Source organism: Nonomuraea sp. NPDC050643, assembly GCF_040654715.1.
GTDB lineage: Bacteria > Actinomycetota > Actinomycetes > Streptosporangiales > Streptosporangiaceae > Nonomuraea.
Genome location: NZ_JBFAIM010000100.1, coordinates 1 through 43739, shown reverse-complemented (window position 1 = coordinate 43739; position 43739 = coordinate 1). Strand labels below are relative to the sequence as shown.

General features: G+C 72.2%; 39 protein-coding genes and 1 pseudogene. 23 read left to right on the top strand and 17 right to left on the bottom strand.

Annotated elements, in window-relative coordinates; all coding sequences use genetic code 11:
- Positions 1–148 precede the first annotated feature (148 nt).
- The 4 genes and pseudogenes from AB0I15_RS62150 to AB0I15_RS62135 form a co-directional block, all read right to left on the bottom strand.
- Positions 149–2323 (bottom strand): xanthine dehydrogenase family protein molybdopterin-binding subunit, encoded by a 2175-nt coding sequence (locus AB0I15_RS62150; RefSeq protein ID WP_358118932.1) that lies wholly within the window; start codon positions 2321–2323, stop codon positions 149–151.
- The gene (locus tag AB0I15_RS62145) at positions 2320–3306 is read right to left on the bottom strand and encodes a xanthine dehydrogenase family protein subunit M (RefSeq protein WP_358118930.1); all 987 of its coding nucleotides are present in this window, start codon (positions 3304–3306) and stop codon (positions 2320–2322) included. Before AB0I15_RS62145 ends, AB0I15_RS62150 begins: the two co-directional genes overlap by 4 nt.
- The gene (locus AB0I15_RS62140) at positions 3303–3755 is read right to left on the bottom strand and encodes a (2Fe-2S)-binding protein (protein WP_358118935.1); all 453 of its coding nucleotides are present in this window, start codon (positions 3753–3755) and stop codon (positions 3303–3305) included. The genes AB0I15_RS62145 and AB0I15_RS62140 overlap by 4 nt, the downstream gene beginning before the upstream one ends.
- Positions 3756–3986: 231 nt before the next feature.
- Positions 3987–4250, bottom strand: a pseudogene (locus AB0I15_RS62135) (Dabb family protein); the annotation flags it as partial.
- A 205-nt stretch (positions 4251–4455) separates the two neighbouring features.
- Here AB0I15_RS62135 and AB0I15_RS62130 point away from each other — a divergent pair.
- Positions 4456–6111: an acetolactate synthase large subunit gene (locus AB0I15_RS62130; protein WP_358118929.1), complete on the top strand. Its 1656-nt coding sequence runs from the start codon at positions 4456–4458 to the stop codon at positions 6109–6111.
- A 10-nt stretch (positions 6112–6121) separates the two neighbouring features.
- Positions 6122–7093, top strand: a complete 972-nt coding sequence (locus AB0I15_RS62125) for a tyrosine-type recombinase/integrase (RefSeq protein WP_358118927.1) — start codon at positions 6122–6124, stop codon at positions 7091–7093.
- 41 nt (positions 7094–7134) lie between these two features.
- On the opposite strand, the gene AB0I15_RS62120 is transcribed toward AB0I15_RS62125, so the two are convergent.
- Positions 7135–8757, bottom strand: coding sequence for a SulP family inorganic anion transporter (locus AB0I15_RS62120; protein ID WP_358118934.1), 1623 nt, complete (start codon positions 8755–8757; stop codon positions 7135–7137).
- 236 nt (positions 8758–8993) lie between these two features.
- A complete protein-coding gene (locus AB0I15_RS62115) occupies positions 8994–10007 on the bottom strand; it encodes an AraC family transcriptional regulator (RefSeq protein ID WP_358118926.1) in 1014 nt (337 codons plus the stop codon).
- A gap of 71 nt (positions 10008–10078) precedes the next feature.
- Here AB0I15_RS62115 and AB0I15_RS62110 point away from each other — a divergent pair, with 71 nt between their 5' ends.
- Both AB0I15_RS62110 and AB0I15_RS62105 read left to right on the top strand, forming a co-directional pair.
- A complete protein-coding gene (locus AB0I15_RS62110) occupies positions 10079–10936 on the top strand; it encodes an NmrA family NAD(P)-binding protein (protein ID WP_358118925.1) in 858 nt (285 codons plus the stop codon).
- Complete coding sequence (locus AB0I15_RS62105) at positions 10933–11310, top strand: nuclear transport factor 2 family protein (RefSeq protein WP_358118923.1); 378 nt, start codon at positions 10933–10935, stop codon at positions 11308–11310. Before AB0I15_RS62110 ends, AB0I15_RS62105 begins: the two co-directional genes overlap by 4 nt.
- Before the next feature lie 72 nt (positions 11311–11382).
- Here AB0I15_RS62105 and AB0I15_RS62100 read toward each other — a convergent pair whose 3' ends face one another.
- Positions 11383–11997 (bottom strand): TetR family transcriptional regulator, encoded by a 615-nt coding sequence (locus AB0I15_RS62100; RefSeq protein ID WP_358118921.1) that lies wholly within the window; start codon positions 11995–11997, stop codon positions 11383–11385.
- A gap of 61 nt (positions 11998–12058) precedes the next feature.
- Here AB0I15_RS62100 and AB0I15_RS62095 point away from each other — a divergent pair, with 61 nt between their 5' ends.
- Both AB0I15_RS62095 and AB0I15_RS62090 read left to right on the top strand, forming a co-directional pair.
- Positions 12059–14068: an ATP-binding domain-containing protein gene (locus tag AB0I15_RS62095; RefSeq protein WP_358118919.1), complete on the top strand. Its 2010-nt coding sequence runs from the start codon at positions 12059–12061 to the stop codon at positions 14066–14068.
- 44 nt (positions 14069–14112) lie between these two features.
- On the top strand, positions 14113–14370 hold the full coding sequence (locus AB0I15_RS62090) for a hypothetical protein (protein ID WP_358118918.1): 258 nt from the start codon (positions 14113–14115) through the stop codon (positions 14368–14370).
- Between the two features lie 54 nt (positions 14371–14424).
- Here the strand turns inward: AB0I15_RS62090 and AB0I15_RS62085 are convergent, their stop codons facing one another.
- The 4 genes from AB0I15_RS62085 to AB0I15_RS62070 are packed head-to-tail and all read right to left on the bottom strand — an operon-like array spanning position 14425 to position 18014.
- A complete protein-coding gene (locus tag AB0I15_RS62085) occupies positions 14425–15627 on the bottom strand; it encodes an FtsX-like permease family protein (protein WP_358118916.1) in 1203 nt (400 codons plus the stop codon).
- A 43-nt stretch (positions 15628–15670) separates the two neighbouring features.
- Complete coding sequence (locus AB0I15_RS62080; protein WP_358118914.1) at positions 15671–16399, bottom strand: ABC transporter ATP-binding protein; 729 nt, start codon at positions 16397–16399, stop codon at positions 15671–15673.
- Between the two features lie 8 nt (positions 16400–16407).
- On the bottom strand, positions 16408–17466 hold the full coding sequence (locus AB0I15_RS62075; RefSeq protein ID WP_358118912.1) for a peptidoglycan-binding protein: 1059 nt from the start codon (positions 17464–17466) through the stop codon (positions 16408–16410).
- Positions 17463–18014 (bottom strand): hypothetical protein, encoded by a 552-nt coding sequence (locus AB0I15_RS62070; protein WP_358118910.1) that lies wholly within the window; start codon positions 18012–18014, stop codon positions 17463–17465. Before AB0I15_RS62070 ends, AB0I15_RS62075 begins: the two co-directional genes overlap by 4 nt.
- Positions 18015–18158: 144 nt before the next feature.
- Here AB0I15_RS62070 and AB0I15_RS62065 point away from each other — a divergent pair, with 144 nt between their 5' ends.
- The 5 genes from AB0I15_RS62065 to AB0I15_RS62045 all read left to right on the top strand — a co-directional run bounded on the left by AB0I15_RS62065 (position 18159) and on the right by AB0I15_RS62045 (position 23177).
- Complete coding sequence (locus AB0I15_RS62065) at positions 18159–18812, top strand: response regulator transcription factor (RefSeq protein WP_358118908.1); 654 nt, start codon at positions 18159–18161, stop codon at positions 18810–18812.
- A complete protein-coding gene (locus AB0I15_RS62060; protein ID WP_358118906.1) occupies positions 18809–20002 on the top strand; it encodes a HAMP domain-containing sensor histidine kinase in 1194 nt (397 codons plus the stop codon). The genes AB0I15_RS62065 and AB0I15_RS62060 overlap by 4 nt, the downstream gene beginning before the upstream one ends.
- 12 nt (positions 20003–20014) lie before the next feature.
- Positions 20015–20611 (top strand): CoA pyrophosphatase, encoded by a 597-nt coding sequence (locus AB0I15_RS62055; RefSeq protein ID WP_358118904.1) that lies wholly within the window; start codon positions 20015–20017, stop codon positions 20609–20611.
- A gap of 252 nt (positions 20612–20863) precedes the next feature.
- Positions 20864–21523: a lysophospholipid acyltransferase family protein gene (locus AB0I15_RS62050; protein ID WP_358118903.1), complete on the top strand. Its 660-nt coding sequence runs from the start codon at positions 20864–20866 to the stop codon at positions 21521–21523.
- Between the two features lie 79 nt (positions 21524–21602).
- On the top strand, positions 21603–23177 hold the full coding sequence (locus AB0I15_RS62045; protein WP_358118901.1) for a penicillin-binding transpeptidase domain-containing protein: 1575 nt from the start codon (positions 21603–21605) through the stop codon (positions 23175–23177).
- Positions 23178–23276: 99 nt separating this feature from the next.
- Here the strand turns inward: AB0I15_RS62045 and AB0I15_RS62040 are convergent, their stop codons facing one another.
- Both AB0I15_RS62040 and AB0I15_RS62035 read right to left on the bottom strand, forming a co-directional pair.
- Positions 23277–24107, bottom strand: coding sequence for an alpha/beta hydrolase (locus AB0I15_RS62040; RefSeq protein ID WP_358118899.1), 831 nt, complete (start codon positions 24105–24107; stop codon positions 23277–23279).
- Between the two features lie 138 nt (positions 24108–24245).
- Positions 24246–24983 (bottom strand): PadR family transcriptional regulator, encoded by a 738-nt coding sequence (locus AB0I15_RS62035; RefSeq protein ID WP_358118897.1) that lies wholly within the window; start codon positions 24981–24983, stop codon positions 24246–24248.
- Positions 24984–25143: 160 nt separating this feature from the next.
- On the opposite strand from AB0I15_RS62035, the gene AB0I15_RS62030 reads away from it, so the two are divergent.
- Together AB0I15_RS62030 and AB0I15_RS62025 are read left to right on the top strand one after the other, a co-directional pair.
- Positions 25144–25890 carry a MerR family transcriptional regulator gene (locus AB0I15_RS62030; RefSeq protein ID WP_358118895.1) on the top strand — a complete coding sequence of 249 codons (747 nt, stop codon included), beginning with the start codon at positions 25144–25146 and terminating at the stop codon, positions 25888–25890.
- Complete coding sequence (locus AB0I15_RS62025; protein ID WP_358118893.1) at positions 25887–26360, top strand: OsmC family protein; 474 nt, start codon at positions 25887–25889, stop codon at positions 26358–26360. Before AB0I15_RS62030 ends, AB0I15_RS62025 begins: the two co-directional genes overlap by 4 nt.
- 13 nt (positions 26361–26373) lie before the next feature.
- Here AB0I15_RS62025 and AB0I15_RS62020 read toward each other — a convergent pair whose 3' ends face one another.
- A complete protein-coding gene (locus AB0I15_RS62020; RefSeq protein ID WP_358118891.1) occupies positions 26374–27108 on the bottom strand; it encodes a TetR/AcrR family transcriptional regulator in 735 nt (244 codons plus the stop codon).
- A 91-nt stretch (positions 27109–27199) separates the two neighbouring features.
- On the opposite strand from AB0I15_RS62020, the gene AB0I15_RS62015 reads away from it, so the two are divergent.
- A complete protein-coding gene (locus AB0I15_RS62015) occupies positions 27200–27946 on the top strand; it encodes a siderophore-interacting protein (protein ID WP_358118889.1) in 747 nt (248 codons plus the stop codon).
- On the top strand, positions 27844–28575 hold the full coding sequence (locus tag AB0I15_RS62010) for a ChbG/HpnK family deacetylase (RefSeq protein ID WP_358118887.1): 732 nt from the start codon (positions 27844–27846) through the stop codon (positions 28573–28575). The genes AB0I15_RS62015 and AB0I15_RS62010 overlap by 103 nt, the downstream gene beginning before the upstream one ends.
- 360 nt (positions 28576–28935) lie before the next feature.
- Here AB0I15_RS62010 and AB0I15_RS62005 read toward each other — a convergent pair whose 3' ends face one another.
- Positions 28936–29217, bottom strand: a complete 282-nt coding sequence (locus AB0I15_RS62005) for a DUF3040 domain-containing protein (protein ID WP_358118885.1) — start codon at positions 29215–29217, stop codon at positions 28936–28938.
- Positions 29218–29351: 134 nt separating this feature from the next.
- Between AB0I15_RS62005 and AB0I15_RS62000 the strand changes: the two genes are divergently transcribed.
- From AB0I15_RS62000 to AB0I15_RS61965, 8 genes are all read left to right on the top strand, one after another.
- Complete coding sequence (locus tag AB0I15_RS62000; protein ID WP_358118884.1) at positions 29352–30383, top strand: Rv2578c family radical SAM protein; 1032 nt, start codon at positions 29352–29354, stop codon at positions 30381–30383.
- A 242-nt stretch (positions 30384–30625) separates the two neighbouring features.
- Positions 30626–31054: a hypothetical protein gene (locus AB0I15_RS61995; RefSeq protein ID WP_358118882.1), complete on the top strand. Its 429-nt coding sequence runs from the start codon at positions 30626–30628 to the stop codon at positions 31052–31054.
- 494 nt (positions 31055–31548) lie between these two features.
- The gene (locus tag AB0I15_RS61990; RefSeq protein WP_358118880.1) at positions 31549–32127 is read left to right on the top strand and encodes a hypothetical protein; all 579 of its coding nucleotides are present in this window, start codon (positions 31549–31551) and stop codon (positions 32125–32127) included.
- A gap of 645 nt (positions 32128–32772) precedes the next feature.
- On the top strand, positions 32773–33180 hold the full coding sequence (locus AB0I15_RS61985) for a RidA family protein (protein WP_358118878.1): 408 nt from the start codon (positions 32773–32775) through the stop codon (positions 33178–33180).
- Positions 33181–33347: 167 nt separating this feature from the next.
- On the top strand, positions 33348–35348 hold the full coding sequence (locus AB0I15_RS61980) for a translation factor GTPase family protein (RefSeq protein WP_358118877.1): 2001 nt from the start codon (positions 33348–33350) through the stop codon (positions 35346–35348).
- Positions 35349–35435: 87 nt separating this feature from the next.
- The gene (locus tag AB0I15_RS61975; RefSeq protein ID WP_358118875.1) at positions 35436–35558 is read left to right on the top strand and encodes a hypothetical protein; all 123 of its coding nucleotides are present in this window, start codon (positions 35436–35438) and stop codon (positions 35556–35558) included.
- Between the two features lie 101 nt (positions 35559–35659).
- A complete protein-coding gene (locus AB0I15_RS61970) occupies positions 35660–38776 on the top strand; it encodes a PDZ domain-containing protein (protein ID WP_358118873.1) in 3117 nt (1038 codons plus the stop codon).
- Between the two features lie 161 nt (positions 38777–38937).
- A complete protein-coding gene (locus tag AB0I15_RS61965; RefSeq protein WP_358118871.1) occupies positions 38938–40284 on the top strand; it encodes a glycosyltransferase family 4 protein in 1347 nt (448 codons plus the stop codon).
- On the opposite strand, the gene AB0I15_RS61960 is transcribed toward AB0I15_RS61965, so the two are convergent.
- Together AB0I15_RS61960 and AB0I15_RS61955 are read right to left on the bottom strand one after the other, a co-directional pair.
- The gene (locus AB0I15_RS61960; RefSeq protein WP_358118869.1) at positions 40265–41224 is read right to left on the bottom strand and encodes a trypsin-like peptidase domain-containing protein; all 960 of its coding nucleotides are present in this window, start codon (positions 41222–41224) and stop codon (positions 40265–40267) included. The two genes, AB0I15_RS61965 and AB0I15_RS61960, sit on opposite strands and share 20 nt — an antisense overlap.
- 112 nt (positions 41225–41336) lie before the next feature.
- The gene (locus AB0I15_RS61955) at positions 41337–43505 is read right to left on the bottom strand and encodes a tetratricopeptide repeat protein (protein WP_358118867.1); all 2169 of its coding nucleotides are present in this window, start codon (positions 43503–43505) and stop codon (positions 41337–41339) included.
- Positions 43506–43739: the final 234 nt, after the last annotated feature.

Below are 43739 nucleotides of genomic sequence, written 5' to 3'. Positions count from 1 at the left end.
GGCCCTGAAAGCCGTGCTCGGCGAGGTGACCGACCTCTACAGCCCGGGCGAGCGGGCCCTGCTGAACGAACTCCTCGACCGCGCCGCCAACCACATCCCCGCCGGATGACATCTCCCGGCTTCCGGGCCAGAGCGGCGCGTACGGCGGTCAGAGCAGCTTGTCCTGGGTGAAGGGAACCTCCCGGAGACGGCGGCCGATGGCGTGGTGGATCGCGTTGCCGATGGCCGCGGGCACACCCGTCCCCGGCGTCTCGCCGAAGCCGCGGGCGCCGAGCGCGGCGGTGCTGTCAGGGTCCGGCCGGTCCACGAACAACGCCTCCACCGACGGCGTGTCCGCGCAGACCGGGACCAGATAGGTGGACAGGTTCGGGTTGACGACCCGCGCCGTGTTCGGGTCCACCATCGTGTGCTCCATCAGCGCGAAGCCGATGCCCCAGGTCACGCCGCCGATGACCTGCCCGCGCGCGGTCCGGTGGTTGAGCACCCGTCCCAGGTCGTGCGCGGTCACGACCCGGGTCACGCGCAGCCTGCCCAGCCTCGGCAGGATCCTGACCTCCACGAACACCGCGCCGAACGATCGCCCGGGCGAGTTGGTCCCGCCTCCACGGACCTCCACGCCGCGGCCGTGGCGGGCCATGACGTCGCGGTAGCCGTCCTGACGGCCGCGGTCGCCGCGTGCGTACAGACGGCCGGCCTCGATCACGACGTCCTCGGCGGGCACGCCGTGCAGCGGGGAGCGCGGGTCGGCGACGGCCAGCGCGATGACGGCCGCCCGCGCGCTCCGCGCCGCGTTGGACGCCGGGCCGACCAGGCTGGGCATCGTGGCCGACCCCGCCGACACCGATGCGATGGGGTAGGTGGTGTCGCCGAGCAGCGTCGTGACGTGGTCGAGTGGCAGGCCGAGCCCGTCGGCGACGACCTGGCTGAGCACGGTGTAGGTGCCGGTGCCGATCTCCTGGGTGGCGGCCCGGAGGGTCGCCCGCCCGTCGAGCCCGATGACGAGGCGGGCCTCGGACTCGTTCCAGTTGTAGGTGTGGGTCTCGGTGGCCATGCCCCAGCCGACGTACTCGTCGCCGTCCCTGGTGGTCCCCGGCCTGGGGTCGCGGCGGGCCCAGCCGAACGCCTCGGCGGCGGTCCGGTAGCACTCCAGCAGATGCTTGCCGCCGTAGGCTCGGCCGGTCCGCTGGTCGACGGTGGTGTGGTTGCGCACCCGCAGGTCCACCGGGTCGATGCCGAGCTCGTGGCTCAGCTCGTCCAGGGCGGTCTCCAGGCCGAAGTGCGCGGTCGTCTCCGGCGAGCGCATGTAGCTCGACGTCGGCAGGTCCAGCCGCACCCCCATCTGCCGGACGTGCACGTTCGGGCAGGCGTACAGGTGGATCGTGGAGTCGCTGCTGTTGAAGACGTTCTCGTCGGTGCGGGTCACCTGTGCCGTCGAGGTGTCGGCGATCGCGGTCAGAACGCCCTGCCGGGTGGCGCCGACCTGGATGTGGTGGCGGTACTCGGCGCGGTGGCCGTTGGAGGTGTACATCTGGGCGCGCGACAGCACCAGCTTCACCGGCCGGCCGGCGAGTTGCGCCGCCGCCGCGGTGAGCAGCGTGTGCGGGTAGGTGGGGCCCTTGGCGCCGAAACCACCGCCCAGGTAGGGCGAGATGATCCTGACCTGGCCCGGTGCCAGACGGAACGCGTCCGACACGGCCTTACGGGTCAAGATCACGCCCTGCGCGCTCTCGTACAAGGTCAGCGTGCCGCCGTCCCAGACGGCGGTGGTGGTGTGCGGCTCGATCGGGTTGTGGTGCTGCATCGGGCTGCCGTAGGTCCGGTCGATGCGCACCTCGGCCCGCGCGAGCGCCGCGGCGGCGTCGCCGCGGATGCTCTCGTTGGCTCTGTCGCGGAACGGGAGCGGCAGGAACGCCTCGTTCAGCGCGTCCTCCAGCCGTGTGACGGGGTCCTCCGCCCGGTAGCGGACCTTCACCAGGTTGGCGGCCTCCTGCGCCTGCTCCAGGGTCTGGGCCAGGACGTAGGCCACCGGCTGCCCGTTGTGGTGCACCCGCGTGTCCTGCATGGGGATGAAACGCCTGTTGTACGGGAAAGCCGGCAGCGTCAACCTCGGCATGTCGGCGTGGGTGTAGACCGCGACGACGCCGGGATGCGCCAGCGCCGCCCTGGTGTCGATCTCCACGAGCTCGCCGCGGGCGATCGTACTCATCACCAGGAAGCCGTGCAGCACGCCGGTCAGCTCGTTGTCCGCCGCGTAGCGGGCCGCGCCGGTGACCTTGGCCCGGCCGTCCACCCGCGCCACGCCCTGCCCCACCAGACTCTTCATCGAAGCCCTCCCAGATCGCTGAGGATGCTCACCAGCGCCCGCTGGACGAGCTCGACCTTGAACCTGTTCCCCTCGCGCGGCTCGGCGTCGCGGACCAGGAGCCGGCCCGCCTCGGCGATCGCCTGCCCGGTCAGCGGCCGGCCCCGCAGGGCCGCCTCGACCCCGGCGTCCCGCCACGGACGGGTGCCCACGCCCCCGAACGCCAGCCGTACGTCCTGCACCACCCGGCCCCTGGTCCGCAGCGCGGCCGCCACCGACACCACCGCGAACTCGAACGTGGCCCGGTCGCGCAGCTTCAGGTAGCGCGACCGCCCGGCGAGGGCCGTGCGCGGCACGTCCACCCGGGTGATCAGCTCGCCGGGGCGCATCGCGGTCTCCAGGTCCGGGGTGGACCCGGGAAGGAGGTAGAAGTCGGCGACGGGGACGGTGCGCTCGCCACCGGGGCCGAGCAGGTGCACGGTCGCGTCCAGGGCGACCAGTGCCACCGCCAGGTCGGAGGGGTGCGTGGCGATGCACTGGTCACCGCCGCCGAGGATCGCGTGTCCCCGGTTGTGCCCGCTGATCGCGGGGCAGCCGCTCCCCGGGGCCCGCTTGTTGCACGGCGAGGCCGAGTCTCGGAAATATCCGCATCTGGTGCGCTGTAGCAGGTTTCCGCCGATCGAGGCCATGTTGCGGACCTGCGGGGAGGCCGAGGCCAGCAGCGCCTCGGACAACACCGGGAACTCCCGCCGCACCGTGGGGTGCTCGGCGACCTGCCGCATCCGGGCCGACGCGCCGACGCGCAACCGCCTGGAGCCGGCGTCGACCCTCTCGCCGAGGTCGAGGTGGTTGACGTCGATGAGGTGGTCGTGGGCCTCCGCGCCGTCCCGCATCAGGTTCAGCAGGTCGGTGCCGCCCGCGACGAACGTCGACTCGGGGGTGCTCGCGGCGATGCGCACCGCGTCGGCCGGGCTCCCCGCGACCGTGTAACCGAAGGTCCTCACCGCCGTACCTCCTTCGCGGCGTCGGCGACGGCGGCGACGATGTTCTGATACGCCGCGCACCGGCACAGGTTCCCGCTCATCCACTCGCGGATCTCCGCCTCAGAACCCGTATGCCCCTCGTCGATGCAGGCCACGGCGGACATGATCTGACCGGGAGTGCACGCCCCGCACTGGAACGCGTCGTGCCGGATGAACGCCTCCTGCACGGGGTGCAGCTCATCGCCCCGCGCCAGCCCCTCCACCGTGGTGATCTCGGCGCCCTGCCGCATCACCGCCAGCGTCAGGCACGACTTGACCCGCTCCCCGTCGGCCAGCACCGTGCAGGCGCCGCACTCACCCCGGTCACAGCCCTTCTTGGTGCCGGTCAGGCCGAGCCGCTCGCGCAGCGCGTCCAGCAACGTCACCCTCGGTTCCAGGACGATCTTGCGTAGCCGCCCGTTGACCGTCAAGGCGACCTCCGCCGACGCCCCGGGGGCGACGGCGGTCCGGGTGACCGCGGCAGCGGGAGCGGGAGCGGTGGAGATGCCCGTGCCGGCCGCGGCCGTTCCCGCGGCGGTCACCGCGATGGCCTTGAGCACCGTACGGCGGTTGTGCACGGGTCCGTCGGGCAAGGGGTCGCGTCGCCGCCATTCGGCGAGCCTCACACCCGTCTCCGGGTCCGGGTCGTCGGTCAGGTCGAACGAAACGATCTTCTCGACCAGTGACAGGGCGATCCGGTCGGCGTGACGGCGCGCGGGATGGGCCAGGAAGTCGCGGTAGCCGTCCAGATCTTCGATCACGAAGAGGGCGCCCCATTCGTACTCGCCGCCGTGGTCACGACCGACGACGAAGGACCTGACCGACGGGATGACCCTGCCCTGGTCACGCAGGCTTTCGAGAGCCTCCGCCCGCTGCCGCGGCGTCGCCTCCGGCCTGAAGGTGAACCGGCTGCCGTGATAGATCATCTCGCTCCCTTCTTCGTAGGGACTGCTCTGCTATCGCCGATATCAGTATTCCGTTAGCATCAGTCGAGCGTCAACAGCCGATAACATAATTGTGTTAGCGACAGATCGCAGGCGTGGCGGACCGCCTCCAACGGCCTGGATGGAATGAACGACCCCTCCCCCGCGCTTGCAGGGAGGCAGGCTTCCATGAAAGAAGGCGTTTCCCATGACCCGGCAGGCCGACGCGGCCCGGCTCATCGTGCAGGCTCTGGAGGCGGAGGGCGTCGAGTACGTCTTCGGCATCCCGGGCGAGGAGAACATCCACTTCGTCGACGCGCTGAGCGACTCTCCCATCCGCTACGTCCTCGTACGGCACGAGCAGGCCGCGGCGTTCATGGCCGAGATCTACGGCCGGCTGACCGGCAAGGCGGGCGTGGCCTCGGCCACGCTGGGCCCCGGCGCGATCAACCTGCAGCTCGGCGTGGCCGACGCCACCACCAACAGCACCCCGGTGGTGGCGATCACCGCCCAGGTCGGGCTCGATCGCATCTACAAGGAGTCCCACCAGGTGGTGGACCTGGTGTCGCTGTTCAGGCCGATCACCAAGTGGGCGGAGCTGGCGCCGTCGGCGCAGGCGTTGCCCGAGCTGATCCGCAAGGCCTTCAAGACGGCCCAGACCGAGCGGCCCGGCGCCGTCTACCTGGCCATCCCCGAGGACGTCGAGTCGGCGCCCGTCCCCGAGGGCCTGCGCCCGCTGCCCGTCAACGTCGTACGCCCCCAGGACCCCTCCCCCGCCCAGATCGCCCGCGCGGCCGACGTGCTGGCCACCGCCCGCCGGCCGATCGTGCTGGCCGGCCACGGCGCCACCCGCGCCGGGGCCTCCCACGCGCTGGTGCGCTTCTCCGAGCGGCTCGGGCTGCCGGTGGCGACCACGTTCAACGGCAAGGGCGTCTTCCCCGACGACCACCGGCACGCGCTGGGCGCGGTGGGGTTCATGCGGCACGACTACGTGAACTTCGGCTTCGACGAGGCGGACGTGCTGATCAGCGTCGGCTACGAGCTGCAGGAGTTCGACCCCGTCAAGATCAACCCGATGCGCGACAAGAAGATCATCCACATTCACCGGTTCCCCGCCGAGGTGGACGACCACTATCCGGTCGCGGTCGGCGTCCAGGGCGACATCTCGCGCTCGCTGCACGCCCTCGGCGACGCCGTGCACCGGCGGTTCGTGGTCAACGGCACCGGCGAGCGCATCCGCGACATGCTGCGCGAGGAGCTCGAGCAGGGCCGGTCAGAGAGCGGTTTCCCGCTGTCGCCGCGCCGCGTGGTGGCCGACATCCGCCAGGCCATGGGGCGCGAGGACATCGTGCTGGCCGACACCGGGGCGGTGAAGATGTGGATGGCCCGCATGTACCCGACGTACGAGCCGAACACGATGCTGGTCTCCAACGGGCTGTCGTCCATGGGGTTCTCGGTGCCGGGCGCGCTGGCCGCCAAGCTGGCCTTCCCGCATCGCAAGGTGCTGGCGGCGACGGGCGACGGGGCGTTCCTGATGAACTCGCAGGAACTGGAGACCGCCGTCCGCGAGCGGATCCCGTTCGTGGTGCTGGTGTGGGTGGACGACGCGTACGGGCTGATCCAGTGGAAGATGAACCTGGAGCTGGGTCGCGACAGCCACATCGCCTTCGGCAACCCCGACTTCGTCACCTACGCCGAGAGCTTCGGGGCGCGCGGCTACCGGATCACCAACGCCGACGAGCTGCTGCCGACGCTGCGCAAGGCGCTGGCCGACGACGTGGTGTCGGTGATCGCGGTGCCGGTCGACTACGCGGCGAACCTCGAGCTGACCCGCAAGCTGGGCGAACTCACCGGACCCTTCTAAGATCGTCCAGGTGAGCCTGCCTGCCCTGCCCGGCCAGGGGACGCCGCCGGTCGAACCGGCGCGTGACCCCTACCACGTCTATCTCGACTCGCTCACCAGCCCCGAGTCGCGGCGCACCATGCGCGGCTGCCTCGACCGGCTGGCGCGCCTGCTCACCGGCGACGAGGGCGCGACGGGCGCGGGACAGCCGTGGCACCTGCTGCGCTACGAGCACACCGTGCGCATCCGCACGATGCTCACCGACCAGGGCTGGTCGGCGGCATACGTGAACAAGCACCTGGTGGCGCTGCGCCGGGTGCTGAAGGAGGCGTGGCGGCTGGGCCAGACCACCGCCGAAGACCTGGCCCGCGCCTCCGACCTGGCCCCCGTACGACAGAGCCGCCTGCCGGCGGGGCACCACGTGCCGCCCGAGGTGGTCGGGGCGGCCCTGTCGGCGTGCGACGACTCGCCGGCGGGGGTGCGCGACGCGGCGCTGATCGCCGTGCTCTACTCCACCGGCTGCCGGCGCGCCGAGCTGGGCGGGCTGTCGCTGGCCGACTACGACCCGGGGGCGCGCTCGCTGCGGGTGCGCGGCAAGCGGGACAAGGAGCGGCTGGTGTACCTGACCACGGACGCGATCGGGCTGGTCGAGCGGTGGCTGGCGGTGCGCGGGCCCGATCCGGGCGCGATGTTCAGCCCGATCAGCAAGGCGGGGCGGCTGCGCGTACGCGACGGGCGCCCGGTCGGGCTGACCGGGCAGGGCATCTCCGACATTCTGACCCGCAGGTTCGGGGAGGCGGGCGCGTCCCGGCGCACGGCCCACGACTTCCGCCGTACGTTCATCGGCGAACTCCTGGACGCGGGCGTGGACCTGGCCACCGCGCAGGCCCTGGTCGGCCACTCCTCACCGGCCACCACGGCCCGCTACGACCGCCGCCCCGAACGCACCCGCCGCGAAGCCGTCGACCGCCTCCGCCTCCCCGCCCCGCGCCCCCTCGCCTGACGCCGCGCGCCCGGTCCGGGGGGTCACCGGGAACGGGGGTGTCACCCCGCCAGACGAGGCACGATGCCGGTGTTGTGCAGGCGTTCCCTGGCCGCCGCGATGGCCTCGTCGGTCGTGGCGAACACCTGCCCGGCCTTGTCGAGCCGCCCGATCACGCCGAGCGCCTCCAGCGGCTGGTGGTGGCCGTCTGGGATGCCGGACACGTACACCATGATCCCCCGGTGCTGCAGCCGTTCGATGGCGTCGCCCAGCACCAGGGCGCCGCTGGCGTCGATGGTGGTGACCCGGCTCATCCGCAGCACCACCACGGACACGTCCTCCACCTCCGACAGCTCCAGCAGGAAGCGGTGGGCGGCGGCGAAGAACAGCGGCCCGTTCAGCCGGTAGGTGACGATGTGCTCGGCGAGCAGTTCGTGCTCGTCCTTCGTGTGCTGCGGCTGCAGGTCGTGGCGGAGCGGCTCCTGGTCGAAGCGCACGTTGCGCGCGATGGCCCGCAGCGCGAGCGCCCCGGCCACGACCAGGCCGATGATGACGGCCAGGACGGTGTCGAGGGTCAGCGTGGCGACGGCGGTCAGCACGAGCACGGCGCCGTCGCTCCTGGTGGAGCGGAACATGGCCCGCACCGAGTCGCGCTCCACCATCCGCACCGACGTGGCCAGCAGCACGCCGGCCAGCGCGGCCAGCGGGATGCGGGCGACGAGCCCGGCGGCGAGGTAGACGATGGCGCCCAGGATCAGCGCATGAGACAGCGCCGCCAGCCGCGAATGCGCGCCGGAGCGGACGTTGACGGCGGTACGCACGATCGCGCCCGTGCCGGGCATCCCCCCGAACAGCGGCGTGACGAGGTTGGCCAGGCCCTGCCCGAACAGTTCCCTGTCGGGGTCATGCCGGTGCCGGCCGGTCATGTTGTCGGCGACGGTGGCCGACAGCAGCGACTCCAGCGACGCCAGCGCGGCCACCGCGATGGCGGGGGCGATCAGGGACGGCAGCGCGTCGCCGTCGAAGAAGGCCAGCGTGGGCGCCGGCAGGCCGCTGGGCAGGTGGCCGATCCTGGCCAGCGGCAGCGCGGCCAGCTCGGCGACGACGGTCACGACCGCCACGACCAGCAGCGAGAACGGCACGGTCGGCCGCAGGCTCGCGCCCACGATCAGCGCCGCGGCCACCATGAGGGTGATGGACATGGCCCACCAGTGGGGCCGGGCCAGGAAGTCGAGGACGGCGTGCCAGGCCACCACGGCCACCTTGTCGCTCTCATGGGGCGGCACGCCGAGCGCGTGGGGGAACTGCTGCAGGCCGATCACGCACGCGATGCCGACGGTGAACCCGGCGACGACGGGGGCCGGGATCAGCGCCATGGAGCGGCCGGCGCCCGCCAGCGCGAGCCCGACGAGCAGCATCCCGGCCAGCAGGCCCACCGTCAGCACCCCGGAGGCGCCGTGCTCGCTCATGATCGGCATGAGCACCACGGTCATGGCGCCGCTGGTGCCCGACACCTGCAGCGCCGACCCGCCGAACAGGGCCGCGAGCGACCCGGCGACCACGGCCGTGGCCAGGCCGGAGGCGGCGCCGAGGCCGGAGGAGATGCCGAACCCGAGCGCGAGCGGCAGGGCGACGATCGCCACCGTGAGCCCGGCGAGCAGGTCATTGCGCGGACGCCCGGACATCGCCGCCCACGCGACGCGTTCAGGTAGCACGGCGCGTACGCGGCCCCAGGCCACGGCCGGCAACCTGTTCACCGTACGTGTCCGTTCGAGTCGTTACTGTTACCGCACTTGCCCGTGCAAGGTCCGGTCACCATCACTCCCTCTAGGTCAAGACAACCCCGCATTGCCCCAAATTGCATAAATTTGCAATTGGTGAAGAGGTTGTCAGGGTATCAAGTACACCCCCTCCTACCTGGTTAAACTCCGGCGAGCCGGCGATATTCGCCAGGCGTGAAACCGTGCCACTGTTTGAAGGCGAGGTGGAATCCCACGGTCGAGCGGTAGCCGACACGCCGGGCGATGCCGGTGTGCGGGAGCGCGGTCTCGGTGAGGAGCCGCGCGGCCTCCTGCATCCGGCGCGCGGTCAGGTGCCGCATCGGGGCCTCGCCGACCAGCTCCCTGAACGCCGCCGCGAACGCCGACCGCGACATCCCGGCCTCGGCCGCCAGGCTCCGCACGGTCCACGGCTCGGCGAACCTGGTCTGCACGGCCAGCAGCGCCACCCCGACGGCCGGGTGCCGCAACGCCCGCAGCACGGGCTCCCCTTCGGCCAGGCTGGCCATGGCGGCCCGCAGCGCCAGCACGAACACCAGCTCGAAGGCCCGCAACGCGACGATCTCCAGCCCCGGATCCCGGCCGCCCGGCCCGCCGGCCGGATCCTGCCCGTCCACCGCGCCTCGGACACCGGCCGGCCCTCGCCCCCCGGTCTGTTCCGGCCCTGTGGTGTCCCATCCGGTGGCCAGGCGCGCGAGCAGGTCGCCGAGCAGTGGCTCGCCCGCCACGGCCGCGCGGTCGAGCACGAGCACCTGCGGCAGCGCCCGGTACAGCGGCGCCGCGGCCGCCGCCTCATAGTGCAGCCCGCCGCAGAGCATCGTGGTCAGCGCCCCCGGGCCGTCGATCGACACCCGGCGCATCGACCCCGGCACGCGCCCCGGCAGCACGCTCTCCAGCGGCACGGCCGCCCGCCCCGGCGCGTCGGCCAGCCGATGGGCGGCCCCGTGCGGGAACACGGCCAGCTCTCCCGCCCCCACCACCACCGGCTCGGCGCCCGGCGTCTCGACCACGCAGGTGCCCTCCTGGACATAGTGCAGCAGGGCACAGCTCTCCCGCTCCCCCGCCACGCCCCAGGGCGCGCGTGCCGCCCAGCGACTGTGGAAGACACCACGCAGGCGCAGCGGGGCCAGCAGTTCACTCAGCAGGTCACCGTTCACGGACGATCCTTAAAGAGTCGGAGATCTCCCTTTATCGAGGGTATTGCCGGTGACCGGGAAGACTGTCGCGCATGCGATTTCTGGTGATCGGCGCCTCGGGCGCCCAGGGCGGCGCCGTCGCCCGCCGTCTGGCCGCCCAGGGCCACGAGGTGCGCGGCTTCGCGCGTACGGCGAACGTCCCTGAGGGGGTGCGGCCCTTTCCCGGCGATCTGGGGGACGCCCAGCGCGTCAAGGAGGCGTTCGAGGGGGTGACGCACGCGTCGGTGCTGCTCCCCCTGGTGTACGACGCGGCCACGGTGGCGGCCACGGTGTCGGCCACGGTGGCGGCGTACGTACGGCACGTGATCGACGGGGCGCTGGCGGCCGGGGTGCGGCGGCTGGCGTTCAACACCGGCAACCGGCTGCCCGGCACCGCCACGGGCGTCGCGGCGTTCGACACGCGGGCCCGGGCGGCACGGGCCCTGCTGGACAGCGGCGTGCCCACGGTGGTGCTGCGCCCGCCGCTCTACGCCGACAACCTGCTCGCCCCGGGGGTCAGGGGCGCGGGCGTGCTGCGCTACCCCCTGCCCGCGGACCTCGCCGTGCCCTGGCTGACCCACACGGACCTGGGGACGGTCACGGCGGCGGCGCTCACCGCCGGCGGGCTGGAGGGCGCCACGCTGGACCTCGGCGGGCCGGACGCGGTGACGGGCCCGGAGCTTGCGGCGATGTTCGGGCCGGACGTCCGGTACGAGGAGCAGGACGTGGCCGCGTTCGAGGCGGCGCTGGCGCCCGCGCTCGGGGCGGAGGCGGCGGCCGGGGTGGCCGCGACGTACCGGTGGATCGGGGCGGCGTCCCGCGACTTCTTCGCCGCGCCGGCCGGCGGCCTGGACGTCCGCCTCACGCCGCTCCGCGAGTGGATCGCCACGCGGCAGTGGGATCCGGCGTGAACCCGGGACACGAGGTGGCCCGCCACCACCGCGTCATCGAGCGCTGGCTGTCGGGGGCCGCGGACCGGGCCGGGTTCGGTGCCTTCGCCGACGCCCACGCGCCCGGCTTCACCCTGGCGGGCCCCGACGGGACGGTGCTGTCGCGCGGGGACGTGCTGACCCTGGTCGAGGCCGCCCACGGCACGGCCCCCGGCCTGACGATCGCCATCGAGGGCGTGCGCGTCGTGGCGGAGTCGGGCGACCTGGTGATCGTGGCCTACGAGGAATGGCACCGGACCGGCCGTACCCGGCAGGGCCGCCGCGCGACGGCCGTGCTGAGCCGCGCCCAGGACACCTGGCGGTGGCTGCACCTGCACGAGACCTGGCTCCCCTGACACCACACCACCGCCGCCCGGGAACCGCGCCGCCATCACCCGAGGACCGCCTGACCCCGCGCGCCGCCGCCGTCAGAGGAGCGGCGCCTGGGCGGACAGCATCGCGAACGCCCGCTCGGCCGCCCCGACCGCCTCCACCGCCACCTCCTCCACCGGCCGCCCCTCCGCCAGCGACAGCCAGGTGCGCCGCGCCAGCACGCGCTGCGCGGCCAGCACCTGCCCGGCCAGCAGCGCGGCGGTCAGCCCGTCGGTGACCTCCGCGAGCGCGGCGGTGAGGGCCTGCTCGTCCTGCGTCATGTGCTGGAACAGGCGGGCCGCCAGGCTGGGCGTGGCGAACACCATCCGGTGGTAGGCCACCACCTCGGGACGGTCGTTGAGCCCCGTGACGGGATCGCGGCGGGCGAGCCCGTCAAGGAAGTGGCGGCGCAGCGCCGCCAGTGGCCGCTCGCCCTCCGCCCGCTCCCGCACCACCCGCGCCGACTCGGCCCGATGGTCGGCGATCCGGTGCAGGACGAGGTCCTCCTTGGTCGGGAAGTACTTGAACAGCGTCGGCTTCGACACCCCCGCCGCCGCCGCGATCTCGGTCACCGGCACCTCGTCGAAGCCGCGCTCCAGGAAGAGCGTGATGGCGGCCGTCGAGATGGCCTCGTGCACCCGCCGCCGCTGCAGCTCCCGCAGTCCCGTCATGAGCACATCCTAGCAAAATGTTAACCTGGTTAATATCTTAACCGAGTTAAGGGTAGGTGTGATGGAGACGCTCGACGACGAAAGGCAGCACGTCGAACGCTGCGCGGCCGGCCTGCGCAGGATGCTGGAGGGCGCGCGGGACAACGTGATCGTCGGCGAGACCGTGGCCGGCGACCGCTACAGCGCGGAACGGCTCGGACGCCACCTCAAGAGCCTGGCCAAGGAGCTGAGCGAGGCGCCGGACGGCCCGCCGTTCTTCGGCCGGCTCGACTTCGGCGCGAGCTCGGCCGAGCACCGGGGCCGCGCGTACCACATCGGCCGTCGGCACATCACCGGCGAGGGCGGCGGCCCGCCCGTGGTGATCGACTGGCGCGCGCCCGTGTCACGGGTGTTCTACCGGGCCGGCGCCCGCGACCCCCAGGGCGTCGCGGTACGCCGCCGCTTCGGCTGGTCCGGCACCACGCTGACCGGCTTCGAGGACGAGCGGCTCGAACAGGGGGAGGAGGGCGAGAGCAAGATCCTGGCCGCCGAGATCGAGCGGCCCCGCGTCGGCCCGATGCGCGACATCGTCGCCACCATCCAGCCCGAACAGGACGACCTCGTCCGCGCCGATCTGGACACCTCGATCTGCGTCCAGGGCGCCCCCGGCACCGGCAAGACCGCGGTGGGCCTGCACCGGGCCGCCTACCTGCTGTACGCCCACCGCCGGCGCCTCGAACGCGGCGGCGTGCTCGTGCTCGGCCCCAACCGGGCCTTCCTCGGCTACATCTCCGCCGTGCTGCCCGCCCTCGGCGAGGTGGACGTCGAGCAGACGACGCTGGAGGGCCTGCTGTCCACCGTCCCGGTCACGGCGGCCGACGGCGAGGCGGCGGCCGTGGTCAAGCACGACGCCCGCATGGCGCGCGTCGTACGCGCGGCCCTGTACGGGCGCATCGGCAAACCCGCCGAGCCGCTCGCGGTGCCCGACGGCTCCTACCGGTGGCGGGTGGGCGAGGACGAGCTGCGCCGCGTCGTCGACGACACCCGCCGCGAGTCCCTCCCGTACGGCGTGGGCCGCGAACGCGTCAGGGCCCGCATCGTGGCCGCGATCCGCCGCCAGGCCGAGGCCCGCGGTCAGACGGCGAACGCGGCCTGGCTGCGCAAGATCGGCCGCGGCGTCACCCCCGCACTGGACGCCCTCTGGCCGGCCGTCAGACCGGAGGAGGTCCTGTACGAGCTGCTACGCGGCCCCGCGGACAGCGGCCCCACGGACAGCGGCCCCGCGAAGGAGGCGCGGGGTGTGCTGACGGACGCCGAGCGGGCCGCGATCACCTGGGCCGAGCCGCCCCGCAGCGCCAAGAGCGCCCGGTGGACGACCGCCGACCTGGTCCTGCTCGACGAGATCGCCTGCCTGATCGAGCGCCCCCGCGGCTACGGGCACGTCATCGTGGACGAGGCCCAGGACCTGTCGCCCATGGAGTGCCGGGCGGTGGCCAGGCGCAGCGAGCACGGCTCGCTCACCGTGCTGGGCGACCTGGCGCAGGGCACCACGCCGTGGGCCGCCACGTCGTGGCCGGAGCGCATGGAGCTGCTCGGCAGGCCGGACGGCGAGGTCATCGCCCTCACGACCGGTTTCCGGGTGCCGGCGGTCGTGGTGGAGCTGGCCAACACGCTGCTGGTGGCGCTCGATGTGGACGTGCCGGCGACGCGCTCGTACCGTTCGGACGGCAGGTTGCGGGTGAGCCGGGTGAGCGGGCTGGAGAAGGGCGTGGTCGCGGCGGCGCGGGAGGCGCTGGCGTTCGAGGGCTCGATCGGGGTGATCGCGGCCGACGCCGACGTGGAGGCGGTGACGTCCGCGCTGTGGGACGCGGGCGTGGACGTCGGCGGCCGGCTCGGCGTGCTGCCCGCCTCGATGGCCAAGGGCCTGGAGTACGACCACGTCATCGTGGCCGAGCCCGCCGCCATCGCCGAGGCCGGGCGGCGCGGCCTCAACCGCCTGTACGTCGCCCTCACCCGAGCCGTCTCCCGCCTCGACGTCGTGCACGCCAGGCCCCTGCCTCCGGAGCTGTCCCGTCCCGCCGGTGCCGCCTGAGAGCGGCTCGACAGCCGCCGCTCGCGCGGTGTGTGATGTGGTCCATGGCCCCCGCCCAGGATCCGCGCCCCGGTGCGGGCGGAGACCGGCCGCCGGTGAGCGACCAGGTCCTGTCGATCATCGGGTTCGTCTGCGCCGCGATCGCCGTGCTGTTCCTGCCGGTGCCGTTCGGCCTGGCCGGCGTCGTGCTGGGCGTGGCCGGCCACGCCCGGGGCGAGCCGCTGGGCCGGTGGGCCGCGACCGCCGGGGGCGCGGGGATGCTCGCCGGCACGGTGCTCAGCATCCTGCTGACCCCGCGATAGGCGGGCGCCCCCGCGCCGTGGTCAGGCCGTGGTCAGGCGGTGGTCAGGCGGTGGTCAGGCGGTGGCCAGGGCGACCGTGGGCGACAGGCGGGCGGCGCGCATGGCCGGGTAGATCCCGGCGGCCGTGCCGATGAGCAAAGCCGCGGCGACCGCCCCGCCCAGCGCCCACGGGGGCACCACCGGCGGCCAGCCCCTCGACAGCGCGTACGCGAGGGTGGCCGCCGCCCCCAGCGCGGCGCCCACGACCCCGCCGAGCGCCGACAGCAGCAGCGACTCGGCCAGGAACTGGATCCGCACCTGCCCGCGTGTGGCGCCGAGCGAGCGGCGCAGGCCGATCTCGCGGCGGCGTTCCAGCACCGAGATGACCATGGTGTTGGCCACCCCGACCCCGCCCACGAGCAGCGCCACCGCGCCCAGCCCGAGCAGCAGGCCGGTGAAGGCGCCCGCGGCGGCGGCCTTGGCGGCCAGCGCGTCCGACGGCCTGCTGACCGCGACCTCGTCCGGGTTCTCCGGGTTGACCGTGCGCGGCAGGACCTCGCGCACCTGTTCCACCGTCTCGTCCGACGAGCGCTCGTAGATGGTCGTCGGCGAGCCGTCGAAGCCGAGCAGTCGCGCGGCGGCGGGGAAGCCGACCAGGGCCGAGCGCTCGATCTCCGGGGCCAGCGGCATGGGGCCGAGTATCCCGATGACCGTGAACCAGCGCCCGCCCATCCATACCTGCACGCCGGTCCTGGCCAGGCCGAGCCGCCGGGCGGCGGTCGCGCCGAGGACGACGGCGGGCCGGCGCGCCGTCGCCTCGTTCAGCCAGGTGCCCGCGACGACCGCGCCCTCCAGGGTCGTCAGCAGCCCGGTGCTGGCCGCCTGGACGGCGATGCCGCCGGTGACCGTCTCCGGGATGTGGTGGGTACGGCGCACGGTCGCCTCGACGGCGCCGGTGGCGGCGGCCGTGCGGACCGGGCGGATGCGCTCGACCATGGCCAGGGCGCCGGCCGGCAGCCTGGCCTCCTCGCCGAACATCGTCTGGCCGGGCGCGACGGTGAGCAGGTTCGTGCCGAGCCGGTCGAGCCGGCGCAGCAGCTCCTCGCGGGACGAGGACGAGATCCCGATGACGGCGATCATGGTCGCGATGCCGATGGCGATGCCGAGCGCGGACAGGATCACCCGGGCCGGGCGGGCGCGCAACCCCGCGGCGCCGACCCGCAGCACGTCCCCGGGCCCGAGCCGGCCGGGCCTCAACGACCCGTCCCGGCCGCTCATCGGTGGTCTCCCTTCAGCAGCGCCACGCAGGCACCTCGGCCGCTCATCGGTGGTCTCCTCTCAGCAGTGCCACGGGGCCGAGGTGCTCGTGCTCGTGGCCGTCCACGATCAGGCCGTCGCGCAGGCGTACGCGGCGGGGACACCAGCCGGCGATCTCGGCGTCGTGGGTGATGACGGCGACCGTGGTGCCGGACTCGTGCAGGGCGGCCAGCACGCGCAGCACGTCCGCGCCCGCCGTGGAGTCGAGGTTGCCGGTGGGCTCGTCGGCCAGCAGCAGCGGCGGGTCGCCCGCCACGGCGCGGGCCACGGCCACCCGCTGCTGCTCGCCACCGGACAGCTCCGACGGCGTGTGCCGGAGGCGGTGGCCGAGCCCGACCCGATCCAGCGCGGCGGCGGCGCGCTCGCGGCGGGCGCGGCGGTTCGTACCGGTGTAGAGCAGGCCGTCGGCCACGTTGTCGAGGGCGCTGACGCCGGGCGCCAGGTGGAACTGCTGGAAGACGAAGCCCAGGTGGCGCGAGCGCAGCGCCGACAGCCGCCGGTCGGACAGCCGGGCGACGTCGTGCCCGGCCACGCGCACGGTGCCGGTGCTCGGCCGGTCGAGCGTGCCGATCATGTGCAGCATCGTCGACTTGCCCGACCCCGACGGGCCCACGATGGCCAACAGGTCACCGCGGGCGATGCTCAGGTCCACCCCGCGCAGGGCGTGCACGCCACCCGCGTACGTCTTGGTCACCCCGCGCAGCTCCACGATCGCGCCCGGGTCACCGGTCATGTGGCCCGTCATGTGGAGGGCACCCCGACCTTCATGCCCTCCGCCAGCCCCGGCCCGTCGACCTCGACCAGGCCGCCGCCGAACGCCCCCGTCTCGACCGCCACGATCCGGGCGGCGCCGCCCTCCACGACCTCGACGCCGAACCCGCCCTCGCGCAGCGCCAGCAGCGCCTCCACCGGCACGGCCAGCACGTCCTCGTGCCGTTCGCTCTGCATCTCGACCTCCACCGGCGCCTGGTCCAGCCGTGACCTCGGCGGCTTGGCCAGCGTGATGTCCACGTCGATGGTGGTGCCCGTGTCCTGTTCCTGGCCGGAGGTCTCCGCGACGGTGCCGACGGCCGCGATCCGGCCGGCCGCCCGCTCCCCGCCGGGCAGCGTCACGGTGACCTTGGCACCCTTGCGGGCCAGCGCCTGGTCGGCGGTGTCCAGGTCCACGTGCACCAGCCGCTCGACGCCGCTGACGGTGAACGCCTCCTGCCCGGCGGCGGTCCTGGCGCCCAGGGCCGCCTTGGCCGAGGTGACGCGCACGGCGCCGGGCTGGAACACGACCTGGGCCGCGTCCACCCGCCCGCTCTCCTCCAGGCCCCTGTCGTCCTGCCACTCCTCGACGGCCAACTCGGTGGCGTAGCTGAAGTGGTCGTCCACGGTGAGGGCGGCGCCGTACCCGAGGGCCTTGAGGTTGCGTTCGAGCTGCTTCACGTCCGGGCCGTCGGACACGCCCCGCTCCAGGGTCCGGTAGAGCGGCAGCGTGCCGTACATGAGGACCAGCGGCCTCCGGTCCACCTTGAGCAGTGGCCGGCCGCGGCGGATCACCGTGCCCTCCGCGGCCGCCCACGTCACCGTGCCGGCCGCACCGGAGGCGATCCGCCGCTCCCCCGCGTAGGTGAGGGTGCCGTCGACGGTCTTGGTCTCCATCAGGTCCCGTCTGGCGATGTCCGCTGTGGCGGGGACGCGCGGCCCGGCCGAGACGGCGGGCCCGGTGATGCCGTCGTTCATGACGGCCACCGCGGTCCAGGTGGCGGCCACGGCCAGGAAGGTGCCGCCGCCCAGCAGCAGGCCCTTTCTCACGGCGTCCCCCCGGGCTTCCCGGCGAAGCCCGGCCGGTGGCGCTCGCAGGCCTTGCGCGCGGTCTCGAGCCTGCCCTTGTCGCCCTTGAGCCGCAGGCTGAACCCCTCGCCGGGCTTCGGGTCGGGCATGTCGACGCCCTGCTCCCGCATGCACTGGGCGTACTTGACCATCTGGTCGTAGTCGCGCGGATCGGGCGTGCCGCGGTCGCGGACGGCGGACTCCATGATCGGCTTACAGGCCTCGTTGGCCTTGTCGACCTTCTTCCGGTCCATGCCTTCGGGGATCTTGAGCTGGATCCGGCCGCCCTGCGGGTCGGGCATGTCGACGCCGTGCTCGCGCATGCACTGGGCGAACTTCAGCGCCGCCTCCTGCGGGTCCATCGTGGCGGACGGGGTGGCGGACGGGGTGACGGACGGGGTGGCGGAGGGCGTGGCGGAGCCCGTCCCGCCGCCCGCGCTGACCACACCGTCGTCCTGGGCCCTGGCGCCCCCGCACGCCGCCAGCGCCAGGGCGAGCGGGACGGCGGCAAGCAACAGCCGTGCATTCATGACTTTCGCTCCTCCGCGCCGGGGGTCCTTCGCCCCGAGGCGCGGCCTCACTCCAGCCCATGGGGTGCTAGAACCGGATAAGCCCCTTACCCGCGCCTAACACGTGATCCGTCACGCTCAGGGCCGGAAGGAAGGGGGCCGGTCATGCGGGTGCTCGTCGTCGAGGACGAAGAACGGCTGGCCGACGCGATCGCGCACGGGCTGCGACTGCACGCGATCGCCGTGGACGTCGCCTACGACGGCCGGGACGCCCTGGAGATGGCCGCGTACGTGGACTACGACGTCGTGCTGCTCGACCGCGACCTGCCCGAGGTGCACGGCGACGAGGTGTGCCGGCGGCTGCGCGAGGCCGGCGGGGGCGGCCGGGTGCTCATGCTGACCGCCGCGGGCCAGCTCCGGGACAAGGTCGGCGGGCTGGCGCTGGGGGCGGACGACTACCTGGTCAAGCCGTTCGCGTTCGCCGAGCTGGTGGCCCGGGTCAGGGCACTGGCCCGCCGGTCGGCGCGCTCGGCGGCGCCTCCGCTCCGGCGCGGCGGCATCACGCTCGACCCGGCCCGCCACACGGTCGTCAGGGACGGGCGGCAGGTGGCGCTCAACCGCAAGGAGTTCGACGTGCTGCGCGTGCTGCTCAGCGCGGACGGCGCGCTGGTCACCTCCGGCGAGCTGCGCAGGAGCGTGTGGGACGAGTACGCCGACGCCGGCACGGGCGCGCTGCGGGTCACGATCACCTCGCTGCGCAAGAAGCTCGGCGGGCCGTCGGCGATCGAGAACGTGCCCGGCAAGGGGTACCGGCTTTGACCCTGGACGGCGGCCGGATGGAGGCCGCGTGGCAGTGGTGGAGCAGCAGGCGGCTACGGCTTCGGCTGACACTGCTGTACGGGGGCCTGTTCCTCGTGGCGGGCTCGATCCTGCTCTGGCTCACGTACCTGATCACCGCGCAGGCCGTGAACCAGCAGTTCGTGGTGGGCGCCACCAAGGTCCTGAGCGTCCGGCCGCCCGGTGCCGCGCCCCCGCCCGGTCCGGTCGGCGAGAACGTCCTGTTCCGGTCCGAGTTCGCGCACCGCGCGGACAGCGTGCTCAGCGAGATGGTGCGCTCGTCGATGCTGGTCATGATCCTCGTCGGGATCGTGGCCCTGCTGGCGGGCTACGTCGTGGCCGACCGGGCGCTGCGTCCGCTCGACCAGGTGACCGAGACCGCCCAGCGGCTGTCGGAGAGCACGCTGCACGAGCGGATCGGGCTGCGCGGCCCGCCCGACGAGGTGCGGCGGCTGGCCGACACGTTCGACGCGATGCTGGACCGGCTGCACCGGGTCTTCGACGCGCAGCGGCGCTTCATCGCCAACGCCTCCCACGAGCTGCGCACACCGCTGGCCGTCAACCGCACGGTGCTGGAGGTGTCGCTGGAGGAGCCGGCCGCGTCCGAGGACCTCAAGGCGCTGGCCAGGGCGCTGCTGGGCACCAACGCCCGCTACGAGCGGCTCATCGAGGGCCTGCTCCTGCTCGCGCAGTCCGAGCAGGAGCTCACCGTGCGCAGGACCGTGGACCTGGAGCAGATCGTGCGGACCGTGCTGGAGCAGATCGACCTGCAGCCGCGCAGGCGGCCCGTCACGCTGCACCAGGACCTGCGCCCGGCGCTGGTGGAGGGGGATCCGCTGTTCCTGGAGCGGTGCCTGGTCAACCTGCTGGAGAACGCGATCAAGCACAACGTGCGCGACGGCGAAGTGTGGCTGTCGGTCCGCGGCGAGCCCGAGGGCGCGGTGGTGGTCGTGGAGAACACCGGGCCGCCGGTGCCGCCGTACGAGGTGGAGGACCTGTTCGAGCCGTTCAGCAGGCTGCAGGCCGACCGCGTGCGCTCGTACAGGGGGGCGGGGCTGGGGTTGTCGATCGTCCGGGCCATCGTGACGGCCCACGGCGGCGAGGTACGCGCGACGGCCCGGCCCGAGGGCGGATTGAGGGTCCTGGTACGGCTGCCGCGCGCGGCCCCGTGAGATCCTGGATGCGTGCCTTCGCCCATCGACGCGCTGCGCGAGCAGATCATCGCCCGCCTGACCTCCTTCGACCGCCGGCAGGTGCCACCGGCCGGAGGGGTGCGCAGGGCCGCCGTCACCGTGTGCGTGCTGGAGGACGCCGAGCGCGATCCGTACGTCATCGTCATCCGGCGCGCCGCCCACGGCCGCAACCCGGGCCAGTGGGCGCTGCCCGGCGGGCGGCTCGACGAAGGAGAGCAGCCGGTGGAGGCCGCGCTGCGCGAGCTGGCCGAGGAGACCGGCGTCACGGGGGTCGAGGTGGCCGGCCTGCTCGACGACTTCGTCACCGACTCGGGCTTCGTGATCACGCCGGTGGTGGCCTTCGGCGGCCGTCAGGATCCGGTGCCCGACCCGCGGGAGGTGGCCTCCGTCCACGCGGTGCCGCTCGACCGCTTCCTGGCGCCCGGGGTGCCGCGCTGGCAGGGCGACCTGCTGCAGATGCCGCTGGGCCCCTCGATCGTGATCCACGCGCCGACCGGGGCGATTTTGTGGCAGTTCGCCGAGGTGGCGCTGCGTGGCCGTGAGCAGCGGGTCTTCGACGTCAGGCAACCACATTGGACGAGAACATGACTCATTCTTTGGGCCTGGTGGAATAGCGGCCTCCGGATGTCCGTTAGCATCGAAAGGCCGATGTGGTCTGTGTCCCCCGGGCCGCAAATTACCGCCTTCACGGAATACCGTTCGGCTGGAGCCGTGTTGTGCACCTCGCCGAGGAGGCGACCGCCACATCGGCCTTAACAGCTTTTCCAGGCGTCCCGCCGCACCGGTGGGACGCCTGCTTTATTGTGGGGTGGCCGCCCGCCCGATGATCAGGAGAGCTCGTTGCTGTACCAAGTGGTCAAGTTCGCCGCCGCGCCGATCGCTCACGCGATGTGCCGGCCGCACATCTCCGGTGCGGCGCACGTGCCGAGGAGCGGTCCCGCGATCCTGGCCGCCAACCACCTGTCGATGCTCGACTCCTTCCTGCTGCCCGCGCTGCTGCCCAGGCACGTGACGTTCACCGCCAAGAACGAGTACTTCGACGGCAACCCGGTCTCCGGCTTCTTCATGCGGCTGGGCGGGAGCCTGCCGATCGACCGCGAGAGCGCGCACGCGGCGCAGGCGATGCTCGACGAGGCCGCCGCGCTCCTGGAGCGGGGCGAGTTGTTCGGCATCCATCCCGAGGGCACCCGCTCCCCCGACGGCCGCCTCTACCGCGGCAAGATCGGGGTGGCCTGGCTGGCGCTCAAGACGGGCGCGCCGGTGCTGCCCGTGGCGCTCAGCGGCACCGAGAAGGTGCTGCCGGTGGGCGCGAAGGTGCCCAGGCCCGCGCGGATCGGCATCGCCATCGGGGCGCCCATGCGGTTCACGGGCGACCACACCAAGGCCCAGGACCGGCGCCGGGTGACCGACGAGATCATGGCCGCCGTCCAGCGGCTGTCCGGGCAGGAATACGTCCCGACCTACGCGTCGAGCTTCAAGGCCTCCAATGGGAAGTCCTGAACCGTCACCGCTAGGCTCGGGCCCTTGTCGTCAAGGTTTAGGGGGCTGATCAGTGGCACGGGGCCGCACGATCGCGATCGTGTCCGGCGCCACCGTGCTCGCGGTGGGGGCCGCGGCCGGGGGCGCATACTACGTCTTGCACACCAGGGGCACGCCGGCCGAGACCGCCCAGCGGTTCGCGGCGGCCTGGCAGTCCGGCGACAAGAGCGCGATGACCAAGGAGCTGGCCACGCCGCAGCAGCTCACCGCGTACGACCAGCAACGCACCGGGCTCGCGGTCGAGTCGGCCAAGATCGAGCTCGGCCGGGTCACCGAGGGCGACGGCCGCGCCCGGGTCCCCTACACCGCGACCCTGACCATGAAGAACGTCGGCGAGTGGTCCTACGAGGGCCGGCTCGACCTCATGGTGGCCGACCGCACGTGGAAGGTCGACTGGAAGCCGGCGACGCTGCACCCGTCGATGACCCAGGGGGCCACGTTCGGGCTCAAGACCCGCTGGCCCGGCCGCGCTGAGATCACCGACGCCGAGGGCGACCGCATCGACACCGGCACGGTCGGCGGTTCGGTCCAGCAGCTCGTCGGATACCTGGACAAGGCGACCAAGAAAGACGTCGCCAAGCTCGGCATCTCCTACAAGGTCGGGCAGGCGGTCGGGCGCGGCGGGCTGCAGGAGACGTTCCAGGAGCGGCTGGCCGGCACCCCGGCGACCGAGGTCCAGCTCGGCGGCAAGACCCTGGGGACCATCGAGGGCACCGACGGCGAGCCCGTCGAGACCACGCTCGACCCGCGCGCGCAGGCGGCCGCCGTGACGGCGGTCAAGGAGATGAAGAAGCCCACCTCGCTGGTGGCGATCAAGGCGTCCACGGGCGGGATCCTGGCCGTGGTCAACAACGTGGGCGGCTTCAACCGGGCACTGGACGGCCGCTACGCGCCCGGCTCGACGTTCAAGGCGGTCACGGCGATCGGGCTGCTGGCGGCCGGGGTGTCGCCGCAGGACCAGGTGACCTGCCCCCAATACGCCACCGTCGGCGGCCTGAAGATCCGCAACTCCGACAAGGCCGAGTTCGGGTCGCTGTCGTTCCTCGACTCCTTCGCGCACTCGTGCAACACCACGTTCGCGCCGCTGGCCGAGCAGCACCTGGGCGCCGACAAGCTGCTCGACGCGGCCGAGGACGTCGGCTTCAACCAGCCGCTCAACATCGGGGTGCCGGCCACGAAGGCCAGCTTCCCCAAGGCGACGTCCGACGCCGAGCTGGCGGCGGAGTCGTTCGGGCAGGCCAGGATCACGGCCAGCCCTCTGTCGATGGCCTCCGTGGCCGCCGCCATCGCCGACGGCACCTGGCGCCCGCCGACGCTGGTGCCCTCGCTGAAGCAGAAGGCCGCCGAGAAGGAGCTGCCCAAGGGCGTGAAGTCCGGCCTGCACGCCATGATGGCCGCCGTGGTGACCAAGGGCACCGCCAAGGCGGCGGGGCTGCCCTCGGGCACCCACGGCAAGACCGGCACCGCCGAATACGGCACGGGCGAGAAGCTGGAATCCCACGCCTGGTTCATGGGGTTCAAGGACGACGTCGCGTTCGCCGTGGTCGTCGAGGGCGGCGGCGGAGGCGGCAAGGTCGCGGCGCCGGTGGGGGCGACGTTCCTCAAGAACTACTGACCACCTCAAGAACCACTGACCACAGACGTTCCGCGGAAACTGCGGATCACTGACGTTCCGCGGAACCACTGATCACTGACGTTCCGCGGAAACCGCGGATCAGAGCAGGAAGCGGCGGACCTCCTCCGCCACCCGGTCGGGGCGGCCGCGCCGGTCGGCGTTGCAGGTGGCGCTGTGGCCGAGGCCGCGCAGCTCCACCCGGCGGGCGCGGGGCAGGACCCGCTCCAGAGCGGCGAGCGGCGAGCGCAGATGGGCGGGGCTCCTGGAGCCGCCGAGCAGCAGCACCTCGGCCTCCACTCCCCGGTACGCCTCCAGGTCGCCGGCCGTCTCGGCCACCAGCCGCACGTCGTGGCGGAGCGTCGGGGCCAGCTCCCCGAACGCCGGGTCGCGCTTCAGCATCCTGCCCGTGAGCAGTTCCAGGAACGCGCGCGGCAGGACGTTGAAGATCGGCGGGCCCAGCCGGGCGCCCAGCATGGCGGTGACGAGCGCCGCCGGGACGCGGCCCGCGGCGATCTCCTGGTCGAAGCGGGGCAGCCAGCCGGTCGGGTTGGCGCCGTCGATGTCCAGGGGCGGCTCGAAGACGACGACCTTACGCAGGCCGGGCCGGGCGCGGGCGGCGCGCAGCGCGATGATGGCTCCTGCGCTCACGCCCATGACGTACGGCGCCCGCGTGGCCGTCAGCAGCGCGTCGAGGTCGTCGAGCTCCTGCCCCAGGACGCCGTCCTGGCCGTGGGGGCCACTGCCGCCCCTGCCCCTGCGGGCGGGCAGGTGGCAGGTGAAGTCACCGGACAGGGCCTGGGCCAGCTCGAGCTGGCTGTCGCCGGCCTGCATCATCCCGTGCACGATCACCAGGCCGGGGCCGTCCCCCAACCGGTGACAGCCGATCGTGGTGCCGTCCTTGGACGTCACGGTGGTCGTTGTCGTGATCATCGTCAGCTCCCTTGGGTTCGGTACGCGAAGGGAGCCCGGCTATCGTTGTCGATGCCATCTCGTGGCCGGGGCTCCGTGTTTCGCGGGTGTCGGTGCGAGGTCTCCCGGCGGCGGTGTTGCAGCACCGCCGCCGGGCTTTCAATCCGTGGGCCCGCCCGGGTCGGTGGGGCCTTCCGGGTCGGTGGGGCCTTCCGGGTCGGTGGGGCCTTCCGGGTCGGCGGGTTCTTTCTGGCCGGTGGGGCGGCCGCGTTCCGCGAGGGCGGCCACGTCGTCGGGGAGGTGGCCGGTCCGGTGGTAGGACCGCCACCCCTCCAGCCCGGGGAACGTGCCCCCGGTCAGCTCGGCCAGCAGGGAGCGCACCCAGGCGGCCTGGGCCTCCTGCAGGGCCAGCGCGTATTCGGACTCGACGAGGAACAACCTGGGCAGGTCGCCCCGCTGCCCCTCCAGCGTCCGCCGATCGGCGTCGATCCGCCGCTCCAGCTCCGCCAGCCGCCGCACCAGCAGCGCGCCCACCTCGTCGGGGCCGAGGCCGGCCATCACCGACAGGCCCGCCTCGAACGCCGACGGCTCCCGCTGAGGGGTGGCCAGCAGCTCGCGGGTCCAGTCGTCGGCCTCCCGCCGCCCCGCCTCGGTGACCCGGTAGACGGTCCGCTCGGGCCGGGCGCCCTGCCGGCCGCTCTCCACCGCCTCCAGCAGGCCGTGTTTCTCCAGGTTGCGCACGACGGTGTAAAGGGATCCCCATTTGATGGGCATGTCCTGGTCCTTGCCACGGGCGCGCAGGACGGAGGCCATCTCGTAGGGGTGCATGGGCCGGTGGACGAGCGCGGTCAGCACGGCCAACGCCAGCAGGTTGCCCACCGGGCGCCGTCCGGGCATTCCACCCACCGCCTTTCCTATACTCGTAAGCGAATATACGTCGGCGAGTATTTCCGCGCAACGGTCCGAGCCCGGCGGCGGTGAACGTGCGAGACTGCGGGCTTGAGTCTCCAGTGGGTGGCTTGAGTCTCCAGTGGGTGGAAGGTGCAGGCTCCCAGTCGTGAGTGACGGGCTTGACACGATCGGCGCGCCGGCCCGCCGTACCGGTCTGCCGGTGCGGACGATCCGGTTCTGGTCCGACAGCGGCGTACTGCCGCCCACCGGCCGCTCGGCGGGCGGTTACCGCCTCAACGACGAGGCCGCCCTGACCCGGCTCGACCTGGTGCGCATGCTGCGCGAGCCGGGGACCGGGCTGGAGGCCGTCCAGGAGATCCTGGCGCGGCGGGTCACGGTGGCCGAGCTGGCGCGGGTGCGCGTACGGGCCGAGGACGCGGAGGTCCGGGCCCTGCTGGCGCGCCGTGCCGTACTGCACCTGATCTCCGAACGTGGCGCCACCGACGAGGAGACCCTGATGTTGCACAGACTCGCCCAGTGGTCGGCCGCCGAGCGGCGGGAGATCGTGACGGAGTTCGTGTCGGGCACGTTCGCCGGGATCCCGCTGGACGGCGACGCGGAGATCATCGCCGGCTGGATGCGCGAACTGCCGGACTCCCCCTCCCCCGCGCCGGCGGCCGGGGTGGCTTCCGGCTCGGCCGAGGCCGGGCGGGTCCTGGACCGGGTGGTCGGCGTTCGCGTGGGTGATCGCGGCCCTGCGAGCCCGCGCAACGACCTGAGGTCTCGGCCGTCGCGTACCTCGCCGCGGCCGAGCCGGCACCACCGGGTGAGGTCGGCCGCCTTCGCTGTGGGAACGTGCAGGGAGCAGCCGTCACCCGGGCTGCACGGACAACGAGAGGACGAGCGCCGATGAGCCGCCGGCACACCTACCAGACCGTCGTGACCTGGACAGGCGACAAGGGCACCGGCACCAGTGGCTACCGCGACTTCGGGCGCGAGCACGAGCTGTCCGCCGAGGGCCCGCCCGTCATTCCGGGCAGTTCCGACCCGGCCTTTCGCGGCGATCCGGCGCGGTGGAATCCCGAGCAGCTCCTGGTGGGTTCGCTGTCGCAGTGCCACATGCTGTGGTACCTGCACAAATGCGCCATGGCGGGGGTGGTGGTGACGGCGTACGAGGATCGGGCGAGCGGCACCATGGCCGAGTCCGCGGACGGCGGTCACTTCACCGAGGTGGTGCTGCGGCCCGTGGTGACCGTGTCCGCGCCGGAGATGGCCGAGGCGGCGCTCGCCCTGCACGCCGACGCCCACAGGTCGTGCTTCATCGCCGCCTCCGTCAACTTCCCGGTCCGCCACGAGCCGGACATCCGCACGCCCGGCTCGTGACCGGCGCACGCCGCTACGACGCCGGAGCGCGCCCGGCCGCGGCGTCGTAGTCGAGCCCGAGCCTGGGGGCGATCTCCCGCAGGCACTCCTCGTAGACCGGGCCCAGGTCGGAGTAGGCGAAGTCGAGCTGGTTGAGCACCTCCATGCAGAGCAGCCCGTACAGCCTGATCCAGCACGACAGGAAGACGTGGACGGCCTCCACCGGCAGGCCCACCCCGGTCGCGGCCGTGTACGCCCGGAGCTGCTCCCTGATCGACGGGTCCAGCTCCTCCGGCGCGGGCACCGGGAAGGGGCGGGCCGTCCACAGCTCGGTGATCTCCTCGAGGAAGACCTGCTCGAAGTCGCGCCCGGCCAGCTCGCGCGGTGAGTCCGGCCGCCGCTCGCTGGTGATCGGGCTGGCGAACACCCAGCCGAACTCCGCCCGGTGCGTGATGGCCCACGTCCGCATCGCCCGGCAGGTCGCGAGCAGCCGCCTGGCGTGATCACCCGCCGGGTACGAGTCCCGCGCCGCCTCCATCACCGCCGTCAGCTCGCGGAAGAAGTCGGCCGTCACCGCCCCCACCAGCTCCTCGTGCCCGGCGAAGTAGTGGTAGAGGGCCGGCCCGCTCATCCCCATCTCCCTGGCCACGGCGTTGATCGTGACGGCCGCGGGCCCCTGCTCGATGAGCAGCCTGCGCGCGGCCGCGCGGATCTCCGCCAGCGTCGCCTGCCGCACCCTGTCACGCCTGCTGACGCCCTGCGTGGCCATCGCCCACCTTCCTCGTCGGTCCGTTGACATCCTAGGGCATCTATGTTTCCTTAATGACTCTAAGCAAATCTACTGCCATTAAGGACATGTCATGGCACGCAACCCCCTGGCGAGCGCGTTTGCCAAATACGTGATGGAGGCGCGGGTCACCGACGCCGAGCTCGTCACGCCCACGATGCGGCGCATCCGCCTGGCGACCGGCGTCCCGATCGCCTTCCCCTACCGGCCCGGCCAGCACATCAGGGTCCAGATCAACGACCCGCTGTCGGTGTACGGGATCCTGCGGCCGGCCGACACGCTGCGCACGTACACGATCTGGGAGCTCACCGCCGACCGGCGGGCGCTGGAGCTGCGCGCCCACCTGTACGACGGCGACGGCATCGGCCTGCGCTGGGCTCGGGAGGCGGCGCCGGGGGACGCGGTGACGTTCTGGTGGCCGCAGGGCGACTTCTTCACCCGCGACGAGGCCCCGTTCCACCTGTTCGCGGGCGACGAGACGGCCGCCGCGGCGTTCGGGCCGATGCTGCGGGCGCTCGGGGCGGGCGCTCGAGTGCACGGGGTGCTGGAGAGCGAGTCCGCCGCGCACGATCTGCCCATGCCGGGCCCGTACGAGCTGCGCCGCGCGCACCGCCGGGGCGCGTCCGCCGCGTCGTCGAACACGCTGCTGGCCGCCGTGGCCGACCTCGACCTGCCGGGCGACACCGGGGCCGCCTACGTGGCGGGCGAGGCGCGTACGTGCCAGATGATCCGGGATCACCTGGTCCGCGAGCGCAACTGGCCGCGTACGTCGATCAAGGTCAAGCCGTTCTGGACCCCGGGCAAGCGGGGCCTGCACTGAAAACCGATGGGATCGGCCTCACGCGCCGCCCCTGGGGGCCGCTGGCGCCCAAGGAGCGGGTGGCCTCGCTCCTCGACGAGTCGGGCGGGTTCTACCCGCATGAGCGCATCCCCGACCTGCTGGCCGCCGCCCGCATCGAGGAGGTCGAGCTGGAATTCCGCGCCCAGCTCGCCGCCGTGACCGACGCGGGGCTGACCCCGGGCCACCTGGACTGGCACTGCCTGGCCGACGGCGGCCGGCCCGACATCTTCGACCTGACCATGGCCCTGGCCGGCGAGCACGGGCTGGCGGTGCGGGCCTGGCTCGACCCGTCACGCCAGAAACTGCGGGCGCGCGGCCTGCCGGCCATCGAGCACGACTTCCTCGACAGCTTCAGCCTGGACCTCGACGACAGGGCGGAGGCGTACGCGCGGCTGCTGCGCGAGCTGCCGCCGGGGCTGAGCGAGTGGGCCGTCCACCCGGGGCTGGACGACGCGGACGCGCGGGCGGCCGACCCCGGCGGATGGCCGGTGCGGCACGGCGACCACGCGTTCCTCACCTCACCACGGGCACGCGAGCTGGTACGGCGAGAAGGGATCACGGTGATCGGCTACAGCGCCCTGCGAAGGGTTTGGGCGGAACACTCCTAACCCTGCTCGACCTTCACCCTGCCCGTCCACCCCAGAGCCGCCCCGCGACCGCCGGCCACACTCGTCTTCGCCCACACTCGTCTTCGCCCACGCTCGTCTTCGCCCACGCTCGTCTTCGGCCTGAACGAGGACGACGGCACCTTCGTCACCCTCGACCCTGCCGGCGACAGCGCCACCCAGCTCCCCGATGGCACCTACGAGGTCGATCTCACCGATCCAGGCTGACGCGAACACGAAATCCATCATCCGCCCCGAGCACAGCAAGACCGCCAAGCGCGTCGGCGACTTGGCGGGCAATGACCCTTTTCGGGGACACGCATAAGCGCGGAACCCTCTGCGAGGGCGGGTGGATGATGACGGCTAGATGACGGAGGCCAGGGCCATGGCCGCGGCGGCCTCGTGACGGAGAACCATGATCAGAAGCGTGGCGACCAGCGTGGCGATGAGCAGCCAGCTGATCAGGATGATGACCGTCGAGCGGCGTGGCCGGCGCCTGACGCCGGGTTGGCCCGTCGACCTCGCCTCGCTGCGACGGACCCGCTCGTTGAACGACTCGAGCCGTGCGACGAGTCGCGGATCGTCGTCGACGAGGCGCTGCTCGATCTCGGCCAGCATCCGCTCCTCGTCCTGCGACCAGGCCATAGGTGCACCTCCGGAACGCAAGCTCTGTGGCGTCTATCTGCCCAACCCTGAAGATCATTAGCCCCCGCCTGACCAGGTAATTGCAACCTCTTTTCGGTTTGCGATCACGCTCGAACTTGCGTTCTAATCATGGCATGCGCTGGGACAACCTGCGCCTGGCCGCGCCCGGCCAGGACGATCCGGCCGTGCCGCTGTTCGCTCGCGGCGCGGTCACCCGCACGTTCGACACGCCCGAATTCAAGGGGATGACCTTCTACGAGATCCGCGCCAAATCCATCATCAACCGGGTTCCGGGGGCCAGCCGGGTCCCGTTCGAGTACACGATCAACCCGTACCGCGGGTGCAGTCATAGCTGCGTTTACTGTTTTGCCCGAAAAACGCACGAATATCTAGATTTGGATGCCGGTGCGGACTTCGACAGCAAGATCGTGGTCAAGGTCAACGCCGCCGAGCTGGCCCGCAAGGAGCTGGCCTCCCCCCGCTGGGGCGGCCACCACGTGGCCATGGGCACCAACGTCGACTGCTACCAGCGCGCCGAGGGCCGCTACAAGCTGATGCGCGGCATCCTGACGGCGCTCCGCGACGCCGCCAACCCGTTCTCCATCCTCACCAAGGGCACGCTGATCCTGCGCGACCTCGACCTGCTGACCGAGGCCGCCGACGTGACCGACGTGAGCGCCAGCGTCTCTGTCGGCTTCACCGACCCGGACCTGTGGCGCGCCGTGGAGCCGGGCACCCCCAACCCGGGGCGGCGCCTGGAGACCTGCGCCGCCCTCAACGACAACGGCATCGCCTGCGGCGTCCTGATGGCCCCGATCCTCCCCTACCTCACCGACTCCCCCGACCAGCTCGAGCGCACGGTCAAGGAGATCGCCGCCGCGGGCGCCACCCACGTCGTCCCCATCGTCCTGCACCTGCGGCCCGGAGCCCGGGAGTGGTGGCTGAGCTGGCTGTCGCGCGAGCATCCCCGGCTGGTGCCGCGCTATCTGGAGCTGTACGGCCGGGGCGCCTACGCGCCGAAGGCGTACCAGCAGCGCCTCACGACCCAGGTGAGAGAGCTGGCCGAGCGCCACGGCGTCGGCCGCGCCACCCCCGCCATGGCCCACCGCCTCCCACCCCGCCCCCCACCCGCCGACCCCGAACCGGAGCAACTCCGCCTCCTCTGACCCGGGCACGCACAGAAGGGCAGGGCACCGTTCGGATGGCAGCCCCGCGAAAGGGGCCGCGCGCGGCTTCGACCTGTCCTGTCGACCACACCAAGCTCCTGACCCCGCGTTCACCGCCTTTCGACCCACCCGACCGATCTCACGGCGATTCATCCCTTGACTCTGGACTCAGGTCCAGACTTTACGGTTTGCGTGAGGCGCCACAGGCGCGCTCCGCCAACCCACTCAAGAGGAGACCCGCCGTGGACATCCCCGCCGCTTCCACGCCCATCGTCTGCGACATGACCACCGCCCCCGACACCGCGCAGCAGCGCCTGGACGAATACCGGAGCCTGTTCGGCCGGCACCTCGTCGGCCGCGAGAAGACGGCCCAGGGCATCCGCTTCCGCCTGCACGCCGAGCCCGGCGTGGCGGCGTGGGTACGAGACCTGGCCGCGCGGGAGAAGGCGTGCTGCGTGTTCTTCGCCTTCGATGTCACCGTCGAGGGCGAGCAGGTGATCTGGGACTGCGCGGTCAGCGACGACGACACCGCCCGCGCCATCCTGGAGGAGTACTACCTGCTGCCCGACACCACTCCCCAGAGCCCGGCCGAGCTGTCCGACCGGCTGTCCGCCAAGGGCCTGAACTTCATCACCGACCCGGCCGACCCCCTCCGCCACACGGCCGGTTGACCCCACCACGCCGGCAAAGCAAGCCTCTCCGCCCCACAACCATCTCGACTGCGGCGCTCGCACCCGACACCCAGGCACAGGGCCACCGCCAAGCCACGACCCAGAACATCACCCTGATCAGCACTGGGTTCCCTCGCCCTGAACGCGCCCACCACCGAGCAACCTGTGCGAGCCGTGCCCCGGGCGGTACAACCCACCCGAGGCGTCCTCCCGCCCGACGGGGCAGCTCGGGCGACGACGGCATGGCACACCGGGGCCGACGTGGAGAGGTGACGGGGCAACGGGCTGGCCGGGGCGGGCTGGCGACGCGGGGTCGCGGGGTCGCGACCAGGCCGACCCGGGACCTAGCGGGGTCGGGGACTGGCGGGGTCGCGGTTGAAAGTTTCAGGGGGTGACGTGCGCGGATGTCGTGGGGCGGACGTGGTGCTGGTGCCGGTCGCTTGGCGGGTTCTAGGGTGACGACCCCTACCCTTCGGCCGCGAGAGGGATCGACCATGGCACTGCGCCCCCGTCACCTCCCCGAGACACTCCGCACCGGTCGCCGCCTCCTTCGTTTCGTCCTCGCCCTCGTCCTGGCGCTGGCGGCCACCGCGACCGCGCTCACCCCCGCGGCGTACGCCGACACCTATCGCACCGCGACGTCGACGGGATCGGGCCCCAACTGGTCCGCCGGAGCGGCGAACGCCGAGGCCAACGCTCGCGCCGCGCTGAACCAGCAGGCCGTCCAGGCAGGCGAGGTCTGCCCGAACGTGTCCGTCTCGTCCACCCACGTCTACACGGCCCCGGACGGCTCGGCGTACATCTTCCAGGCCACCGCCTCAGGGACCTGCGTCTCGCAGCCCCCGCCGCCCCCGCCGCCGTCGTACACGGTGCCGCGCACCGAGACCCGCCAGGCGGGCGGGGCGACCACCTATGCGGCCATCCAGAGCGGCTCGCAGGCGGCCCGCGCGGCGATCCTCGCCGTGGGTGTGGCGTGCACGGGCTGGACGACGACGACAGCGCTGGTCTGGGCGGCTCCCGGCAGCGTCTGGTACATCTACGACGTCACAGTCTCGGCCACCTGCACCAACTGACTCCGCCAACCCGCTGGCCCACGGAGCTTGCTGGCCCCACTGAGCCCACTGGCCTTGCTGCCCCACTGAGCCTGCTGGCCCACTGAGCCTGCTGACACACGCCACCCGCACCTTCAACCAGGCTGTGCCCACTGCCAGGCCATCCTTTCTGCCGAGCCATGCCTTGTGCCAAAGCCATGCCTTCCGACAGGCCGCCACCCAGGCAGCCGTCACCGAAGCCACCGTCCGCACACATCAAGCCGCACACATCAGCCGCACGGTCAGGCGCGCCGCCAGCCGTGCGGTCGGCACGTGGTATGGCATGCAGCTAGGCGGGCCGTCCAAGCGGACCGTCCAAGCGGACCGGTCCAGGCGGACCGGTCCAGGCGGACCGTCAGGTGCGGCGTCCGTTTCTCCGTTTGTCGCGCCCAGCCGTTGGGCGATCAGCTGAGGGCCGTCAGCCGGGTCGGGCCACCGTGCCCGGCCCGGGCGGCGGCCTTCGGTGGAGCCGTTTCCTGGGGTCATGAACGCGGCGGGGGTGCGGCTGTGAGCCATCAAGGTGGCGGGTCCACGGGGCAGGTCGTGGTTGTCTTGGCGTCGCAAAGCATAGCAATGCTATGGTTTGGTGAGACGTGGGCCTGCGGGCTCTGACGACATGGAGGCATTGTGGCCATCACCCTGGTGAACCCCGACGGATTGCCGAAGCCCGAGGTGTATCGGCAGTTGTCGATCGCGACAGGGTCGAAGCTGGTGTTCCTCGCCGGTCAGGTCGCTCGTGACGCGGATGGGGGCAAGGTCGGCGAAGGTGATCTCGCTGCTCAGGTCGAGCAGTCGTACCTCAACATCGCCACCGCCCTGGCGGAGGTCGGCGGGTCGTTCGACGATGTGGCGAAGCTGACCGTCTACGTCGTCGACTGGACGCCGGACAAGATGCCCCTGCTGGGCGAGGGGGTCACCCGCGCGGCCGCGAAGCTGGGGATCGACCCGGTCAAGCCGATCACCCTGCTCGGCGTGGCCGCGCTGGGCGAGCCGGACCTGCTGGTCGAGGTCGAGGCCGTCGCCGTCCTCGACTGAACGGGCACCGGCCGGCGCCGGCGGATAAATGGCTGGCCCTCGCGGAGCGGCGGGTGGCAGGATGGGCGGGCACTGCAGGTTGATGATCAAGGAGCATGAGATGCGGCGCCGCCTCGGATTCTCCCAGCGCCCCATTGGCACGAGAGTTCTCGAGGGCTCCTGCATCCATGCACATCCTGAACATCGGCATCCTCGCGCACGTAGACGCGGGCAAGACCAGCCTCACTGAGCGGCTGCTGTTCGAGACCGGCGTCATCGACCGGCTCGGCAGCGTCGACGAAGGTAGCACCCAGACCGACAGCGGCGAGATCGAACGCCGCCGCGGCATCACCATCCGCTCCGCCGTGGCCTCCTTCACCCTGGACGACCTGCGGGTCAACCTGGTGGACACGCCCGGCCACGCCGACTTCGTGGCCGAGGTGGAGCGGGCGCTGGGGGTGCTCGACGGCGCCGTACTGGTGCTGTCGGCCGTCGAGGGCGTGCAGCCGCACACCCGGGTCCTGATGAAGACCCTGCGGAAGTTGCGCCTGCCGACACTGATCTTCGTGAACAAGATCGACCGGGCGGGGGCCCGGGAGCGGGAGCTGCTCGCCGAGATCCGGCGGCGGCTCTGGCCGGCCTGCGTCCCGCTCAACACCGTCCGCGGCATCGGCGGCCCGGCCGCGACCACCCATCCCACCGCCCCGGCCCATCCCACCGCCCCGGCCCACCTCGCCGCCCCGGCCCAGGAGGCGCAGAAGGCTTACGAGGCAGTAGCGACGCACGAAGCTCAGACGTACGAGGCAGCGGCGACGTACGAGATGCAGGCGCTCGAGGCGGCCGAGGTGTTGGCCGAGCGGGACGACGAGTTGCTCGAACTGCTCGTCGAGGGCAAGACCCCCGACCCCGCCCAGGTACGCGCCGCGCTGGCCCGGCAGTGCGCCGCCGGGGTGGCCTACCCGGTGCTGTTCGGTTCGGCGATGACCGGGCAGGGCGTCGGCGCGTTGCTCGACGGCCTCGGCGATCTGCTGCCCGCCGCGCCCCGGCACGACGAAGGGGCCCCGCGCGCCACGGTGTTCGCGATCGAGCGCGCGCCCTCCGGCGAGAAGGTCGCCTACCTGCGGCTCCGCGAGGGCACGCTGCGGGCGCGCGAGCACCTGACGTTCCACCGCGGCGACGGCCACGCGTACGACGGCCGCCTGACCGCAATCGACGTCGTGGGCGTGCCCGGACGGCGGCAGGCCGGGGCCGGTGACATCGTCAGGGCGTGGGGCGTGCCGGAGATCCGCGTCGGCGACCATCTGGGCGAGCCGGGTCCGGCGGGCCAGGCCCACTTCACGCCGCCCAGTCTCGAGACCGTCGTACGCCCCCGCGTACCCGGCCAGGAGCCCCGCCTGCACGCCGCCCTGCTCGCGCTGGCCGAGCAGGACCCGCTCATCGGCACCCGCACGCTCGCCGGCGGCGACACCTCGGTCCTGCTGTACGGCGAGGTGCAGAAGGAGGTCATCGGCGAGACCCTGGCCAGGGACTTCGGCGTCGAGGCCGTCTTCGAGCCGAGCCGGCCCGTCTACTTCGAACGCCCTTCGCGCGCCGGCGAGGCGGTCGAGGAGATCCAGCGCCACGGCCGCAACGACTTCATGGCCACCGTCGGCCTGCGCGTCGACCCGGCGCCGGCCGGCTCGGGCGTCGGCTACCGGCTGGAGGTCGATCTGGGGTCGCTGCCGCTCGCCTTCCACCGGGCGATCGAGGAGAGCGTCCGCGTGGCGCTGCGCGAGGGCCCGCACGGCTGGCCGGTGACCGACGTGACGGTGACGGTGATCAGGACCGGTTACGTCGCCCCGATGACGGTGGCGGCCGACTTCCGGGGGCGTACGCCGATCGTGCTCATGCGGGCGCTGCGCCGGGCGGCCACCACGGTCTACGAGCCGTGCCACCGCTTCGAGCTGGAGGTGCCGCTGGAGACGTTCGGCGCGGTCACGGCGAAGCTGGCGGCGCTGGGCGGCGAGCTGCGCGACACGCTCCGGCGCGACGACACGTGGGTGCTGACGGGCGAGATCCCGGCGGCGGCGGTGCACGTGTTCGAGCAGGCGCTGCCGGGGCTGTCGCACGGTGAGGGGGCGTGGCTGTCCGAGCCCGCCGGGGATCGGCCGATCCGTTCGCACGCCGCCGGAGGCCATACCCCCCAATAGGTGATATGTCGGGTTTAGTCGCTGAATGGGTATTAACGGGCATGGTGTACCAATCGGGTGCATCTCATCCGTGTGGGGGGATTTCCAATGGCTGACACGAAGAAGAAACCGGCCGCCAAGTCCGGCAAGTCGAAGAAGCAGGCCATCAAGAGCAGCAGGCAGGCCAAAGAGACGAAGCGCGAGAGCCGGAAGACGACCGACGAAGGGTGACCACCGGCGGCCGTTCCGGCCGCCTGACGGGTGACATGATCGGACGGCCGGGACGCGGCCCCGCCCGTCCCCCGGCCGTCCGATCGACAGTGGAGCTGCTCATGTCGGCTTACCTGCGCTTCCCCGCCGTCCTCCACGACGTGGTCGTCTTCGCCGCCGAGGACGACCTGTGGATGGTCTCCGCCCAGGGCGGGCGGGCCTTCCGCCTGACCGCCGGGCTCGCCGAGGCCGGCTACCCCCGCATCTCGCCGCGCGGCGACCAGCTCGCGTTCGTCGGGCGCGAGGAGGGCCCGGAAGAGGTGTACGTCATGCCCTCCGGCGGCGGCGCGGCCCGCCGGCTGACCTTCCACGGCGCGCGCTGCACGGTCACCTGCTGGGACCCCGAGGGACGCATCCTGTACGCCAGCGACCAGTCCCAGCCCTTCGAGGGCCGCACATGGCTGCACCGGGTGACGCCCGGCGGGGTGCCGGAGCGGCTGCCGTACGGTCCGGCGAACTCGATCGCGTACGGCCCCGGAGACATGATCGTGCTCGGCCGCAACACCGCCGACCCGGCGCGGTGGAAGCGCTACCGCGGCGGCACGGTCGGCGACCTGTGGATCGACCCGAGCGGCGGCGGCGAGTTCCGGCGGCTGATCAGGTTGCCCGGCAACCTGGCCTCGCCCTGCTGGAGCGGCGAGCGGGTGTGCTTCATCTCCGACCACGAGGGCGTCGGCAACGTCTACTCGTGCACCCCCGAGGGCCAGGACCTGCGCCGGCACACCCACCACGACGACTACTACGCCCGCAACCTGTCGAGCGACGGCCGGCGCCTGGTCTGGCACGCAGGCGGCGACCTGTTCCTGATGGACCCCGACGAGCGGCCCCGCCGCCTCGAGGTGCGGCCGGCCAGCTCCCGGACGCAGCGCAACCGCAGGTTCGTCGAGGCCGCCGACTATCTGGAGAGCGCCTCGCTCAGCCCCGACGGCAGCGCGCTGGCGGTCACGGCGCGCGGCAAGGCGTACGCGATGGCGGACTGGGAGGGCCCCGTACGCCAGCACGGCTCCCCCGACGGCGTCCGCTATCGCTTCCTGACCTGGCTCAACGACGGCGAGCGGCTGATCGCGGCGGCCAGCGACGACGGCGACGAGGAGAAGCTGGTGATCCTCCAGGGCCGCGAGGGCGGCCCCGGCACGGAGGTGGCCCGGCTGGGCCGGATCAACGCGCTGGTGCCGGACCCGGCCCACGACCGGGTGGCCGTCCTCAACCACCGCCATGAGCTGCACCTGCTCGACCTGGCGACGGGGCGGACGGCGCTGGTCGAGGCCAATCCGCACGGCGCGCCCGAGGATCCGGCCTGGTCGCACGACGGGAGCTGGCTGGCGTACGCGAGCCCGCTCAACGCCCAGAGCGCCGCGATCAAGCTGCACCACCCCGAGACGGGCCGTACGGTCCAGGCCACCGAGCCGGTGCTCGAGGATTCGAGGCCGGCGTTCGACCCCTGCGGCCGTTACCTGTACTTCATCGGCCAGCGCGTCTTCTCCCCCGTCTACGACCAGCTCCAGTTCGATCTGGGCTTCCCGCTGGGCACCCGCCCGTACGCGGTGGCGCTGCGCGCGGACGCGCCGGACCCGTTCGTGCCCCGGCCGCGCCCCCTGGAGGAGAAGGACGACGACGAAGAGGACAAGGACGAGGAGCCCGAGCCGCTGCGGATCGACCTCGACGGGCTGGCCCGCCGCGTGACCTCCTTCCCGCTGCCCGAGGGCCGCTACCAGCGGGTGGCGGGACTGAAGGGCAAGGCGCTGATCCTGACCAGCCCCCTGGAGGGCGAGGACACGCTGCACCTGTTCGACTTCGCCAAGGGCGAGAGCGAGACGTTCGCCGACGGGGTGAGCGATTTCGAGCTGGGCCGCGACCACAAGACGCTGCTGTACCGGGCGGGCGACCGGCTGCGCGTGGTCAAGGCGGGCGAGGTGCCCGGCGACGAGGAACGGCCGGGGCGCGAGAGCGGCTGGATCGACCTGTCGCGCATCAAGGTGTCGGTCTGCCCGGAGGCGGAGTGGCGGCAGATGTTCCGCGAGGCGTGGCGGCTGCAGCGGGAGAACTTCTGGACCGAGGACATGGCGGGCGTGGACTGGCCGGCCGTGTACGAGCGGTACCTGCCGCTGGTGGACCGCGTGACGACCCGGGGCGAGTTCTCCGACCTGCTGTGGGAGCTGCACGGCGAGCTGGCCACGAGCCACGCGTACGAGAGCGGCGGCGAGTATCGTCCCGGCCCCGACTACAGCCAGGGCAAGCTGGGCGTGGACTGGGACCACCGCGACGGCGTCTACCACATCCGCTCCATCGTGACCGGTGACCCGTGGGATCCGAAGGCCACCTCACCGCTGAACCGGGTCGGCCTCGACGTACGCCCCGGCGACGCCGTCCTGGCCATCAACGGCGCCCCCATCGGTACGGCGGCCACCCCGAACGAACGCCTGGTCAACCAGGCCGGCGAGGAGGTCGAGCTGACGCTGCGCCGCGACGAGCGGGTCTTCACCGCCACCGTGCGCGCCCTCGCCGACGAGCAGCCGGCCCGCTACCGCGACTGGGTCAACCTCAACCGCGCCGAGTGCCACCAGCGCTCCGGCGGGCGGGTCGGCTACCTGCACGTGCCCGACATGGGCACGGAGGGCTTCGGGGAGTTCCACCGGGGGTTCCTGGCCGAGTACGACCGGCACGCGCTCATCGTGGACGTGCGTTTCAACGGCGGCGGTCACGTGTCGGCGCTGCTGCTGGAGAAGCTGTCCAGGCGGCGGCTGGGCTATGACTATCCGAGGTGGGGGGATCCGGAGCCGTACCCGCCGGAGTCGCCGCGCGGCCCGATGGTGGCGATCACCAACGAGTGGGCGGGCTCCGACGGCGACATCTTCAGCCACACCTTCAAGGTGCTCAAGCTCGGTCCCCTGGTCGGCAAGCGCACGTGGGGCGGTGTGATCGGCATCTGGCCGCGCCACCGGCTCGCCGACGGGACCGTGACGACGCAGCCGGAGTTCTCCTTCGCCTTCGACGACGTCGGCTGGCAGGTGGAGAACTACGGCACCGATCCGGACATCGAGGTGGACATCACCCCGCAGGATTACGCGAGGGGCGTGGACACGCAGTTGGAGCGGGCCATCGACGTCGCGCTCGATCTGCTGGCCCAGCATCCCCCGCACACTCCTGATCCCCAGCATCGGCCGCGCATGCAACCTTAACCATCCATCAGGCGTCTAAAGATCATAGGTGGGGATAGCGCACAGGGGATGAACAAAGGTGCACTCCGCCGAAGCGAGACAATGGGCCGGTGGTGGGGCGGGAGCCTTTCCACCGGCCACGTGTGTTGAGACTTCTTCCGGATGAATAGGGGAACCGTCAGGTGCGCGCACTGGCACGCAAGGGCAAGTCGGCGATGGTCCGGCTCTATCGGGGCTACAACCGGCGCAAGGTGCAGAAGGCGCCCCCGCCTTCGACCCGGCAGGTACACATCCTGCTGCTGCACGCCTACGGGATGGGCGGCACGATCAGGACCGTGTTCAACCTGGCCAGCTACCTGGCCGAAGAGCACGACGTCGAGATCGTGAGCATCCTGAAGGAGGCCGACGAGCCGTTCTTCCCGATCGATCCGCGCGTGAAGTTCCGCTTCCTGGACGACCGGCTCCGCCCCGGCCTCGACCCGGTGCGCGCGATGCTGTCGAAGCTGCCCAGCCGGCTCATCCCCAAGGAGGAGGCGGCCTACCACCGCTTCAACCTGTGGACCGACCTCAAGCTGGCCCGCTACATCCGCTCCGTGGAGACCGGCGTGCTCATGGCCACCCGCCCGGGGCTGAACCTGGCGATGGCCCAGTTATCCCTGCCCAGCGTGATCACGATCGGGCAGGAGCACGTGGCCCTGCGCACCCAGCCCGAGGCCATGCAGGAGCTCATCAAGTGGCGCTACCGGCGCCTCGACGCCCTGGTCACGCTCACCAAGGCCGACCTGACGGACTACCGCGAGACGCTGCCGAAGAAGCCGCGCAAGCTGGTCCGCATCCCCAACGCGGTGCCGCCGATGACGGGCGGCGTGGCCAAGCTCGACGCCAAGGTGGCCATCACGGTCGGCAGGATGACCCGGCTCAAGGGCTACCACCGGCTGATCACCGCCTGGGAGACGGTGGCCGCCGCCCACCCCGACTGGAAGCTGCGCATCTTCGGCGCGGGGCCGCAGGAGGAGAACCTGGCCCAGCAGATCGTGGACGCGGGGCTCGAGGGCAAGGTCGAGCTGCCGGGACCGACCGCCGACGTGGGGGCGGAGCTGGAGAAGGCGTCGATCTACGTGCTCAGCTCCCGTCATGAGGGCTTCCCGATGACGATCCTGGAGGCCATGGCGAAGGGGCTGGCGATCGTCAGCTTCAACAGCCCGCACGGGCCCAAGGAGATGATCACGAACGAGGTGGACGGGCTGCTGGTCAAGCCGCGTACGAACGCCAACCTCGCCTCCTCGATCATCCGGGTCATCGAGGACGAGCGGCTGCGCCGCGAACTGGCGGCCGGGGCGCTGGAGACGTCCCACACCTACGACGTGGACGTCATCGGCCGCAAGTGGGACGCGCTCCTGGCCGAACTGCTGGCCCGGCGCGACGGCACGTACGTCAGGCCGCAACGGCCCGCGACCACCGAGCAGAAGCCTGAGGATCCCGCGGAGCAGTCCCGGAGCGCGGCGGAGATCACACCCCCGTGCCCGTGAGCTCCACCGGTTCGGCGATGACGTCCACGAGGGCGCCGTTGCGGTAGACGGTGATCGGCAGCGGCCGTCCGATCGCGTCGGCGAACATCAGCCGCTGCAGGGCCTGCGCGTCGCCCACCGGGTGACGGCCGGCGCTCAGCACGAGGTCTCCGGCGCGTAACCCGGCGCGGTGGGCGGGCGAGCCCGCGACCACCTCGACCACGCGCAGCGCCGCCGCCTGCCCGGTGCGCCGCCGCAACCGCTCGGGCAGCGGCGCCGGGGAGGTGACGAGCCCGAGGAACGCCCGCCTGACCCGGCCGTGCCTGATCAGCGCGGCGATGATGGAGCGGGTCGTGCCGTTCATCGGCACGGCCAGGCCCACGCCGATCCCGGCGACCGCCGTGTTGATGCCGACGACCCGGGCCCGCGAGTCGGCCAGCGCCCCGCCGGAGTTGCCGGGGTTGAGCGCGGCGTCGGTCTGGATGACGTCCTCGATGAGCCGTACGGCCGCGCCGCTGCGCGCGGGCAGCGACCGGCCGAGGCCGGAGACGACCCCGGCCGTCACCGACCCGGTCAGCCCCAGGGGGTTGCCGACGGCGACGACGAGCTGCCCGACCACGAGCTCGTCGCTGTCGCCGAGCTCGGCGGGCGGCGGCGTGGCCATCTGCGACCTGATCACCGCCAGGTCCGACAGGGGGTCGCGGCCGACCACCACGAAGTCGCCCGAGCCGCCGTCGGCGAACGCGACGGTGCCCTCGCGGGAGGAGCCGACGACGTGCGCGTTGGTCAGCAGGAAGCTCGGCGGACCATGGGTGAAGGTCCGGTCCGTCAGGACGTCGTTGGCGTCGATCACCACGGCCGAGCCGCTCCCCCCGTGCACGCGGACGGCGGCGACCTTCGGGAGGAGTTCGGCGGCGACGGACGATACGACCTGGGAGTAGGCGTCGAGGGGGTCGGCCATCAAGACCTCCAAGATGATTACTTGCTTACACATTAACCCCTGAGCCGGCACGAGAGCGGGCCCGCGTGTGCGGATGTCCTGCGACATCGAACCTCGAGCATGTGGCGTGGTCTCAACGCTGCTGGAAAGTCCGGCGGGCGCGCTCCAGATCGTCTCTTGCGCTCTTGGTCAGCTTCTGCTCGGGGCCCATGACGACCTCGAATCGGTTCGCCACCCATGCGTATTCAGCGAGTGCGTCCGCGCTCCGTCCCGCCGCCTCATACGCCGCTGCCAGGCCATGCCGGGTGATCAGGGTGTCGGGGTGATCGGCGCCCAGCACCGCCGCCTGCCTTTCCGCGACGCGTTCATACGTGTGGACGGCCTCATCAGTCCTGCCCGCCGCCTTGTGGGCCCGGGCCAGTTGTCCCTTGATGACCCAGGTCTCGGGATGGTCCGCACCGAACAGTCGCTCATGATCGGCTATCAGCCGCCGGAACAACGTGATCCCTTCCTCCGGCCGGCCCGCCTCGACCTTGGTGCAGGCCTGGAAGAATCGCGCTCCGAGCAGGGCCGCGTGGTCGGGCTCGAGTACCCGCTCCTGGTCGGCCAGAACCTCGTCCAGCAGCGTCACCGCCTCGGATGCCCTGCCTGCCTTCGTGTAGGAGAACGCCGCACAGGCGCGTGACCACAGCGTATCCGGGTGATCATCACCGAGGGTCCGGGCGCGCTCGGCCGCGGCGCGCTGATACAGCGCGGTGGCCTGCGTCGATCCGTCCTCGGATGCGTGGGCGAGGTTGTGCAGGGCAGTGAGCGTGTCCGGATGCTCGGCGCCCAGGAGCTTCTCACGTCCGAGAGCGACGGCTTCGGCGATCGGGACGGCTCTGACCTGGTCGTTGAGATAGATGAGATGGTTGGCCACGGCCTGGCGGACGTGCAGCACGACCTCGGCCGCCGCCCGGACCTGCGCCCGTCCGTCGTCGGGAACCTGGTCCACGGCCTCCCACAGGGCCGTCGCATGGTCGGCCACCGCCATGATCGTCGGGAACTTCCGCCAGGTGTCCCGGTCGGCGACATCCTCGACGGCCGCGCGCAGCCGCCGGGAGGCGGACTCGATCATCGCGGCCAGGGTGCCGTCACGTTCGGCTCGGCCGCGCACCGCACGCCGGACCAGGCGGTGAACGAACGCGGTCGTGTCGTCGCGGCTGAACGTGACCAGCGATCGAGCTGCCAATTCGGCCAACGCCGTCTCCGTCGGCAGGTCGAGCAGGTCGCGCCCGACGCCGGACGTCGACAGCACCGACAGTTCACCGAGGAGCCGCACGGCCGCGGGGCCGATCTCCCCCACCGACAGCATGATCGCCTGTGAGACTCCTCTCGGGTAGGGCTCTCCGCGAGGCCGGGCCAGGAGCACCTCGATGGGGGTGGAACGCAGCCGTGCAAGATAGGCGTCGCACGACAGGCGGGGCGGGCCGACCAGGGCCGCGGCGGCGATCGCCAGGGCGAGGGGCAAGCGGTCCAGCTCCTCGGCAAGCAAGCGGAAGCCGGCGCCGTCGCCTGTGCCCACGCGCGTGCCGAGATACCTCACCGCCTCGTCCGCGCTGAACTGCTCCACCGTGACCAGTGTGCCCAGCCGTTCAAAGGAGTGATCATTCGTGGTGATCAGTACGCGTACCCGGCCGTGCGAGGGGATCAACGGCGCGAGCACGTCGGGGTCCGCCGCATTGTCGGCCACGACCAGGTACGGCTCACGCCGCTCCTGGAGCCAGGCTCTGACCTTGCGCGCCACGGTCGCCGCGTCGTCGGCATCGCCGCGTAACCCGAGTTCGTCGGCCATCCGATCCACGGAACCGTGAAGCTGCTCGACGGTCTCGGCGTGCAGCCACGCCACCGGGACGCCCCGCTCGATGCAGTGCCGGGCATAGGCCGCCGCCAGGTGGGTCTTGCCGACTCCACGTCCCCCGGCCAGCGCGCATACCGCCGCCACGTGGCGCACGGAAAACACCTGTTCAACACGCTCGCTCAGATCCGGCCGCGGCTCGAAGGCCTTCGGCTCGCGCGGCACTTCGCCGATCACCGCTGGTATGGGGCGTAGGTCATTCTTCGGAGCGGGCAGCGGGCTGGTATTCGACCCTGCCTGCCCGGCCCAGATGGCAAGCGGGGTTCCTGGGAGAAGGACCACCAGACCCACGACGATGCTGGTGATGTCCAGTCCGAACCCGCCGACCGCACAGATCCACCAGGCCGTGACCCCGGCCATCGACGGCACCACCGCCGCGATCACGACTTTGGGCCAGCGCGGCATCTCCGCCCTTCCTGCTCACGAACGTATCCGTGCCGAATCCGAACGTCGTACCCGATGAGTGTCACATGCCCATAGCCGCTTGTCGCCGGACGGACAGGCGACCGGATGGGGTGCTCAGCAGTACGCGGTCCGTGCCGCTCTAGTGCCGCGTCAGGCCACGTTTGCCCTCTTCACGATGCGGCGTAGGCGAGGGTTATCGGTGTTGCGGTTTCGCCAGGCGATGTAGCGGCGGAT

Excerpts from the sequence above, each read along its gene's own strand:
- AB0I15_RS62150 (WP_358118932.1), bottom strand. The coding sequence starts at position 2,323 with ATGAAGAGTCTGGTGGGGCAGGGCGTGGCGCGGGTGGACGGCCGGGCC.
- AB0I15_RS62130 (WP_358118929.1), top strand. The coding sequence starts at position 4,456 with ATGACCCGGCAGGCCGACGCGGCCCGGCTCATCGTGCAGGCTCTGGAG.
- AB0I15_RS62120 (WP_358118934.1), bottom strand. The coding sequence starts at position 8,757 with ATGTCCGGGCGTCCGCGCAATGACCTGCTCGCCGGGCTCACGGTGGCG.
- AB0I15_RS62110 (WP_358118925.1), top strand. The coding sequence starts at position 10,079 with ATGCGATTTCTGGTGATCGGCGCCTCGGGCGCCCAGGGCGGCGCCGTC.
- AB0I15_RS62100 (WP_358118921.1), bottom strand. The coding sequence starts at position 11,997 with ATGACGGGACTGCGGGAGCTGCAGCGGCGGCGGGTGCACGAGGCCATC.
- AB0I15_RS62095 (WP_358118919.1), top strand. The coding sequence starts at position 12,059 with ATGGAGACGCTCGACGACGAAAGGCAGCACGTCGAACGCTGCGCGGCC.
- AB0I15_RS62090 (WP_358118918.1), top strand. The coding sequence starts at position 14,113 with ATGGCCCCCGCCCAGGATCCGCGCCCCGGTGCGGGCGGAGACCGGCCG.
- AB0I15_RS62085 (WP_358118916.1), bottom strand. The coding sequence starts at position 15,627 with ATGAGCGGCCGGGACGGGTCGTTGAGGCCCGGCCGGCTCGGGCCCGGG.
- AB0I15_RS62080 (WP_358118914.1), bottom strand. The coding sequence starts at position 16,399 with ATGACCGGTGACCCGGGCGCGATCGTGGAGCTGCGCGGGGTGACCAAG.
- AB0I15_RS62070 (WP_358118910.1), bottom strand. The coding sequence starts at position 18,014 with ATGAATGCACGGCTGTTGCTTGCCGCCGTCCCGCTCGCCCTGGCGCTG.
- AB0I15_RS62065 (WP_358118908.1), top strand. The coding sequence starts at position 18,159 with ATGCGGGTGCTCGTCGTCGAGGACGAAGAACGGCTGGCCGACGCGATC.
- AB0I15_RS62040 (WP_358118899.1), bottom strand. The coding sequence starts at position 24,107 with ATGATCACGACAACGACCACCGTGACGTCCAAGGACGGCACCACGATC.
- AB0I15_RS62035 (WP_358118897.1), bottom strand. The coding sequence starts at position 24,983 with ATGCCCGGACGGCGCCCGGTGGGCAACCTGCTGGCGTTGGCCGTGCTG.
- AB0I15_RS62025 (WP_358118893.1), top strand. The coding sequence starts at position 25,887 with ATGAGCCGCCGGCACACCTACCAGACCGTCGTGACCTGGACAGGCGAC.
- AB0I15_RS62020 (WP_358118891.1), bottom strand. The coding sequence starts at position 27,108 with ATGGCCACGCAGGGCGTCAGCAGGCGTGACAGGGTGCGGCAGGCGACG.
- AB0I15_RS62015 (WP_358118889.1), top strand. The coding sequence starts at position 27,200 with ATGGCACGCAACCCCCTGGCGAGCGCGTTTGCCAAATACGTGATGGAG.
- AB0I15_RS62005 (WP_358118885.1), bottom strand. The coding sequence starts at position 29,217 with ATGGCCTGGTCGCAGGACGAGGAGCGGATGCTGGCCGAGATCGAGCAG.
- AB0I15_RS62000 (WP_358118884.1), top strand. The coding sequence starts at position 29,352 with ATGCGCTGGGACAACCTGCGCCTGGCCGCGCCCGGCCAGGACGATCCG.
- AB0I15_RS61990 (WP_358118880.1), top strand. The coding sequence starts at position 31,549 with ATGGCACTGCGCCCCCGTCACCTCCCCGAGACACTCCGCACCGGTCGC.
- AB0I15_RS61980 (WP_358118877.1), top strand. The coding sequence starts at position 33,348 with ATGCACATCCTGAACATCGGCATCCTCGCGCACGTAGACGCGGGCAAG.
- AB0I15_RS61975 (WP_358118875.1), top strand. The coding sequence starts at position 35,436 with ATGGCTGACACGAAGAAGAAACCGGCCGCCAAGTCCGGCAAGTCGAAG.
- AB0I15_RS61970 (WP_358118873.1), top strand. The coding sequence starts at position 35,660 with ATGTCGGCTTACCTGCGCTTCCCCGCCGTCCTCCACGACGTGGTCGTC.
- AB0I15_RS61960 (WP_358118869.1), bottom strand. The coding sequence starts at position 41,224 with ATGGCCGACCCCCTCGACGCCTACTCCCAGGTCGTATCGTCCGTCGCC.
- AB0I15_RS61955 (WP_358118867.1), bottom strand. The coding sequence starts at position 43,505 with ATGCCGCGCTGGCCCAAAGTCGTGATCGCGGCGGTGGTGCCGTCGATG.